General features: G+C 46.8%; 52 protein-coding genes (1 of these 52 running past the window's edge). 28 read left to right on the top strand and 24 right to left on the bottom strand.

The window, feature by feature from the left end; translation table 11 throughout:
- Positions 1–1,008, bottom strand: partial view of a SusC/RagA family TonB-linked outer membrane protein gene (locus tag ACYVFD_RS24450; protein WP_461093132.1) — the 5' portion only. The gene continues 2,337 nt to the left of window position 1, outside the view; only the first 1,008 of its 3,345 coding nucleotides appear in the window; the start codon lies at positions 1,006–1,008; the stop codon falls past the left edge of the window.
- Positions 1,009–1,172: 164 nt separating this feature from the next.
- Here ACYVFD_RS24450 and ACYVFD_RS24445 point away from each other — a divergent pair, with 164 nt between their 5' ends.
- From ACYVFD_RS24445 to ACYVFD_RS24435, 3 genes are read left to right on the top strand one after another with little or no spacing between them, the layout of a single operon-like run.
- Positions 1,173–1,877 carry a FadR/GntR family transcriptional regulator gene (locus ACYVFD_RS24445; protein WP_461093131.1) on the top strand — a complete coding sequence of 235 codons (705 nt, stop codon included), beginning with the start codon at positions 1,173–1,175 and terminating at the stop codon, positions 1,875–1,877.
- A gap of 11 nt (positions 1,878–1,888) precedes the next feature.
- Complete coding sequence (locus tag ACYVFD_RS24440; RefSeq protein ID WP_461093130.1) at positions 1,889–3,085, top strand: sialidase family protein; 1,197 nt, start codon at positions 1,889–1,891, stop codon at positions 3,083–3,085.
- 15 nt (positions 3,086–3,100) lie between these two features.
- Positions 3,101–4,288 carry a n-acyl-d-glucosamine 2-epimerase gene (locus tag ACYVFD_RS24435; RefSeq protein ID WP_461093129.1) on the top strand — a complete coding sequence of 396 codons (1,188 nt, stop codon included), beginning with the start codon at positions 3,101–3,103 and terminating at the stop codon, positions 4,286–4,288.
- A 436-nt stretch (positions 4,289–4,724) separates the two neighbouring features.
- Here the strand turns inward: ACYVFD_RS24435 and ACYVFD_RS24430 are convergent, their stop codons facing one another.
- A complete protein-coding gene (locus ACYVFD_RS24430; protein ID WP_461093128.1) occupies positions 4,725–5,528 on the bottom strand; it encodes a CPBP family intramembrane glutamic endopeptidase in 804 nt (267 codons plus the stop codon).
- Positions 5,529–5,840: 312 nt separating this feature from the next.
- On the opposite strand from ACYVFD_RS24430, the gene ACYVFD_RS24425 reads away from it, so the two are divergent.
- From ACYVFD_RS24425 to ACYVFD_RS24410, 4 genes are all read left to right on the top strand, one after another.
- On the top strand, positions 5,841–6,410 hold the full coding sequence (locus tag ACYVFD_RS24425; RefSeq protein WP_461093127.1) for a Crp/Fnr family transcriptional regulator: 570 nt from the start codon (positions 5,841–5,843) through the stop codon (positions 6,408–6,410).
- A gap of 68 nt (positions 6,411–6,478) precedes the next feature.
- On the top strand, positions 6,479–7,516 hold the full coding sequence (locus tag ACYVFD_RS24420; protein WP_461093126.1) for an alpha/beta hydrolase family protein: 1,038 nt from the start codon (positions 6,479–6,481) through the stop codon (positions 7,514–7,516).
- A gap of 256 nt (positions 7,517–7,772) precedes the next feature.
- On the top strand, positions 7,773–8,807 hold the full coding sequence (locus ACYVFD_RS24415; RefSeq protein WP_461093125.1) for a ligand-binding sensor domain-containing protein: 1,035 nt from the start codon (positions 7,773–7,775) through the stop codon (positions 8,805–8,807).
- A 286-nt stretch (positions 8,808–9,093) separates the two neighbouring features.
- Positions 9,094–9,513, top strand: coding sequence for an LIC_13387 family protein (locus ACYVFD_RS24410; RefSeq protein WP_461093124.1), 420 nt, complete (start codon positions 9,094–9,096; stop codon positions 9,511–9,513).
- A 375-nt stretch (positions 9,514–9,888) separates the two neighbouring features.
- Here ACYVFD_RS24410 and ACYVFD_RS24405 read toward each other — a convergent pair whose 3' ends face one another.
- Positions 9,889–11,130, bottom strand: coding sequence for an MFS transporter (locus tag ACYVFD_RS24405; protein ID WP_461093123.1), 1,242 nt, complete (start codon positions 11,128–11,130; stop codon positions 9,889–9,891).
- A 164-nt stretch (positions 11,131–11,294) separates the two neighbouring features.
- Entirely contained in the window at positions 11,295–11,681 is a 387-nt protein-coding gene (locus ACYVFD_RS24400) for a DUF983 domain-containing protein (protein WP_461093122.1), read from the bottom strand.
- A 701-nt stretch (positions 11,682–12,382) separates the two neighbouring features.
- Between ACYVFD_RS24400 and ACYVFD_RS24395 the strand changes: the two genes are divergently transcribed.
- Positions 12,383–13,255: a hypothetical protein gene (locus ACYVFD_RS24395; protein ID WP_461093121.1), complete on the top strand. Its 873-nt coding sequence runs from the start codon at positions 12,383–12,385 to the stop codon at positions 13,253–13,255.
- A gap of 209 nt (positions 13,256–13,464) precedes the next feature.
- Here ACYVFD_RS24395 and ACYVFD_RS24390 read toward each other — a convergent pair whose 3' ends face one another.
- From ACYVFD_RS24390 to ACYVFD_RS24380, 3 genes are read right to left on the bottom strand one after another with little or no spacing between them, the layout of a single operon-like run.
- Positions 13,465–13,746: a hypothetical protein gene (locus ACYVFD_RS24390; RefSeq protein WP_461093120.1), complete on the bottom strand. Its 282-nt coding sequence runs from the start codon at positions 13,744–13,746 to the stop codon at positions 13,465–13,467.
- Positions 13,747–13,783: 37 nt separating this feature from the next.
- Positions 13,784–15,094, bottom strand: a complete 1,311-nt coding sequence (locus ACYVFD_RS24385; RefSeq protein WP_461093119.1) for an amidohydrolase family protein — start codon at positions 15,092–15,094, stop codon at positions 13,784–13,786.
- Positions 15,095–15,131: 37 nt separating this feature from the next.
- The gene (locus ACYVFD_RS24380) at positions 15,132–15,671 is read right to left on the bottom strand and encodes a hypothetical protein (protein WP_461093118.1); all 540 of its coding nucleotides are present in this window, start codon (positions 15,669–15,671) and stop codon (positions 15,132–15,134) included.
- A gap of 135 nt (positions 15,672–15,806) precedes the next feature.
- Between ACYVFD_RS24380 and ACYVFD_RS24375 the strand changes: the two genes are divergently transcribed.
- Both ACYVFD_RS24375 and ACYVFD_RS24370 read left to right on the top strand, forming a co-directional pair.
- A complete protein-coding gene (locus ACYVFD_RS24375) occupies positions 15,807–15,968 on the top strand; it encodes a hypothetical protein (protein ID WP_461093117.1) in 162 nt (53 codons plus the stop codon).
- Positions 15,969–15,994: 26 nt separating this feature from the next.
- Complete coding sequence (locus ACYVFD_RS24370) at positions 15,995–16,132, top strand: hypothetical protein (RefSeq protein WP_461093116.1); 138 nt, start codon at positions 15,995–15,997, stop codon at positions 16,130–16,132.
- A gap of 188 nt (positions 16,133–16,320) precedes the next feature.
- Here the strand turns inward: ACYVFD_RS24370 and ACYVFD_RS24365 are convergent, their stop codons facing one another.
- The gene (locus ACYVFD_RS24365) at positions 16,321–19,914 is read right to left on the bottom strand and encodes an ABC transporter permease/M1 family aminopeptidase (RefSeq protein ID WP_461093115.1); all 3,594 of its coding nucleotides are present in this window, start codon (positions 19,912–19,914) and stop codon (positions 16,321–16,323) included.
- Positions 19,911–20,864: an ABC transporter ATP-binding protein gene (locus ACYVFD_RS24360; protein ID WP_461093114.1), complete on the bottom strand. Its 954-nt coding sequence runs from the start codon at positions 20,862–20,864 to the stop codon at positions 19,911–19,913. The genes ACYVFD_RS24365 and ACYVFD_RS24360 overlap by 4 nt, the downstream gene beginning before the upstream one ends.
- A gap of 239 nt (positions 20,865–21,103) precedes the next feature.
- Here ACYVFD_RS24360 and ACYVFD_RS24355 point away from each other — a divergent pair, with 239 nt between their 5' ends.
- The 3 genes from ACYVFD_RS24355 (at position 21,104) to ACYVFD_RS24345 (ending at position 24,318) form a co-directional block, all read left to right on the top strand.
- Positions 21,104–22,144: a sensor histidine kinase gene (locus tag ACYVFD_RS24355; RefSeq protein WP_461093113.1), complete on the top strand. Its 1,041-nt coding sequence runs from the start codon at positions 21,104–21,106 to the stop codon at positions 22,142–22,144.
- Entirely contained in the window at positions 22,113–22,835 is a 723-nt protein-coding gene (locus ACYVFD_RS24350) for a LytR/AlgR family response regulator transcription factor (protein ID WP_461093112.1), read from the top strand. Before ACYVFD_RS24355 ends, ACYVFD_RS24350 begins: the two co-directional genes overlap by 32 nt.
- Positions 22,836–23,421: 586 nt before the next feature.
- Complete coding sequence (locus ACYVFD_RS24345) at positions 23,422–24,318, top strand: NAD-dependent epimerase/dehydratase family protein (RefSeq protein ID WP_461093111.1); 897 nt, start codon at positions 23,422–23,424, stop codon at positions 24,316–24,318.
- 832 nt (positions 24,319–25,150) lie between these two features.
- On the opposite strand, the gene ACYVFD_RS24340 is transcribed toward ACYVFD_RS24345, so the two are convergent.
- From ACYVFD_RS24340 to ACYVFD_RS24325, 4 genes are all read right to left on the bottom strand, one after another.
- Positions 25,151–25,927, bottom strand: coding sequence for an ABC transporter permease (locus ACYVFD_RS24340; protein ID WP_461093110.1), 777 nt, complete (start codon positions 25,925–25,927; stop codon positions 25,151–25,153).
- Positions 25,928–25,929: 2 nt separating this feature from the next.
- On the bottom strand, positions 25,930–26,844 hold the full coding sequence (locus tag ACYVFD_RS24335) for an ABC transporter ATP-binding protein (protein WP_461093109.1): 915 nt from the start codon (positions 26,842–26,844) through the stop codon (positions 25,930–25,932).
- Between the two features lie 128 nt (positions 26,845–26,972).
- Positions 26,973–27,653: a LytR/AlgR family response regulator transcription factor gene (locus tag ACYVFD_RS24330; RefSeq protein ID WP_461093108.1), complete on the bottom strand. Its 681-nt coding sequence runs from the start codon at positions 27,651–27,653 to the stop codon at positions 26,973–26,975.
- Positions 27,646–28,590 carry a sensor histidine kinase gene (locus ACYVFD_RS24325; RefSeq protein WP_461093107.1) on the bottom strand — a complete coding sequence of 315 codons (945 nt, stop codon included), beginning with the start codon at positions 28,588–28,590 and terminating at the stop codon, positions 27,646–27,648. Before ACYVFD_RS24325 ends, ACYVFD_RS24330 begins: the two co-directional genes overlap by 8 nt.
- A 328-nt stretch (positions 28,591–28,918) precedes the next feature.
- On the opposite strand from ACYVFD_RS24325, the gene ACYVFD_RS24320 reads away from it, so the two are divergent.
- Positions 28,919–29,365 (top strand): hypothetical protein, encoded by a 447-nt coding sequence (locus tag ACYVFD_RS24320; RefSeq protein ID WP_461093106.1) that lies wholly within the window; start codon positions 28,919–28,921, stop codon positions 29,363–29,365.
- Between the two features lie 97 nt (positions 29,366–29,462).
- Positions 29,463–29,693: a hypothetical protein gene (locus tag ACYVFD_RS24315; protein WP_461093105.1), complete on the top strand. Its 231-nt coding sequence runs from the start codon at positions 29,463–29,465 to the stop codon at positions 29,691–29,693.
- A gap of 294 nt (positions 29,694–29,987) precedes the next feature.
- Here the strand turns inward: ACYVFD_RS24315 and ACYVFD_RS24310 are convergent, their stop codons facing one another.
- Positions 29,988–30,692 carry a hypothetical protein gene (locus ACYVFD_RS24310; protein ID WP_461093104.1) on the bottom strand — a complete coding sequence of 235 codons (705 nt, stop codon included), beginning with the start codon at positions 30,690–30,692 and terminating at the stop codon, positions 29,988–29,990.
- Between the two features lie 21 nt (positions 30,693–30,713).
- Entirely contained in the window at positions 30,714–31,376 is a 663-nt protein-coding gene (locus ACYVFD_RS24305; protein ID WP_461093103.1) for a hypothetical protein, read from the bottom strand.
- 603 nt (positions 31,377–31,979) lie between these two features.
- Here ACYVFD_RS24305 and ACYVFD_RS24300 point away from each other — a divergent pair.
- From ACYVFD_RS24300 to ACYVFD_RS24290, 3 genes are all read left to right on the top strand, one after another.
- Complete coding sequence (locus ACYVFD_RS24300) at positions 31,980–32,414, top strand: response regulator (protein ID WP_461093102.1); 435 nt, start codon at positions 31,980–31,982, stop codon at positions 32,412–32,414.
- 215 nt (positions 32,415–32,629) lie between these two features.
- Positions 32,630–33,217: a porin family protein gene (locus ACYVFD_RS24295; protein WP_461093101.1), complete on the top strand. Its 588-nt coding sequence runs from the start codon at positions 32,630–32,632 to the stop codon at positions 33,215–33,217.
- 856 nt (positions 33,218–34,073) lie between these two features.
- The gene (locus ACYVFD_RS24290) at positions 34,074–34,496 is read left to right on the top strand and encodes a hypothetical protein (RefSeq protein ID WP_461093100.1); all 423 of its coding nucleotides are present in this window, start codon (positions 34,074–34,076) and stop codon (positions 34,494–34,496) included.
- A gap of 140 nt (positions 34,497–34,636) precedes the next feature.
- Here ACYVFD_RS24290 and ACYVFD_RS24285 read toward each other — a convergent pair whose 3' ends face one another.
- Positions 34,637–34,966 carry a YegP family protein gene (locus ACYVFD_RS24285; RefSeq protein ID WP_461093099.1) on the bottom strand — a complete coding sequence of 110 codons (330 nt, stop codon included), beginning with the start codon at positions 34,964–34,966 and terminating at the stop codon, positions 34,637–34,639.
- A gap of 281 nt (positions 34,967–35,247) precedes the next feature.
- Here ACYVFD_RS24285 and ACYVFD_RS24280 point away from each other — a divergent pair, with 281 nt between their 5' ends.
- The gene (locus ACYVFD_RS24280) at positions 35,248–38,223 is read left to right on the top strand and encodes a TolB family protein (protein WP_461093098.1); all 2,976 of its coding nucleotides are present in this window, start codon (positions 35,248–35,250) and stop codon (positions 38,221–38,223) included.
- Positions 38,224–38,272: 49 nt separating this feature from the next.
- Here ACYVFD_RS24280 and ACYVFD_RS24275 read toward each other — a convergent pair whose 3' ends face one another.
- The 5 genes from ACYVFD_RS24275 to ACYVFD_RS24255 all read right to left on the bottom strand — a co-directional run bounded on the left by ACYVFD_RS24275 (position 38,273) and on the right by ACYVFD_RS24255 (position 43,322).
- Positions 38,273–39,595 (bottom strand): ABC transporter permease, encoded by a 1,323-nt coding sequence (locus ACYVFD_RS24275; RefSeq protein WP_461093097.1) that lies wholly within the window; start codon positions 39,593–39,595, stop codon positions 38,273–38,275.
- A 91-nt stretch (positions 39,596–39,686) separates the two neighbouring features.
- Complete coding sequence (locus ACYVFD_RS24270; protein WP_461093096.1) at positions 39,687–40,601, bottom strand: ABC transporter ATP-binding protein; 915 nt, start codon at positions 40,599–40,601, stop codon at positions 39,687–39,689.
- A 183-nt stretch (positions 40,602–40,784) separates the two neighbouring features.
- The gene (locus ACYVFD_RS24265; protein ID WP_461093095.1) at positions 40,785–41,204 is read right to left on the bottom strand and encodes an RDD family protein; all 420 of its coding nucleotides are present in this window, start codon (positions 41,202–41,204) and stop codon (positions 40,785–40,787) included.
- Positions 41,205–41,307: 103 nt separating this feature from the next.
- Positions 41,308–42,552, bottom strand: coding sequence for a dicarboxylate/amino acid:cation symporter (locus ACYVFD_RS24260; RefSeq protein WP_461093094.1), 1,245 nt, complete (start codon positions 42,550–42,552; stop codon positions 41,308–41,310).
- 311 nt (positions 42,553–42,863) lie between these two features.
- Positions 42,864–43,322 (bottom strand): SRPBCC family protein, encoded by a 459-nt coding sequence (locus ACYVFD_RS24255; protein WP_461093093.1) that lies wholly within the window; start codon positions 43,320–43,322, stop codon positions 42,864–42,866.
- Positions 43,323–43,479: 157 nt separating this feature from the next.
- On the opposite strand from ACYVFD_RS24255, the gene ACYVFD_RS24250 reads away from it, so the two are divergent.
- The 7 genes from ACYVFD_RS24250 to ACYVFD_RS24220 all read left to right on the top strand — a co-directional run bounded on the left by ACYVFD_RS24250 (position 43,480) and on the right by ACYVFD_RS24220 (position 52,197).
- A complete protein-coding gene (locus ACYVFD_RS24250) occupies positions 43,480–47,487 on the top strand; it encodes a hybrid sensor histidine kinase/response regulator (RefSeq protein WP_461093092.1) in 4,008 nt (1,335 codons plus the stop codon).
- A gap of 260 nt (positions 47,488–47,747) precedes the next feature.
- Positions 47,748–48,101, top strand: coding sequence for a LytR/AlgR family response regulator transcription factor (locus ACYVFD_RS24245; protein WP_461093091.1), 354 nt, complete (start codon positions 47,748–47,750; stop codon positions 48,099–48,101).
- Between the two features lie 369 nt (positions 48,102–48,470).
- The gene (locus ACYVFD_RS24240) at positions 48,471–48,989 is read left to right on the top strand and encodes an RNA polymerase sigma factor (protein WP_461093090.1); all 519 of its coding nucleotides are present in this window, start codon (positions 48,471–48,473) and stop codon (positions 48,987–48,989) included.
- The gene (locus ACYVFD_RS24235) at positions 48,973–49,758 is read left to right on the top strand and encodes a HEAT repeat domain-containing protein (protein ID WP_461093089.1); all 786 of its coding nucleotides are present in this window, start codon (positions 48,973–48,975) and stop codon (positions 49,756–49,758) included. Before ACYVFD_RS24240 ends, ACYVFD_RS24235 begins: the two co-directional genes overlap by 17 nt.
- Positions 49,759–49,868: 110 nt before the next feature.
- Positions 49,869–50,648 carry a DUF4097 family beta strand repeat-containing protein gene (locus ACYVFD_RS24230; protein WP_461093088.1) on the top strand — a complete coding sequence of 260 codons (780 nt, stop codon included), beginning with the start codon at positions 49,869–49,871 and terminating at the stop codon, positions 50,646–50,648.
- A 24-nt stretch (positions 50,649–50,672) separates the two neighbouring features.
- Complete coding sequence (locus tag ACYVFD_RS24225) at positions 50,673–51,380, top strand: DUF4097 family beta strand repeat-containing protein (RefSeq protein WP_461093087.1); 708 nt, start codon at positions 50,673–50,675, stop codon at positions 51,378–51,380.
- 85 nt (positions 51,381–51,465) lie between these two features.
- Positions 51,466–52,197 carry an endonuclease III domain-containing protein gene (locus ACYVFD_RS24220; RefSeq protein WP_461093086.1) on the top strand — a complete coding sequence of 244 codons (732 nt, stop codon included), beginning with the start codon at positions 51,466–51,468 and terminating at the stop codon, positions 52,195–52,197.
- Positions 52,198–52,245: 48 nt separating this feature from the next.
- On the opposite strand, the gene ACYVFD_RS24215 is transcribed toward ACYVFD_RS24220, so the two are convergent.
- From ACYVFD_RS24215 to ACYVFD_RS24205, 3 genes are all read right to left on the bottom strand, one after another.
- Positions 52,246–52,983: a hypothetical protein gene (locus tag ACYVFD_RS24215; protein ID WP_461093085.1), complete on the bottom strand. Its 738-nt coding sequence runs from the start codon at positions 52,981–52,983 to the stop codon at positions 52,246–52,248.
- Positions 52,984–53,096: 113 nt separating this feature from the next.
- Complete coding sequence (locus ACYVFD_RS24210; RefSeq protein WP_461093084.1) at positions 53,097–53,588, bottom strand: hypothetical protein; 492 nt, start codon at positions 53,586–53,588, stop codon at positions 53,097–53,099.
- A 108-nt stretch (positions 53,589–53,696) separates the two neighbouring features.
- Positions 53,697–54,674, bottom strand: coding sequence for an OmpA family protein (locus ACYVFD_RS24205; RefSeq protein WP_461093083.1), 978 nt, complete (start codon positions 54,672–54,674; stop codon positions 53,697–53,699).
- Between the two features lie 133 nt (positions 54,675–54,807).
- On the opposite strand from ACYVFD_RS24205, the gene ACYVFD_RS24200 reads away from it, so the two are divergent.
- Positions 54,808–55,833, top strand: coding sequence for a threonine aldolase family protein (locus ACYVFD_RS24200; protein ID WP_461093082.1), 1,026 nt, complete (start codon positions 54,808–54,810; stop codon positions 55,831–55,833).
- 84 nt (positions 55,834–55,917) lie between these two features.
- Complete coding sequence (locus ACYVFD_RS24195) at positions 55,918–57,531, top strand: GNAT family N-acetyltransferase (RefSeq protein ID WP_461093081.1); 1,614 nt, start codon at positions 55,918–55,920, stop codon at positions 57,529–57,531.
- Positions 57,532–57,671 lie beyond the last annotated feature (140 nt).

Below are 57,671 nucleotides of genomic sequence, written 5' to 3'. Positions count from 1 at the left end.
GAGCAATTTGTACTGCGAATCGTTGAGTAGTCCTCGGTTGGCATTGGTCAGGAGCTGGGTCGAATATTTTCCGTCGGGAGCGGTCCAGCCCAAGTTAAGGCCCCAGCCCCAGGCGCCGGTCAACTGGTTCCGGGTATTGTTCATTTCGGCGGTATTGTTGTCGGCCTGCGCAGCTGCATAGCGACTCGCCAGCCCCCGCCGATTCCATTTGATGTAGTCTTCGGCGCTCATATACTGGAGCGGATTTCGCCGAATATAATTGGCCGCATGTTTGAACGTATAGGTGACAGACGTACGGCCTTTCTTGCCTTTCCTGGTCGTTACCAGAATGACCCCATTTGCGGCCCGCGCACCGTAAATAGCCGTTGAGGCCGCGTCTTTCAGTACGTCCATTTTTTCAATGTCCTGCGCATTGATGCCATACAACGAGGGCACAATCACCCCATCCACTACGTATAAAGGTGAACCTGACCCGCTAAAATCAGTCCCACCCCGCAACACAATGGTGGGCGTCGAACCAGGCTGGCCAGACGTTTGCTGAACGCGCAAACCCGGTGCGGTACCCTGCAAGGCTGTGGCTGCGTTGGTACGGGGAACGGACTTTAATACTGTATTATCAATGCTGGCAACGGAACCCGTCAGCGTTCGGCGGCTTTGCTGCCCGTAGCCAACGACGACTACCTCATCCAAACTGCGGGCACTTTCAGCCATATCGATGGTCAGGCTACTCTGGTCGCCTACAGGAATTTCCTGGGTAGCCATACCAATCTGCGAAACGACCAGTACGTCACCTTTCTGAGCGGGGATCGAAAACCGACCATCGCTGTCAGACACGGTTCCCCGGCTGGTTCCTTTGATGGTAATGTTTACGCCGGGTAATCCCTCGCCAGTACGCTTGTCCCGAAGAGTCCCGGTTAGGGCGGTTGTCTGCGCCCAGCCAGTCAAATAAAAGAACAGGCTAATAATAAGTATTACATATTGCCTGGCAATTTTAGGATAAGTTGGCATCGCTTACCTGATTTTAAGATGAAACATGAAATATTCGATGGGTCAAAATTATTATGTTATACTTAATATTCAAAAATTTGATGATTTTTTTTATTTCTTATGCTTTTTCCCGAATATTGTCTGACTTAATACAGAAGTAGTATTTTTATAAATCATACATAATAATGGATTACGGGGCTATACAGAATGAGTCAAGAGCGAATGAACCGAATACACTGGTTGATAAAATCGAAGCTGATCTGCTGAATTTTTTCAATACCCACCAGCTCAAAGTGGGCGATGCTATTCCGAAAGAAGTGGAATTGGCAGTGCAGTTGGGTGTCAGTCGAACGGTGATTCGGGAAGCTATGCTTCGTTTGCGTACGCGGGGCCTGATCGAATCCAAAAAGAAACGGGGAACGGTCATTACCAATCCCGATCCGTTAGCGCTGCTCGAAAAAAGCATGTATCCCGGCATATTGAACGACGAGACCCTCCGCGACATTTTCGAACTACGTATGGTCCTGGAAATCGGCATGGGCGATCTGTTGTTCGAGCGTATTACCCAGGCCGATATTGACGAACTCTATGCCATCGTGGCCGATGAGCCACTCAATACGCAGGAGATGGTGTTCGATGCGGATCAGGAAATCCGGTTTCACGGCAAGCTCTATGAGATCACGGGAAATAATACCCTTCGCCGATTTCAGCAAATGCTGCTACCTATTTTTAAATATGTACACGAGAGTGGGCTATTGAAAAAACCTGTTCAGCATAAAAAATTCGTGTCGCACCGGGGGCTGGTCGATGTGCTTCAGCATGGTAATCCGGAGACGTTCCGCAATGCCATGCGCAATCATTTTGAGAATCATTTCCAGCGACTGTTTTAATATATCACCTTATGCGCTTCACATTTTTGATCTGTCTGGGGCTAACAACCTACGTATCGGCCAATGCCAATCTGGCAAATGCGCAAACTATTGCACCGGCCAGCCAGCACGTAGACGAAACCACCGTGTTCCGAAATGGCGAGGGCGGATATACGTGTTATCGAATTCCGGCCATTGTCAAAGCGCCCTCAGGTGAATTACTCGCCTTTGCCGAAGGTCGCAAAACAGATTGTGGAGATTTTGGGGATGTGGATATTGTCCTTCGGACCAGCCACGACAACGGTAAAACGTGGAACCCGCTACGTGTCGTGGCAGATTATGGACTGGCGCAGGCAGGAAACCCGGCACCCGTATTTGATCAGACCGATTCACGTTTTCCAAAGGGAAGACTCTTTCTTGTCTATAACACAGGTACGGCCTCTGAAAAAGATGTACGAAACGGGAAAGCTATTCGGGAAGTGTGGTACAAAACCAGCACCGACGGCGGACAGACCTGGTCGGAATCGGTGAATATCACGACCTCCGTGAACCGACCGAATAAGCCAGATTTCAATCCAAAGTACACGTTTCCAGAAGATTGGCGATCCTACGCCAACACGCCAGGCCATGCAGTCCAGATACAGAACGGACGCTATAAAGGTCGTTTATACGTAGCAGCCAACCATTCGGAAGGAGCGGTTCAAGCCCAATTCCGGGATTATCGGGCGCACGGATTTTACTCCGACGATCATGGAAAAACCTGGAAATTATCAGCTACCGTTACGTATCCCGGCGGCAATGAAAGTACAGCGGCTGAAACCTCAACCGGTAGCCTACTGATGAACACTCGCAACCAGTCGGGCGACGTTAAAAACCGACTGATGGCCTTCTCGACGAATGCAGGGGAAACCTGGGATCAGGTAACCGTAGCGAATGATTTGCCCGATCCAGTTTGTCAGGGTAGCATGATTGAGTTTCGGGCACCTGATAAACGCCATGTGTTGCTGTTCAGCAACGCAAACAGCCAAACCAAGCGGGAAAAATTAACGGTACGTGTCAGTCAGGATGATGGAAAAAGCTGGTCTGTCGGCCGGGAAATCTACGCTGGATCAGCCGCTTACTCGGATTTGGTAATACAGCAGGATAGTCAGATCGGTGTTTTATACGAGCGCGACAATTACACAAGCATTATATATGCTCACTTTCCTTACAACTGGCTGGCCCATTAATTCCCTGGTACTTTTATGATTTCAACTAAGGCTGGTCTGTACGCTGTTCAATATCGCGACAATCTGCTCAACGATGTAATTCCTTTCTGGCAACGCTTTTCCCCTGACCGGGAAAGTGGTGGCTTTTTCACCTGTTTGGATCGCGAGGGAAACGTCTATGATACCGACAAGTTTATCTGGCTGCAAGCCCGGCAAGTCTGGACGTTTTCTATGCTGTATAACAAACTGAGCGATATAGGTCCAGAACAAAAAGCCAACTGGCTCGATCTAGCTCAGCATGGAGCAGATTTCCTTAAAAAGTATGGACGAGCTAAGGATGGAGGCTGGTATTTTTCAACGACCCGCGAAGGCAAACCACTGGTACAACCGTACAATATTTTTTCCGACTGCTTTTCGACAATGGCGTTTGGGCAATTATCTCTCGCCACTGGAGACACCGAGTATGCGCACATCGCCGAGTCGACGTTTCGGCAAATTCTGGCCCGACGCGATAATCCAAAGGGAATCTGGAATAAAGCTGTTTCGGGAACACGGCCACTGAAAAACTTCGCCCTGCCCATGATTCTCTGCAATCTGGCGCTCGAAATCGAACATCTGCTTGATAAGCCACTCGTGGAACTGACCATCGACGACTGTATTCATGAGGTGATGGACGTGTTTTTCGACTCATCACTGGGGCTAATTCGGGAGAATGTAACACCTGATGGGAACGTGTCCGATTCGTTTGAAGGTCGGCTACTCAATCCCGGCCATTCCATCGAAGCGATGTGGTTTATTATGGATTTAGCCGTTCGGCGAAGTGATCGGGCACTGTTGAATCGGGCTGTGCAAATCACCCTTGATACGCTTGCTTACGCCTGGGATAACGAGTTTGGGGGAATTCTGTATTTTATGGATGCCAGGGGGTATCCTCCTCAACAACTGGAATGGGACCAAAAACTCTGGTGGGTCCATGTCGAAACGCTGATCAGCCTACTGAAAGGTTATCACCTCACAGGTAATCCAGCCTGCTGGGAATGGTTTGAGCGGGTTCACGCCTATACCTGGTCGCATTTCCCAGATCCTATTTCTGGTGAGTGGTTTGGTTACCTGAACCGGCGGGGCGAGGTGCTATTACCACTGAAAGGAGGTAAATGGAAAGGATGTTACCATGTTCCTCGCGGTCTTTATCAGTGTTGGCAGGTATTGGAGAAAATCATCTAAACGTATTTCACCTCAATGGTTCGTCATTAATTAGGCCGCTAAACAGCCTAATTGATATAGCTATGACAATAAAGCTATCCAGCTTTAACGAAATTTGAAAAGTTTAAACAGCTTTGATACTCAAATTTGTTGACTGACCACGCTTGGTATTGTGTTGATAAGGGCTTGCCCTCTCATAGGTGTGTTTCGGTTTGGATGTCAGATACCCAAAACTAACACGCCTTTTTTTGCCTTCTATTTTTGTCTAATTAATTGACGAACCATGAAGCTGTTTAAACTTTTCAAATTTCATTAAAACCGGGTAGCTTTTTTTGTCATGCTGACCGGGACGCGTAGTCGCAGGAAGCATCTTCGATAGCTAAAAGAATGCTGCTACCGAAGATGCTTCGTTCCTCAGCATGACAAAAACACGCATTTTTGAATTTCCTTTAAAAGTTTAAACAGCTTCATTGTAAAATGACGAAACGGCTAGAATGGCCAGTATCATAACCAACGAAAAAGCCGCTAAACCAATCGTTTCCGTTTGGGCTTCATAGCCTTTGTCTACAACGGCTTCCCAGATACCACTTTTATTTTTGAATCCCATCATCCATTGACCGAAATTCCAGGCACTATGAAGCCCTATCGGCAAGGCTAACCCACGAGTTTTAAGGGCGGATATGCCAAATAAAATCCCGCCCAATCCTGAACCTATTACTGCCGTTGTCCAGCTCATACCCGCCAGTAAGTGTTCCCCAATGAAGATGATTACGACGATCAATAAGGCTATGGTTGAAGTCATGGAGTAATTTAGACTTCTTAATGCATAAGCACGAAAAGCCAGTTCTTCCCGGCAGGCCACTAACAAATAGAGCAAAGCCGAAACCCCAATCTCCACCCCTGCCATGTGTGGATTGAAAACAAGCCGGAGATGACCAAAAAGTAGTACAAGTAATGCTTGCATCACAGCCATCGAAACTCCCATGACATACCCTATTACGAATCGTTTGGTAGTCTGATTGCCGGGGATAACGCCTACATCCGCTAAGCGGAGTTTTTGCCATTTTGTAAATCCTGCTACTAGCAGGAAGGTCAACATGGAAGCCAGGGCGATTGAAAGCAAATCGGCAGCCGTCGTGGGTAGACTCTTGGTCAGCCGGGACGTAACGAGTAATATACCAACGCTGAGACTGTAAAAAAGTAAAACACGAAGTAAGGTAAGAATAGGCTTCTGTGGGGAGATAGACGAATGATTTACCATCTTGGCTATTTATTTGAGTATGCCAAGATATGTCAATAACATAGTACTATGTAAAGCATACTACCTAAATGGCATAATTAAAGGATAATTGGTAGAATGGTATGTCCCCAACTCTTAAAGCACCCTAACTATGAAGAAGACGCCTGGTGGTTCATTCGTCTCAGCCGGAAGCCTTTTACGAGATAAGTAGCCATCGGCTATAAACCCTTTTAAACATAATGAAGTGGCTGATGACAGGATACCACTTCTGGACTATAAACAATTGCACTCAAATGGGGAGGCTGTAAACCAACCTCTCCTCGATCAACTATCATGCATCCTGCCTTGCAAACTTTTCTTACTGAAAAAATTACCCTCTCAGCCGAACAGCAAACAATTGTTGAAGGGTGCTTCAAATCTAAAGTGACGAAACGTAATGAAATCCTGGTCGCTAAAGGCAACGTGGCTCATTACGTTTATTTTGTAGTAAAGGGGTGTCTGCGCGTGTTTTTAACCGACGATCATGGCAACGAATCGACCCGTTTTTTAGTCATGGAAGGCCGTTTCGGAACCGCTTTCCCCAGCTTCATTCTCCGCCAGCCTTCCCTGGCCTGGGTACAAAGTCCGGAGCCCTCGGAGCTGCTCATGCTTAGTTATGAGGATCGACAGGCGCTTTATCAGCGTATACCCGCTTGGGAAACCATGGATCGAATCGGGCTCGAGCTTGATTACATTGAAGCTATTCAACGCATAGAAAGCTTTATTTCCTTTGATGCTAAGGCTCGCTATAACACCCTCCTACAGACCAATCCAACACTCATACAACGACTGCCAGCTAAAATCATCGCTGATTATCTGGGTATTTCGCAAGAGACCTTGAGCCGATTAAAGGCAAAACGATAGATATTGACTTTTGTCAATTTATTTCCGCTACGCTGCTGCTTGTTTTGTAACAACAAGCCGACTCAGCCATGTACACATTACGATTCATTGTCTTTTATTGCCTGTTAGTGCCGCAAATAATCCAGGCCCGTTACCAACCCATTACCCAGATCGGTCAACAAACCTTTTCGTTCATGGACGAAAGCCGTCATCGTCCGATCGTAACGGAAGTATGGTATCCAACCCAGGACACCTTAACAGTAAAGGATAAGGGGTTTTCTCCCTTCATCCGTCAGCCAACCGTGCGTAACGGACAGTTGCCCACCCACAAAATGCCGCTGATTCTGTTATCTCATGGTACCGGAGGAGGCCGCTTGACGCTAGAGTGGTTGGCGCAGGGGCTAGTTCGAGAGGGTTTTATGGTGGCCGCCGTTGACCATTGGGGTAATACATATGACAATAAGGTACCCCTGGAATTTCTCAAACCTTGGGAGCGTCCGCTCGACATTAGTTTTGCCTTGACCGCTTTGCTGAAGAACACGCCTTTTAGTTCCGTGATTGATACGCGACGCATCGGTGCAGCTGGTTTCTCGTTTGGAGGCTATACCGTTATTGCCCTTGCCGGGGCGATGTTGGATTACAATGCCCTGCTTAACTATTATAAAACGACGGGCCATCAGGAGATCAATATTCCCGAACTTCCTGGCGTAGCGAATTATCTGGATGATCCCTCCCTGAAAGCAGCAATTCAGCAGCTACCTGTGCTACAGGATAATCGAATCAGTGCCTTTATGGCTATTTGTCCTGCCCTTGGTCAGGGTTTTCAAGGGAAACATCAACTGAAAGCTATTGGTAGACCGCTCTATATAATTGGCTCTCATAGCGATCGAATGGCACCGGTACAAACGAACGCTCGGCATTACCATGCGCTCATTTCAGGATCTGAGTATTATGAATTTGAAGGTAAGGTTGGTCACTATGTGATGCTCAATGAAGCGATTGATGAAGTCAAGAAGTCGGACCCTCTCTATTTTTTAGATGATGATAGCGTCGACCGTCACCAAGTTCATGGTGAAGTAATTCATTTAGCGGGACAATTTTTCCGAAAAAGGCTTGCTAACGACTAAAGACAGATGTGTAGTAGTGTTTATATAACCAGCACCCAAAATCTTTTTCGCTAACTGCACCCATTATGAAGCAGATATACAAAGTCTTTATATCTCAGTTTAGGGAGCGTTACTATAAGACAGCGGACAAAAATACCCAGCAATTAGTAAACGCTGCCTTTATCCTCCTTTAGCACTCATTAACAAGCGCTTAACAAAGGGAAGTACCAAACCTGCTTGGTTTGGTACTTCCCTTGGCCCATTAAAAGAAATACGGATGAAGTATGTACCCCTATTTGCCTTGGTTTTGCTGGTTGCTGTATACTCGTCCAGTAAAGCACTCGATAAAACTGGCCTGCCAAAAGACACAATCAAGGCCGAATCCAAACTGGTAAGTACAGCCTATGGACCTAGCCATATCACCCGTACCATTAAGCAAGATCGAAAGGGTAATATTTGGATAGCAACATTTGGTGGTGTTTTTCGATATGATGGAAAATCGTTTACCAATGTGACCAGCCAAGTAAGTTCAGCCCATTTTTTTTCGGTGTTAGAAGATCGAAATGGAAATTTTTGGTTTAGTACCGTTGGCGAAGGGGTTTATTATTACGATGGAAAATCCTTTCAACAGTTTACCACCAAACAGGGGCTAGCCAGTAATGAGGTTTTTGATATTTACGAAGATAAAGCCGGTACTATTTGGTTCGGTACTGGAGGTGGAGCCAGCCGTTACGACGGGAAATCCTTTCGAACTTATACGATAACTGAAGGTCTACATTTAACAACAGACGAAAGAGGCTTCCTTAAGGATAATAATGATGTTAATTCGATTATTGAAGATAAAACCGGGAAATTCTGGTTTGCTACAAGGGGCCATGCCTACCTCTATGATGGAAAAACATTTACCGTTCTAACTCATGAGGGCACCCCGTTTATCAATGTTCGTACGATCATCGAAGATAAAAAAGGCAATGTCTGGCTGGGAAGTCCGTATGGGCTTTGGCGTTATGACGGCAGTACCTTTGCCAATTTCACCGAGCGTGGTGTTGCGTATGTCTACGAAGATAAAAAGGGCAACATCTGGACGAGTTCACTAACCAACTGGGGTTGGTCCCTTTTCCGGTATGATGGCGAAACGTTATCCAACAAAAATCCCACGGTAACCGAAGTAGAATTAGACTCTGAAGATGCGAAAACCATGCTTTTTGGGATTTTAAAGGCTACTGATGGCAGTATTTGGTTCGGCTCAGGTGGGGTGTATCGGTATGATGGAAAGACCATTACCGACTTTAAGAAGAAAGCGATTAACTAAAAAATGTATCGCTGTTTCCTAAAACGACCGAATTAGAGATACTCAAATTTCTCATCGTCTCAGTTGGAAGCGTTTGAAGAGACTATCAACCACTACAATAGATATAGCTGCTACCTTAATGTAGTAAATCGATTGACCATAAGGACAAATGGTAATTAGCTCAGGAAGTGGTTCATCAAATAATTTAAACCGTAAATTGTCAATTCTAAACCAATAGACCAATTGAGTTATGTGCCCAAGGCGGGCCCTATGATTTAAAAAACATGATTGGTCAAACCTAAAAACTATGCTATCAAAATACCTTTGGATGACTGGCTCGATGATCATCGCTAGTTTAGGAAGTATTCACCTGTATTATACATTTTTTTCAACTGCCTTTTCGTCAACAAATCAGACGATGATTCACCAGATGGAAGTGTCTTCGCCTATACTGAGCCCGGACATGACTATGTGGAAGGCATGGCTTGGCTTTAATGCCAGTCACAGTAGCGGGCTGTTATTTTTGGGACTGCTTAATTTCTATTTAGCGCTTCGCTACTTTGACCAGCTTCAATCCGATCCAATATTTTTCATTATTACACTGCTTGCGATTGGCGTTTACGTATGGTTGGCCAAAAGATACTGGTTTAGTATTCCCCTGATGGGTTTATCACTGGCCCTGATTTTCTTCGTTGCTTCTTCTGTTTTAACCTTGGTCAACGATTAATTCATTGCTGGACGAACAGTCTGCTTAGATGATCTATATGAGCGTTTAGTGATACTTCGTATTGCCCCCCATTCATAGGTATTCACTCCTGTAATTCACAGTTTAGCCACTATTCGAAGAGTGGTTCATCTGTGATTGCTTGTCTACAGGCTATTATAGCGGGGTAGTACTGGTAAGATGTTCAGCGAGCTTACGCATTGCAGCTGGTTTAGAGAAGTAGGCCGATTGACCCTCATTAATCGCTCTCCATCTTTATACATTATGCCACTAAATATTGATACTTCTTTTCATTAAAGTATTGGTGACGTTTTCACAACCGGCTTTGTAAAAAGCCATCTTAATGCCTGGAAGCAGATTATGGCTGGCCTATTAGGATCAAGCAAAGGTCTTTCGATCCGTGAATTTTTTGGCTTCCTCGGGCAAGCGCATCGCCCAGATGGCAACAGCCGCCATACTAAGGCCACAAAAGATGAACGGGGCCAGTGCACTCACCCCCGAAAGCAGGCTATTCACTGAGGCCGACACAAAGCTGGCTAGTCCGCCCAGGGCCTGAATGTTACCAAACATTTCACCCTGGCCACCGCCTTCCTTAATCATGATGGAGAGTAGACTACCGGTGAGCCCGGTCATGATCGAGACAGTCAGCGCATCTACACCCGTCACGACGTAAAACAAGGTTACCGAAGACTCCGAAAAGCAGTAGACTACCTGTAGTCCAACACTAAGCAGCGCCAGAAAGAGAATCACCTTTCGTTTGTTGACCCGGTGTGCGATGAATGTGAAAAAGACAACGTTGGCCAGTAAAGCCAGCGCGCCAAAGTAAAGAAAGAACCGGGCCGTCTCCCGTGGGGTCATCATCAGATCACTTTCGGTTAGGAACGCCACGAAATAGGCGTAGTAACCCATGCCTAAAGTAGCGATCATATTGAGGATAAAAACCGACTTTATACCTGGCAACTCCTTGTCGGCATCGGCGAGTTGCTTCCACAGGGAGACAACCTTTAGGGAATTGGTCGCTTTTTGGGTTAACTCTTTGAGTTCAACCGGCTCTTTTTTGGGGTTTGTTTCCCTAAAGAGAAATGCCAGGCCAATGTTTAGAAGCCCTACCCCCAGCAAGAGCAGAACAGTGGGCAGGGGACTCACCCTACCACCACTGTAGACCAGCATCAGCCAGCCCGCTCCCATCGGCCCAATAACCGGACCCGCCCCGACGATAAAACTCAGTATCCCTGAATACCGAATCAATTCATCTTTCTGCATCAGATCGGCCATTGACGAACGCATCACCGAATAAAGCCCGTTGGTAGCCCCTTTAAAGCATCGGTTAACCACATAGCCCCAGGTTTGCAGAGGCAACAACAAGAGCGTCGACAGCACAGAAGCGATAGTGGTGGCCATGGCGGCTGGCCGTCGGCCTCGTTTGTCGGACCATTGGCCAACGGCCGGTGAAAAAGCTAGTTGAATGGCCAGCATCAGAGCTGTGCCGGCCGTCAGCAGAACAGGTTTGGCGGGTAAATTAATTACATAGTCGGCAAGTAAAGCACCTAAGCCATTTCCGGCAATTATATCGAAGAAAGTAATCGCGAAAATTAAGAATAAAGGGTGTTTTTTAAGCATTTCGGGCGGTATTCAGGTGTCTTCAAAAAATGATTGTCATTTATATTTTCGGTCTAAAAAAGCTTGAGGTCAACTAAGGACCGGTAGATGTTACTCGCTCAAGGTAACTACTTACTACTACCCCCATTTAGCTGGAAACGAACCGTATCTCAGTATAGACCCGATCAGCCACACTGAGTCGGCTTAGGGGCATCATAGTGAATGAAAAAGTTGATCCAGGTTAATCGAGCCAGCCGGAATACGACCGGCGTTAAGCCGATAATCAAGCTGATCAGTAGGGTCAAAAAATAGACCAGCTCCCAATCCAGGAATATCTCAAAAACCAAAAAGCAACTCACAATCAGGCCCGTATAGTACCCATAACTGACGTAAAGAGCGCCCGTATAATAGCCGGGCTCCCGCTCAAAGCGTTCGCCACAACACGCACAATGGAGGTTCATCTGCGCAAACAGCCTGAGGTTATAGGGGTTGTTGACGGCAAAGAAGCTTCCTAGCTGACAACGGGGGCATTTATTGAAGAGGATGCTGTAGAGTTTGGTCCCTTTTCCCATCGTATGATTTGTAAAATGCATTATCTTAACTAATCCTGATACCTCAAACCAGCTAGTCGAACCAGAGCAGGACGAGTAGGTAAACTAATCAGTCAGGATTACCCATTGGGCGGGTAGTTTGTTTGTCTCAGTTAGGCAACTTCCCCGTGCTGGAATAGCGTTATGGGTTTTTCAAGGCAGGCGCGTTGGATGAATAGACGGCCTGGCTACCGGCTTCGGAGCGCTGTAGCTCATCCTACACTTGAATACTACCGTCAATAATTTCGGTCATGATTTGGGTCATGTGTTGCTGTACGGCCCAAAACAGGCTGGGATCGGTGCGGGAAAATAAGGCTTAAAATGAGGTAGCTCATCATAGAGCGTCTGAGTAAGGTGGTTCACCCCCGTACCGTTTTTTGGACTAGCGTTGGACGGTGGCTTTAATCCAAAAGCCACCTTCAATAGAGTTTTCCGGAAGGTAACCGGAATGTCTCCCCGAGATTTTCTGGCCAGCTCCACCGACGTGACAGGCCCAAGCTCATAGCTGACTAACGCTAATGAATTTAGCCGTTTAGTGGCTACCTGCTAGTTAGTTTATCCCGACAGTTATTTGCTGAAAGCTACTCAGTATTGATTGGTGCTGGTCCGACTCCTGCGTGCTCCAATAATTTTGTGGTGTTCAATCGCTCCGACGATTCAAACAACAATTATTAACAACAACAATGAACACATTCGTAAAAAGTACCATCGCCCTAGTGGGCACCGCTCTGATCATGAGCTTAGTATCTTGTTCTAAAGACAGCCTGTTAGATTCAGTTCAACCCGGAAATGGTTCTGTGCAGACCCGCCCTGACAATTCAACGCCACCAACAGCTAGTAGCGATCTTATCTCTGTTTTCAAGAAGTACACGCTGATCAAGCACGGTGACTGGCAGCTTTCCTATGATGCCAATGGCGATATTACCAAACTACAGTCGACGGCTGATCCAAACTATTACTGGGAATATATCCGGGCCTCCAACGGTTCAGGGATGACGGTTCAGTTGCGAAACGGAATTAAACTGTGGCAGAAGACGCTGATTCTGTTTGATGCCAAAGGCCGAGCTCAGAAGTCGTTTGTCAATAAATACGACAACCTGGGAAACAACGTATCACAACAGGTGTACGATTACCTGTACAATGCGACAGGCCAGTTAAAGACCATTACTGGAACGGGCAATCAGGTCTACACCTTCGAGTACGACGCCAGCAGTAACCTGAAGAAGATCGACATATCGATAAACGGGAAGAAACAGGTCATGACGTATCAGTTTCTGGGCGCAGCCGATAAGAACCATTTGAACCCAAGCTGGCTGACCATGTACGATCAGATTGATCCGTTCCTGCCCATTTTCGGCAAGTTTTCCAGCAAGTTAATGACCTCATTTCAACTCTATGACCAGGCGACCAATAGTGTTATTGAAGACGTAACATATAATTACGTACTGAATAGTGATGGCATGGTGACCTCAAAGACGGAAACCCGAAAAACAGCGGGCAAAACCCTGACCTACATCTATCCGCTGGCGTATGATGTGAGTATCTATAAATTGTAAAATCGGCTTACCTGGCCTCTTCAAGCTCCCTGCTTATGCGGGGAGTTTTTTTATGACTCGAAACGATAATACAAAAAACTGCCTACTTTCTAGCCAGGCATCAATGGTTGAACCAGGTTGGGGTAACATCATGAAGCGGTTGGGTTTGTCGGGGGTGACAGTGGTGTCGGTTTCTTTGTCACTTGGAAGTTCAAACACACAAAGGGGGACTAACCGTCAATCCGAACACTGATTGCCTGCCAATCCTCAAAATTAACAGTAAAGATGTGGTCAAGATCATGTGGAGACTCGTAAGCGATCTCCCATTTCACCTGTTGGCCTTCCACGATTTCGGCAGTAGCTATAGAGACAGGCGTAAACTCAAGGTCAAAATCCCGGATAACAAACTCTTCTTTCCAGTTACGAAACTCGGCGGTGATAACTCGTATAGATTCGGCTTTGATCAATCCATAATTAGTCTGAACATCCTCGACAGAAGCTTGTTGTTCCATGTCCGGGTTTCCAGGGCCATATCCTAGTAGAAATTAACTATTTCTCAAGCTGTTGGAAGACCAATTTACCTTCATGAAACACCGCTTTGACGTCAAATAACGACTGATCAAAATTCCCCTCCAAATCACCACCGAAAGCTACTAAGTTAGCTCTCAGGCCTTTCCTGATTTCACCTACACTGGCTGATAGTCCCAACGCCTTAGCTGCGTTATAGGTAGCAAAACGAAGCACATCAACCACGGGTAAACCAGCTTCTTTGTAAGCCAGTAAGACATTTACTGCACCTTTTCCCCGTTCAATGTCTTTGATATCGTTGTAATAATCCGATCCTGAAACGATCATTACCCCTTTTTTGACCGCCCGTTGTAAGCGATCACGAAAAGCCTTCAGGTTACTCTGTAGATAGTCTTCAGCTTCTTTGCCTTTCATGCCAACACCGGCTACCAGCAATCTACCCTGTTGGGCTGATACATCGGTTGGTACTAAATAGACGTTTCTTTGAGCCATCAGGGTTAAGGTGCTATCCGATAGACTATAACCGTGTTCAATCCCATCAACACCAGCTATAATCGCATCTCGTGCGGATTCATCGTAGGTAGCATGAGCGGTTACAGGAATCTTGTTGGCGTGAGCCGTTAAAACAATGGATCGGATTTCTTCGGGAGACAATACCCTGTTATCTGTGTTCATGCAAACTTTGATCACGTTAACCCCGTGGGCCAAGTGATCCAACACAGCCGCCCGTGCATCATCGGCTCCTTTGATTACTCTGTATTCCTGATTTATTACAAAACTATCGGCTGGAAAGAGCTTGTTGAACTGACCACCTGGAGGACTTAATATTGGACCAGACACGTACATAGTGGGTCCAAGTTCTTTGTTAGTCATCAGTATTTTTTGTAGACGAACATCAAGATATTGACCTGAATTGCCCAGGTCCCGAACTGTGGTAATACCAGCTTCTAAATTTTGCTTTGCAAATCGAAGCCCCTCTCTAATCCGTTCTTTTACAGGCTTTTTAGACGCATCTTCAAGGCCCGTTTTATCTTGCTTCTGGCTCAATAAGAGGTGAGTATGGGCATCTATTAAGCCAGGTGTGACAGTATGCTGACTCAAATCAATGACTGGAGTACCTTTAGGAATTGAAAGTTTTTTACCAACCTGGCTAATGAAACCATTTTGAATTACTATTTCTTGATTTTTCACAAATTCACGTTTGTTACTATCGTATAATTTGCCTGCTCTAATCAAGATTACGTTTGATGGCTTAATTTGGGCGTTGACGGTTGTAGCAACTAATACGAGAACGACAATTGCTCTAAGAAGCCTGGATAGTTTCAATAGCATGGACCTTGTTGAGTGAGTGCGTATATGTAACGTTGAGTTAATTTCTATGTACCAGTACCTTCATTGTTCCTTTACTCAGATGGACAGGGGCCGCTCGTCCGGTACTATCCAGTAAGCTTAGATCAAACTTGCCTTCCAAAAGACCAGTGCTTGGATCGTAGCGGGTAATTTCAATCCAACCGGTCGCTTTTTGATAGGCCTGTGTGGTCGCTTCAGACGTTCCCAAAACGAGATATTTCCCCTGAGCCCCTACCTTTTCGAACGAACAAAGATCAGGCTTTGATAGATCATAATACCCCTGTTTGAGCGGTATGTCTGTGAAAGTCAGGATTTGGGTAGACGAGCAATCCCCCTGGCACCCTGTCACTTTTTTAGAACGCTTTTTAGCGGTTCCTGGATAAGGTAAATCAGTTTTGAGGAACAAATTAAACCGCTCCTGTAAACAAAGGTCCTTTTTGGTAGTAGGCGTACCGGAAGCAAACCAAGCGGATCGTCCTAAGGAAGCTTTGACAGGATAGCTTCTCGAACAGGCTGAGCAGAGGACTATCGAAACGGCTATGACTATTTTCAAAATCATGGCGGAATGCTGTAATATAATCTATTGCATGCTAGCTAAAGTACGAACCATCAAGCGAACTACTTGTGGATGGCCGTTTCCTAAAACGCCCCATTTTTAAAGCCTGAGTTGGTCCGGGTTTGACGGACAGTCTACGTGCTTAACATAACCGATAGTCGCCATGCTGGTCCGGGCTCGCCTAACTTGTTATTGGATCGGCCTTTGCCCACTTGTGCCGGTGAAGTTTTAGTTGGCGACATCACTTACTTGCCCCTAGCCAATGGCGAATGGGGGTATCTGGCGGGCCGGATGGACTAATACAGTCGTAAACGTAGTAGTTGGAGTTGGATAACAACAGGCAGGAAGATCTGATACATAAGGCTTTACAGCAGGCTATTGGTCATAACCAACTGGGCAAAGGCGTATCATCCATTCGAATCGGGGCCGCCAGTATGTGGGTAAGCAGTTCCGAACTACTCTGAGGTTGCACCAGTCTGAACAGAATATGAGTCGGGCAGATGCCCCATACGTCAATCCTTTCATGGAATCGTGTTAGTATTTTCAATTAAGGTTGGGAAATCGACAACAAGGTGCAGCATGGACGGCAGTTCTATTCGGCGTACAACTCGCTAGAGCAACAAATGCTTCTAAATACGCCTTAAAGCCCACTTTATTCTCCTTCCAGTTGCATTATATTATCGTCAATTCTCAGATCAATCATCAGAAAATTAGGATCAATACCGCCACGTTGGGGCTTTCGGGGCACGGTCACTTGTATAGTCTGTTTACCAGACCGGATGCGGTGCATCTGAAGGTAAAGCGGCTGGTCTACCCCATTGCTCTTCGCATACAGGCCCACTTCCAGCCAATCATTCATCGGCACGTCATGTTCAATACCAGCGTTATCAATTACTACCTTTTGAGCCTGCACATTCATGATTACCTGCCAAGTACCAGCTTTTGTTTGTTTTGCTGCCATTCGCTCCGTTTTGAGACGCCAATACGTGTTCTGCTTAAACAGATCGGTCAACAGGTAGTGTAAGGAGTCAGGGGTAACCGTTTGTAGCTCTTTATAAAGATCAAGGGTCGTCGGCATCGGTAACTCTCCGGAATGATGCTTTTGAAGCAGGTTTCGAAGCGCGCCATTCACAGTTTCTTTCCCGATATATTTACTTAGGGCATACAGGGCAAGCCCACCCTTTCGATAGTATAAAAAGTCTTCATTGGCCTCCAGTAAAGACGCGGTTGCCAGGGAACGAGGCTGTTCATAAGCCGAATGCAGATAGCTAACGTATCGCTGTAAATGCCCCTGCCCATAGCTCTTTTCCAGGACCTGCATACCGGAAAAGACGGCAAGGCCCTCGATCAGCACGCCGGATCCTGCCACGTAGGCCGGGGTTAATCGGGTAATGCCCCACCACTGATGTGCCACTTCATGTGCCAAAATATAATAAGGCAGGTCAAAACCAGTAGGAGCATCATCGGGATGCAGCAGCGCATATTGTTCGCCATAATAGATAATGCTGGCATCCGCACTGCCGCCCCCTCCGTTACCCGCCCGCTCTACGAGCGTGAAATGCCGGTACGGGTAGGGACCAAACTGCTCCGTATAATAGGCCATTGATGCCTTTACGCTCCGAAGCTTCCGGTCTATATTGAGGGCATGGCCTGGATGATAGTAAAGCCTAATTTGAACATCGTTCCATTGGTTTTCCACCCGCGCATACCGCCCGGATAAGATGGCATACTCCCCCCCGATCGGCGCATCAGTTTTGTAATGAAAGTAGCACCTATCGCCTTTTGTCCAGGTTCGAAGCAAAGCACCCGGTGCAACGGCTACCTCACCTTCTACCGTACTGACAAGGGTCTCGAAGGTCGCCTGATCGGTACTCAATGGCTTTTTACGGGCATCAACATCATAAAGCGATGGGATAGCAGAGCGTGCCACAAGTTTATATTTTTTCCGAAGGACCGCATCCGTAAACTCCCGGTAGTGTTGGTAGCCAATGGCGGGCATCAGGTCGTAATTGGTGAAGTAGGTGCCATTCTTGACCACTAATGGGTTGGCGGAGCTATTGCTGAATCCCTGCTGCTGATAGTGTACGACAAAGTGTACGCGTAGCGAATCGCCAGGCCGTAGGGGTTGCTTCAGGGCATAAATGTGGTGACTCAGTTCATGGTCGATCCGAACGGGGGCAGCGGGCCGATTGAATGTTACCTCAGTTGGCGCTAGGCCCGAAACACTCCCAATATGAATAGAGTCAATTGATACTGAATGGTTATTCACCAGTGTATACGCGGCCCGGATGTCGACCTGCTGCTGTTCGGGATAGATCGCCACGTGCAGTTTTATCCCCTTAAGTTGGGGTTGGGGGGTATCTCTATACTTCCCGTACCGCCGTTCGTATTCAGCCTTTCGTTCAATAATATCGGAGCTGCTGCGGTACTCGTTCAGCCCATTCGTATTATAGAAAATGAAGCTCCCCGAGGAGAGAATTAGGCCTAAAGCGAGTAGAGCAACCCAGGTTGTTGAACGGGTAAAATGACGCTTGGCTTGCTGAAGACGCTCGTACAGCCGTTGTTCTCTACCCCGTGGCCAAAGCAATCTCGCCCCTACAGCAAGCAGTAACGCCCAGCCGACCCAATAGCCTTTAAACCACAGCCACGGCCCAAGAGTAGGGCCGAAGCCACGCATATCGGTGTAGTACCAGCCCGGATCGGCGCCATAAATGAGCAGGTTGTGCTCGACCTTAACCAGGGAAGGAAAGGCCATGAAGCTAAAAATCACGACCATCACCAGATAACTGATATATTTTTGATTCACTACGAGGTGTACCACCAGGGCCAGCAGGGCAAAGAGCAGATAGTCGATGAGCTGAAGGCCAAAGAGCGTCTTTAGGTATAGGCCTATCTCAAGCGTATCGTAGTCCAGGCCCAGCTGCATCGCTATACCCGCTGCCATCAACAGGGCCATCCAGGCCATGAGGATAAGACCGAATCCCATAAATTTACCGGTCAGGAAAACCCATTCCGGTACCGGTGCGACATCCGACAGATCACTGAGACCAGCATCCCGCTCCTGCCAGACCAGCTCGCCCATGAAATACAGGCTGAGAAGCGGAATAACAACCCACGGGGTACCCAGGTTACTGACACGTGGGCACAGGTAGGCTAACACCTGCGGAGTTGTTGGCAACAGCGGTATCTCAAACTGCGTCAAGATTTGGCTGGCGAATACAGCGGAGGCCACCGCAATAGCCCCAACCAGGGTAAGTCCTAACGGGTGCCGGGCTATTTTGGTAAACGATCTCAAGGCAATCGTGAGCGTCTGACGAACATAGACCGCTAAGTCAAACGGTTGCTGAATCGTCGGCTGGATACTGGCGGTTGTGCTTACGCTTGAGCGTTCAGTTGTCATTTCGGCCTGTCGGGAAGGCCGTTGGGTAAAGCGACTCCACTCGCTATTGGAGACAACATCGGCAAACTTGAAGCGAACGTAGGTGACCCCTAAAGACACAATAGCGACACTCAGCCACAAGACACGATTCCAAAGAAACATACCCTGCAGCGTCACGAGCCGCATATTTTTATCGGTTGGCGTCCAGGTTTGCAGTTCCCCCCCTACAATACCGGCTACCCCTACCGGATCCAGTAATTTTACCAGGTCCCAGTTTCCCAAAAGCGTTGCCACCGCTAGGGCGATCACCTGAGCCACCAGAGCCAAGAGCAGGCTGGCCAGATAACCTGCCATTACCCGGTGACTAAGAGAGGCCAGGCTGAATTGGATCGCTGTAGCGATAAACGTATTGGGTAAGGCGATTAAGAGGTAGACGCTAAGATAAGCCCATGGCCTAAATGGTAATAATTCCTCCTGATCCAAACCCGGCACGTAGAAGGAAAGCAGCACACCGAGCGGCAACGCAAGTATCAACAGAGCATTCACCGCAAAGGCGGCCAAAAATCGTCCACCCAGGTAATCCAGCCTGGTAACAGGCGTTGTATAGGTAAGCGGATGCATCCGCATGTTCACGTCCCGGGCGGCTGCTTCTCCCGCGATGGCCGCTCCGATGACGAGCCAGATAAAGCCACCAATGACCGTAATAGCAGTGATGTGGAAGGTATTGTTGGGGTATACGCCGTCGCCCGGTGTGATGAGGAGTTTCATCACAAGGGTAAACAGGAGAAGTAAGGCTCCATTGAGCCAGGTAGTGATGCGCCGGGTGAGATAGGCGAACTCAAAGCGAAAGATCGTCCAGCGTTTCATCGTGCGAACTCTCGGTTGTGGTTGCCAATATGGCCGGCCAGGGTACTAAAATACACATCCTCCAGATCCGGCTCTACCGCTTCAAAATCGTTACCAGGCATCTCCCGGCTGTACACATGCACCTGGGTGCGGCCACTGAGCAGTTTAGCTGAAATGACCGGGTACTCCTGCTCCAGCGTAGGCAGGGCCTGTTTATCGGTCAGTTTACGCCAGATGCTGCCCCTGAGAGCGGCCACGGCCTCCAGTGGCTTTGCTTCCAGCAGAATTTGGCCCTTATTGATGATGGCCATGTTGGTGCACAGCTCCGAGACATCTTCCACGATGTGGGTGGACAGAATGACGATGCTGGACTCGCCTAATTCGCTGAGTAGATTGAGGAAGCGAACGCGCTCAGCGGGGTCAAGACCCGCCGTTGGCTCGTCGACGATGAGCAGCTTGGGATTGCCCAGTAAGGCCACAGCCACTCCAAAGCGTTGCCGCATACCGCCGGAATAGCCACCCAATTTCTGCTTGCGCTTGTCCCACAGATTGGTTCGTTTGAGTAAGGCCTCGACGGTTTCTTGTCGCACCGCCCGGGCCGTAATTCCTTTGAGCACTGCGAAGTAGTTCAGTAGGTCCTCGGCACTGGATTTGGGGTAAACGCCGAACTCCTGGGGCAGGTAACCCAGCGTCTGGCGCACCGCTTCCTTCTGGTTCACTATATCGATGTCTCCTAAAAACAGTTGCCCTTCATCGGGCTCCTGCAACGTAGCAAGCGTACGCATAAGGGTTGATTTACCCGCGCCGTTCGGCCCTAGCAGCCCAAACATGCCCGGTGGAATGTCCAGAGATACATTTTGTAAAGCCTGAACGGTACCGGCCGCCCGGCCATTCGCATACGTCTTAGAGACATTGCGAATAGATAGACCCAACGGTTGGTTTTCCAGTTGATCGGATTGGCTTGAGTTCATCAGTTAAATGAAGGAGGTGAAGCACCTTGATCGATGCTTTCTTTCGCTAGTTTAGTACGAAGCAATGGGCAGCGAATCGGAAAGCGAAACGCGATATACGAATGCGGAAAAGGAATCGACCAAAAAGGCCTTTGCTTCTGCCAAATCACTGGTCGATTCCACCTCACCACTCGTAGAGTGGAATGGACATCTGGTCGAGAAAATGATTTGGGTTTGGAAGAAAAAAAGAACTTTGTTCTATGGAGCGAATCAAAAAAATCTTTCGGCTGATTCACCTCTCCCTTTGGGTGTTATTCACCTTTCTGATCGTCGTGCAGCTGGGGGGTGAAGGTGATACTCACCGGCTTAGCACAACCACGGGCTTTATAGCGACCTGTTGCTACGTTTTTTACAGTCATTTTTATCTCTTGGCCCGCTATACCGGTAAGAAAAAAAGAGGGCACTATTTTCTCTTCCTGGCGGGAATTGTGCTAACCGGACCTGTTCCTTTTTTAGCCTTCCACCACAAAGCGCTGGATACGGGGTCACTTTTCCTGGAGTACTATCGAATACACCTGGTCTCTACTGTACCTATCTTTCTCTTCCTGAGTTGGCTGGCCAGGGTCATCGAGAATCTGGTACTCAATACCATTCAGAAAGAGCAACTGGAGAAACAGGCCGTGGAAGCTGAACTGCAGGCCTTAAAATCGCAGATCAACCCACACTTTTTGTTCAATACCCTGAATAATATCCACACGCTGGTTTATAAACAGGCACCCGCTGCACCGGAGGCTGTCATGCAACTAGCCTCGTTGATGCGCTATATGCTTTATGAGTCCAATGCGGCCACGGTTCCGCTGGCGAGAGAGATGGACTATTTGCGGGATTATGTGAGTTTGCAGCAGCTCCGCTACAAGAGTAATCCAGTGGTCGATCTACAAATCGAGGGGGAGACAGAATCCTGCTACGTTGCTCCCTTGCTGTTCATTCACCTGCTGGAAAACGCGTACAAGCACAGCCCCGCCCGCCTGGAACCCGGCGATCTGAAAGTAAGCGTGGCTATTATGGAAGAAAGTCTGACCTTCAACGTACAGAATCCAATCGGAAACCGGTTGGCTACTCCGCTGGAAGGGCCCGGTGGCATCGGGTTGCCCAATGTCCGCAAAAGGCTGTCGTTACTCTATCCTGACCAGCATACGCTCTCCATTCAGAACACCGGAGATACGTTTACGGTCACGCTTATCATCCACGGTTTACCTGTACAGGCCCATGAACCCAAAGCTCACCTGCTCAATCATTGAGGACGAGTACCTGGCCCAGGAAATCCTGGAAGAATACATCCGAAAAGTCCCTTTCCTGGAGTTAAAAGGGTCCTATATGAGCCCCCTGGAGGCAGCTAGTCAATTAGCGGAAGTCGGCCCCGACCTGCTGTTTCTGGACATCAACATGCCCGACCTGGATGGGCTGAGCTTCATTCCAATGTTGAATCCCAAACCCATGATTATCCTAACGACTGCCTATGATCAGTATGCGCTGAAGGCGTATGAGTTGGAGGTGAAGGATTACCTGTTAAAACCTTTTACGTTTGAGCGGTTTTATAAAGCCGTTTTACGGCTGTATCAGGAGCAAAGCCTCCGACAGCAAAAGCCGGAAGATAAAGCTGATCCCAGGCATGAACCAGCGTATATTTTTTTAAAAGTTGGTCACCGCATCCAGAAAATAGCTACCCAAGATATTCTCTTCGTGGAGGGGATGAAAGATTATTTACGGATTCATACCAGGGAGGAGAAGATTATGACACTGTTAAGCTTTGCCAAACTGGAAGAGTTGCTACCTGCCCCCGATTTTGTCCGTGTGCACAAGTCGTTCCTGGTCGCTATCGACAAAATTGACCATATCGAAAAAAACAGGATTCAGATTGGCGACCAACTCATTCCCATCAGTGATACTTATGCCGAGCCTTTTTATAAGCTACTGAAAGGATTACAGTAATCTATCGTAGTAAATTGGGGTAATTGTCCATATCCCAAACGCCCATCTGGAAGATGCAGCAACCGTATCTAAGCCATTTCTATTTTTAATTTTTCACCGTCTCGTAAATAGTGTGGCTACGAAGGGACAAAAATTGATCTATAAAGTATACGTTTATCGGTACGGCATCAATTGTGTTACCAACTTGTATGAGGAAGTCATTTGTCGCGGGTTACGCTTGGCTTGAAATACTGGAATAGGTTAAGGGAAGTTTTATTGACATCGGTAGTGTTTGGTTTGGCTCACGGCTTAACCGAAAAGAGCATACGATTGGGCTGGTAGCTGGCATGATCGCCTGGGCGGTGCTCAAGGCGAATAGTTTGTGGGCCGGTTGGGCCAGCCATCTGCTAACTGCCGTGCTAATCGACACGTTTTTAGCCTAAAAGGAGGATATAATACAAATTGCTTTTTCGCCACGCAGTAAGATAACTGATCTTCCCCCCTTTCTTACTCACTCGTTCATGCGTTTAGATTCGTTTTAAAACGTGTTTTCAGGGACAAATTTTAAGAACACGTTAAATGTTCACATCCTCTAATTAGCTCATTTATGACTAAACTGCGCATTTGCTTCACCGGTGGTTCCGGAAAAGCCGGTAAGCACGTCATTGCCTACCTGCTTGACCAAGGCCATACGGTGATGAATGTTGACCTCACTCCGCTGCATCACCCAGGCGTCACGAACCTGATCGCTGATATTACCGATTCCGGTCAGAGCTTTAATGCACTGAGTTCGTATGCGGGCTTCCAGGAATTGGAACCCGGTACCGGCGTACCTAAGTTTGATGCGGTTGTTCATTTTGCGGCCGTACCCCGCATTTTACTCAAACCCGATAATGAAACATTCCGGGTCAACACCCTGGGCACCTACCATGTGATTGAAGCGGCTGTTAAACTAGGCATTCAAAAAATCATTATTGCCTCCTCTGAGACCACCTACGGTATCTGTTTTTCCGATGGTCAAACCAACCCTAAGGTATTACCTCTGGAAGAAGACTATGACGTCGATCCGATGGACAGTTATGGCTTATCGAAGGTCGTTAATGAACAAACAGCCCGTAGCTTTCAGCGACGCTCCGGGATAGATATCTATGCCCTTCGGATCGGCAATGTGATTGAACCCCACGAATATACCGAGCTGTTTCCCTACTATCTGACTCACCCGGAAGTACGTCGTCGTAACGCTTTCTGTTATATCGATGCACGGGACCTTGGCCAGATTGTAGATTTATGTTTGCAAAAAGATGGGCTAGGCTATCAAGTTTTTAATGCTGGCAACGACCATAATGGGGCGCTTCTGTCGAGTAAAGAACTAGCCGAACGTTTTTTCCCAGGTGTACCGCTCAGCCGGGAGTTGGGCGAGCATGAAGCCTTATTTTCAAATCGCAAGATTCGGGAACTACTGGGCTTTAACGAACAACATAATTGGCGCAAGTACGTACCATGAAGGGTATTAGTTGATTCCTGAACCGTCGCATTCGTACCGAACTGCCAATATTGTAAGTTAAAGCTCCCCAGCGTGGGGAGCTTACCGCTTCGGAGAAGAGCTCACTTACCGAGCCCGCATCCGGTAGATCGTCCGACCACGCAGTCCCACTAAGGGGCCACCGACTTCAATGATGCGAGGCCGAGCCGGGCGGTTGATGTGCATTAATTTTGTGTTCATCGTCTTTGTTGTTTGTGATTGTGCTACAAAGATGCGGGGTGTGCGGCCCAAACTACAAGCGTAAACTGGTCAAGCGTCGATTTCGGGAGATAAACCACATATATCGGCCGATAAGTGGTATATATCGAGAATTGATTTATTCTAAGAAATTACTCAGTGAATTTCTATTATTATAGAATAAAATGAAGACATAGGACTTTTATAGGGAAATAAAACTAAAGCCAGACGACGGAAAGTCGCCTGGCTTTAGTTTCGCTGACTCAAGCAGTTATTATCTAAAATCAGGTGCCTTTCACAGCATCCCTGTCGAGCAGCGATTACAGTAATAAAACGACTGCCAGCAGAAATTGTTTTCGGAAGTCGAACATTGGCTCATAATTTTTCAAAAAATTTCTCCTTTCTCCGGGTCTGTTAGCCCGTCTCAGGTGAGAGTGATTAGTAAAACTGAGAACAGATTACTATACTTTAGGCATTTCTCTCAACCGGTTTGCAAGTTCATTTCTCCTACACTTGCCCGCTGGCCTGAAAAATGGGGTACAAGAAGAGCTGCTGAAAGAGAATGGCTTTCCTGGCGTATTGATTTAAAATAAACGCTGGTTTTTCTGTACGATGGTCACCCCTTCTCCTGTAACGTACTGATATTCAAATAAGCACACGACAGCGTTACACAGAAGGCGACTACCGAGTAGGTAAGCAGCCTGGGCAATTCTTCCGGCTTTTTATCAAAATCAGTAAAGAACAGAAAAGCAGGGTAGACATACGGATAATAAACGATGCTTTCCCAGTCGATGAGTACAATCCCAGCAAGCCAAAGACCAATACCAATGCCTAGTGGCACCACAAAATTTCTATACAGCAAGCTTAGCCAGTACTGCACAACGATTATGGCCAGTGAGCCGAGATAAATCCGCCAGGTCATGGTGAGTAAAACATCCCATTGAATCTCGCCCACTAGCAGGGGATAGTTTGGGTTAACCTGATGCACGGCTAGCCCCGAACCGACCAGCGCCAGGTTGAACAGGGCTATAAAAAGTAAGACTAAGGTGTGAATGAGCACAAATTTTGAAAAGAATATATCCGCAAAAGTTCTGGGCATAGCGTATACCTGTTTCCAGGTATTGTTTCGGTATTCGATCTGGACAACTAGGTTGGTGATCAGGATAATGTACATCGGAAGGATCACAGCCGCTACATTTTTCCAGCAGAAACGGAAGAACGTGACCCACGGAGAAGTCTGGAACTTAGGGATTAAAGCCTCAGGCCTTTCAATGAGAATAATGAAATTAATAACCGGGATAAAGAAAGCACCCAAGAGTGTGAGCCAGTAGGCATAGGAGCCCTTACTTTTGAGGAACTCTGCCTTTATGGTAGACAGGAAGGAGGTTGTCATAATTAGTTGTCAGCAAGAATTTGCAAAAAGAGATCTTCCAGGTCATTTTTGATCAAGCCCATTCGATAGACCTTCACCCCCGCCTGAACCAGCAATTGGTTGATCTGAGCGAGGTGATTTTCATCAACGTGTTGAACGGTAAGGATACGATCTTCGGCTAGGCTAACTGGAAAATGAGCGCCCGCCAGCTGCTTTGCCAAATCCGGCTCACTTACTTTGAATTCGGCGTAGGTATGATTGGATTTTAGTTGCTGTAAGGCCGAAAAGGAGCCCTGAAATAGGAGCTTGCCCTGATTTATAATGCCGACATGGGTGGCAATCTTCTCAATCTCAGCGAGTAAATGGCTCGATATTAGGATTGTTTTACCATTCTGTTGATTCAATTTTCTGATCAGGTCACGAATTTCAATAATTCCAGCCGGATCCAGGCCGTTCGTGGGTTCATCAAGGATCAGCAGCTCGGGATCGTGCAATAGCGCAATACCGATTGCAAGCCGTTGTTTCATGCCTAGCGAATAGGCTTTGGTTTTTTTGTTGGCTGAGTCCAGCAGCCCAACCTGTTGCAAAACCTCGTCAATCCGGGCCTTACTACAGCCGTACACTAGTCGGTATACCTCAAGATTCTCCTTTCCGGTGAGTTGTGCATACAAGGAAGGTTGTTCAATCAGCGACCCTATTTTCCGTAGCAGTTGGATTCGTTCCGATTTTAGGTTGGTGCCGAATAGCCGAATGTTGGCCTTCGATTCCCTGAGCAACCCTAGTATAAGTCTGAGGGTGGTCGTTTTGCCCGCTCCATTCGGTCCGAGAAATCCATAAATGCTTCCTTTGGGAACACTCAGATTGAGGTCGGTCAGGATCGGGTTTCCAGAACCAAAGCTGAAGGTTAATTCGTGCGTTTCAATGACAGGTGAATCCATCGATCGTTGGGCTAGTTGGCAGTTCAGGCGCAAAGAAACAGGCCCATTTTTCAACGAAGAAATAAAATCGTCAATGACTTGATTTTGCCTATAAACGGACCCAAAACGCCCCCAAAAACGGATACACCTCAACTGATGCGTTTGCAAAGCTCATCACGGAAGAGATCGCCGATCGGAATTTTTACCTCGCCGATAAAAATAAGGTTCCTTTCTATGCTGGTGATCTTGTTGACGGCCACGATAAATGAGCGGTGGACTCTGACAAACTTAGAAGCGGGAAGTTTTTCCAACAGTGCCGTGAGTGTCAGGAGCGTATCAATTATCTGATGTTTCGTCTGTAGAGCTACGTACTCTTTTTTACCCTCGATAAAGAGGATATCCTCGAAATCGACCCGGATCATACGGTAGTCAGATTTGATAAAAATATGTTCAGCATTGTCTTCTGTAGCCGGTTTTTGTAACCGGAGTTGCACTTTTTGCACGGCTTTCAGAAAGCGTTCAAAACTGATGGGTTTTAGCAGGTAATCAACCACATCGGCATTAAAGCCGTCGAGCGCAAATTGGGTAAAAGCCGTTGTAAGAATGACTAACGGCGGATGTTTGATCGTCTGCAGAAAATCCAACCCATTGATCGTCGGCATGGCGATGTCCAGAAACAGCAGATCAATAGCTTCTGTGCCAAGCTCGGGTAATGCCTCCAGAGGACTAGTAAATGTGGCGACCATGTGCAGAAAAGAGATTCTCTTTACATGATTTTCGATGACTTCCAGCGCCAGGTATTCGTCATCGATGGCGAGGCATCTAATCATATCTTTTGATCAGGTCAATAGTAAGTCGGGCTGTAAACTGGTCATTTGACCGGTTAAAAACCAGCTGATGAGTTTGTTTATGCAATAAATCAAGCCGCCTTTTTAGATTTTGTAAGCCTACTCCTCCGGAAACAGGCGAGGAAATTTCCAGGATATTATTACTTAGTTGTACCTCGATCCGTTTAGGGAAGATGTCGAACCGGATGGCAATGGGGTAAGTGCCGTGCTTGAAAACGTTTTCAACCAGGGGCAAGAAAAGAAGCGGCTGTATAACGACATCGTTCACAGGGCCATGAACCTCAAAATGGACACTTTCGCCAGACTTGTTTCGAAGTTCATGCAGTGAAATGTAGGTTTGAATGATCTCGATTTCTTTAGAAAGACGAATACAATCTTCATTTGTTTCGTAAAGGAGATATCGCATAATGCTCGAAACCTGAAGTATTTTATTCGGCGTATCGTCCGATTTTTTCAAGGCTAGTGCATACAAATTATTCAGGGCATTAAACAGGAAATGAGGGTTAATCTGGGCTTTCAAAAACGACAACTCTGTCTTGAGTTGCACATTTTCCGTTTCCTTCTTACTCTGCAGGTTCGCATACCAATCGCTGCTGAAACGGATAATTACCGCCAGGGTCATAAACCAGCCAAGATTGAAGGCCCGGTGGATGATAGTATGCTGGACGTTTTGTTGCAACATAATCGTAACGAGAAGAGCCAGCAAGGCGACCCCGACCGTATTGGCTGCTACAAATTGGAGCAGTTGTGTTCTGGCTAGTACTTTAGGGACCCAATAAAAGTAATTGAGGTAGAAAATCAGGCAGTTTGTCGACAGGATTGGCCCGTAGTGCAGGAGCAGGTTGGTAAAACTGAAGCGGGACGCATTACTGGTGAAAACAAGCGCCACATAGCTTACCCAGGCGAGAAGGTGTAGCATAATGGGTAGGACCCGTTCTAGTCTGCTTTGCGACATATGGCTGCGATTTTCAGTCGCTAAAATAGGAGTATCCTTCCTGACTTTCAGAAAGTCCCGTCAATAGCCGATTCATTTCCGCCAATTGGTTTTTTTGCCTGTTAATTTCAGTAACGAGTTACTTAGTGGCCTTTAGGGTGTATGATGCAGATTGAGTTGGGCATCTATTAAAATCAGGGTTTTTGTGAGATTGTTATATTTGGCAGGTAGGTGCTCTGTGGACTTTACAAATAATTATCATATAACAATATTAAAGATCGAATAAGCTTCGTTAAGCGAGAAAATAACCGTTATGAAGCTCGCCTACCTGATAAGTTTAGCCTTGGGTACTCTGGCCATCACCAGTTGTCCACGGCCACAACTACCCAACTTTTGTGATAAACCGGACCATATTTTTGTCGATCCTGTCTGTTATGAGGCTAACAAAGGATTAACCATTAGAGCCTCTCCAATTGAAAGTGCAGATACATCTATTCGGCTCTATTGGATGGTCTACATTTTGGCTGATTCTTCCCAGCAAGCTCCTTTTCTTCACCCGCAAATAGACAACGTTCTTGGTGGATATGCACTCACATTGTCGGATTCTTCGTTAAAAGCCAATCAAAAAGTTTACGTAGAAGTTCGGTCTAGCTGTGCTGGAGTACCTGGAAAAAAAACGGTGGCTATAAATGGGAATGTATTTGTAAGGCGCTACAATCAGGCAAACCATTGCTATCAATGGGAAGAGAAAATGGATTAGAATAAGTAGTTGCTCTCTCTTTAAACGCCCGTTTCTATGCAGCTATATATTGACATTTCTAGGTAATAGAGTTGTTGCAACGAGGCAATTTTGAGCTATGAAACTTCCTACCGCTGACTTACGTACGGACCGTCACTGGCATTCGGCCACTGACTTAGATCAACAACGCTTCCACAAGCTACTGACCCTCTTGCCTACCGCTTATGAACAAGTCTATGGGCAATCCATTCAACAACGCCAGGAAGAATGCCCCAGACGAACCGGCTTTAAGCACTTACGAGGACTTACTACTGTTCACCCTATTCTCGCGCTCCGGCTCCCTGGTTAAAGTCAGACATTTCCTTATACCTACGGGGCTTCACCACAGGCATAGATGGCTCAACGGCCAGTCGCAATCAGGTACGTAGAACGCAACAGCCAGCCGTATGGCTCATATTTCCAGTTTAGCCTGCCTGGTTTTTAGGGTCTGCTGCCCGAGTAAATTCTTTGTTGTGGTAAACTTGGTGGAAAGTTTTACTAACTCAAATGTGAGCTATGCATGATTGAGTGGAAAGGACATAAAAAAAGCCAGCTCGCTATGGAGCTAGCTTTTGCAGAATTCCGAAAAAATAATAAGTGAACATTACCATTTAAATATCCCGTATCTAATATTAATTAGAGAAGGGGAGGATAGAGTAAAATCCGTTTTGTGATAGGTTAAAGCAGGAATCGGAACAATAATATTAACATCTAAATAGTTAGCTTTTGTGATTTTCAATTGAGAGCCAATTTGAAAATAGGCATACTGCACCATATTAAATGATTCGTCGTACTTACCTGAATTAGTAGGATGATCCAATAAATTACCTCGATAATAATTATGTGCCGATGATTTATAAGGAGGATTATACAATAAACTAGAGTAAAGGGAATTGTGAGTTTGAAAACTTACATAAGGACTAAAAAAACTATGAGGATCAAAGCGGTTTTTCATCCTCTTCCCAATTGGGAAATAATACCGAAAACCAATCGGCAAATCTATGCTGTATAACTGAGCATACCCACTAAAACTATAACTCATTTCTAAACCACCATTTAGGGCTAATCTCTGATTCAATTTTTGTTCCAGTGTAACATCAACCCCCAGTGTTTTCCATATGGAAGAAACAGCAACCGAACTTTGACGAAAAATAGGTAGAACAAGACCGACTTTTATGAGTTGTTTTGTGGGTTTCAATGGATGCGTATCTGTTGTATCATAGCGTATGCTAAACTCCTTTAAATATTCTACTGGTTGAGCAAAGGTGGACGTTGAAACAATAAGTAATAACAAAAATAGCCGTATCATAAAAATCTGAATGATAGATACTTACCTAAGGTCAAACAATAAACCGAACTGAATATTCTGATTATAGAAGTTGTTTTTTGCGGATGAGCCAGGGAAGCGGAAAGCCGTTGATTGATCCATTGGTGTAAAAGCTCTGAAATAGCCAGCTTCTGCTCTAAATTGGCCGAATGCATAGCTTAATCTTAGGATTGTTCCAATTTCCAAGGGATAACCACTAGTAAAGGGGTAAGTGTCTTTTCGGAGCAACTGAAGGTTAGCTTCTGGCCCAGTAAATACGGATAGTTTAGGGGTTAAATGAAAGCCCACCAAGGGCGCAAGACCAAGATAATAATACTTCGCTTTAACAATAATTTGGCCGTTATATTCAGATCCAAACCCTTTTATTTGCAAGGTGGCATCCAATCGAAGACTAAATAGCTTAGTTGAAAAGTTCTTATAGATAGACCCTCCTAAGTAATAGCCATACTGTGGAACAATACCAGCAATAAATGGAATGGGTGATGGGCTTCCAACTTCAGTAGCAACGATAGTAGAAATTGAATAATTAACTCCTCCACGAAAGCCAATACCAATTGTAGAATAATCCCGTACAAAGGGACGGTAAAAGGCAGAATCTGCCTGAGCATAAACAGTCCAGGGAGTAAGCAGAAAGAAAAGAGTTAATCGTACAAAAAATAGTTTCATCTGGTCGATTTTCTTAAAGCATAACCTATGGGCAAGTCCTTAATATACCACTGGTACATCTCCACTAAAATATTTTCCCTTAGAAACTATATTTGCCGTCACTGATTCATTAAAAAATATACCTACTCATTTACAACTGCATTCTCGCGGACATTGTAGTACCTGGCAATTAGTTAAAAGGTTTTTATATGAAGTTCCTCCAACACGGTTCGCCTTTTGAACAAAAAAACCGACCACAACACTAGGGCCGGTTTTTCCTTTCGTTTATCCACACCATTATAACCGAGCAGGCTCGGCCACAAATCAAAAACCCATTAGCGGATGCTAATGGCGGCTCTCTAATTACCTATTTATCTGGCATTCAACCCCACAATGCCTCCTTGTATTTATTATTCGGCGCTATAGCCAATCCGATTCAACTGACCTGCGAGCCCTCTATACTATTAGCGTGTACTGGTCCGGCATGAGTTACTTCGTTACAAGAATCCTACTTAACATTTTTACATAGTAATGTAATAGTATCCCAATAAGATTGTACTATTTTTGGTTTACTTCATTAAACGTTTGGCATTACTAATGAGGTGTTAACCCATCCTTGTACTCATGAAATCACCGCTTGGCGAGTGCGTTTTTTTAGTAGATGACGACGAAGACGACCGTTTCCTGGTTCAGGAAGTCTTCAAACAATATAGTCCCGAGTGTCGGCTTAAACATATTCCTGATGGTACAGAACTTCTGCTAGCTTTAGAAACCGCGCTTAGTTTACCAACATTAATCCTGTTAGATCTGAACATGCCTTTAATGAGTGGGTTTGAAGCCCTTAGGCTGATACGTCAGCAACCACGTTATAACGCCATACCCGTCGTCATTCTGACCACCTCCGACCAGGAGGCCGACCGCCAGGCGTCGATTGACTTAAAAGCCGACGGTTTCATTACCAAACCCGTTACAGTGGAAGGCTTGGCTCAGGTAGTACTTCACTTGCGCCAGGAGTGGTTAGAGGGTATCTGTGTGAATGCCCAGACCTGCCATCAATAGCCATGAATCTGTGCATCCATTGTCCAAATGCCGACATGCTCTCTACCATCTCTGAAATGGCGAATACACTGATTGACTAGCAATTACCCCTTACGATTACTGATCAGTGAACAAGCCTACCATCGCTTATAATGTTAAAAACATTTAAACATCATCCCGCTTCACAACCCCAATAGCCTTAAACGTATCCTCATGATAAACAAACTGAGTTTATCATGAAACGATATGGAGTTTTACTCTGCCTCATACTGCCTCTGCTTGGGAAAGCACAGTCATTGACTCACCCTAAGCAAAAGGATTTGCTGGGGAAAGGCCATCTTATCATTGGGGTTAGGGCAGGGCAAGGTTATCGGGGTACCTATCCAACCACAACGTTTGCTTCGCCCCATATCCAATATTTTATTATCGATGGCTGGTCAATTGCTGCCGAAGGACGTTACCAGATGAGTACTATCTATCCTCAATCGGTGGATAAACCCGATTATCGATTACGAGGTGGTGGCCTATCGACCCGCTATTACTTTCTACGAGGAAAAAGGTTTACACTATTTGCTCATTTAGGGGCCAACTACGGGCAAAGTACCCTTCGAATGAAGTCCGACGCACCTGCTACTATTTCACGCACCTGGCAAACAGAATTAGGAGTAGGTACTCATTATCGAGTCGGTAAGCGATGGTCCATTGAAGCGATGGCTGGTCGAAGTTGGGCGAACAACACTAGTAGTAATTCATATTTCCTTTCTCCACCAGATGACTTCAACCGGTGGCAGGTCAGTATTGGGATTAATTATCAGCTTAAATAAAAGTACTCAGAACACCCAATCGAGTTACCCTATTTCTGTTTTAGAAAATAAACAACAATAATTAATAAACCAAAATATGTATTGTATACTATCTATGAGATTTTTATTAAACAATAAAATTTTTTTTATCGTTATGTGAATTTTATTCACCGATATTGGTTACCTATTAGTAGGTAGATTATGGATCAGTTTACATATATGGTGATTTAACTGCCCTTGAGATCTACTATGCACCTTGTAATTAAACAGGTTACGCTGGTTAGTGTGGCCTGTTTTTCTTTCTTCCGCAAAGCCCTTTTTAATGGCCTCTTAATAAATAACAATAAAAAGTTTTCATATATTTATTTATCATAAATATAGTAAGAACTACATTTGAGCGCTTTCTGCTTACTAGTTCCACTCCTGCCCGTGTGCAACATGCCAAGGCTTTAGCGGAGGTTAAGGTCGATTTACAGAGTATTGGGCTTGGCTATTATCGGTACGTAAGACCGTACGCCAGGCCAGCAGGCTTATTGAACTACTTCTCTAGCCAATAAAAACGCTGACTCGTCTTGAATCAGCGTTTTTTTGTGACCAGTGTATTTTTTTGTAGTCTTAAGTACATATACCCATATAAACATCACAACAAATCCCGGCTCCACCAAGCTGGGGTTTGTTGTTTTATACCAGTATGGTTAACTCAGCGTATTGCGTGTATTCTCAGAAAATTATACGCTTATTTGCCCCAAATTAGCGTATACTCCTATGCAACAGAATTAATAAATGATTTACAAAAATAAGCTCGTATTTTTACGTACATTCTTATTTATTATTTTTCGGTTTTTATACACTATACGAATTAATCTAGCTAGCTATAATGAAAAATTATACAATAAAAAGAGTACTAACAGGTGTATTTTCCGTAGGTTTTCTATTGTTAAGCAGTTGCGGCCATTCAGTTACCCCTAGTAGTTCTCTGGCGACAGCAGGCAGTTATCAATTAGATCGATATTCCAATGCCAGTTTTTTAGACCATAGCCCTAAAGGTTCGCTTCAAGTGGAAGACATTACCAGTGAATCAATTAATATTACCGCAAAAGGAACAGCCGGGAAAATAAAGTTTAACTATTACTACCCTAAGGTTGAGGTTGTGTTTACAGGTCAGAATGCTTTCGACCAGGATATGTATGCACTACTCTACAATGGCATCTACCTTGGTCAGGCTGGCAGCGATGGTATAAGCCGTTTTATTGAAATTTATCCGACAAGTCGCATTACTCTACGAGCCGTCGAATACTAAACTTCCCTGAATTCAAATCTAACAAGGGTAGTTACCTAGTGTTATTCGTGTGTTAAAGCCTACTTTTGCACCGAACGCTCCCACAATCCAGAACCAGAAAGTTTTGCATAGTGAAAGCATTCGGCAAATGAACTGAATTTCTAGTCTACTTCTTCGACAGTAGCATCTGGAGCGTTACGTTTGACGGAGTCAATGCCATTGTCCCGACTGGCAACGGATTCATACATCTCGCTACTGCCGATCACTTGACCGTTGCCCGCTTTTAGGTTAAAATAGTACTTGCCATTTACTGACTCCTTCCGATCGTATCGATCATCGTCAACCGAATTTTTACGCACCGATTCAATGCCATTTTCGCAAGATGCTTTGCTTGAATACCCTTCACTGGCCAGAATAACCTGACCATTACCAGCTTTTAGATTGAATTGATACTCTCCATTCTTTCTGGTTGAAATAACAAACTTTCCCATGTTTTGTAGTGAATTAAAAATCTGTGACTTGGCCGTAAATTAAGTTACTTCTCGTCGTAAATCAATATTATTCATCAGTAGATATAAATATGGCGTTTATATGGCAGCACTTTATAGAGAAATTGCAGGTAAATTTCATTTTATTTAGGGTAGAAAATTTCGCGATAGCCAGGTTATAAGACGGTTCGTTCAATCTAACTAAAGCCCAATTTGTATCGCTTGATGATGTTTCTCTACTACTGGAATTACTTTATAGTTAAAAATCCGTATCATTGATACCGATGTTTCTACGACGCTTCCTGAAGGTTCTGCTAGTGTCTGCTTCATTTGCAGCCACGGCTCAAACCCTTCCCATTCTCGACCAGAATCCGACTAGTTTGCGCTGGTATCAGCTCAACACTCCTCATTTTCGGGTCCTTTATCCAACCGGCCTCGACTCAACTGCCCAACGTACGGCCAGTCGACTCGAACAGTTGTATGAACCGGCCAGTGCCTCGCTCGAAAGCCCCCCCCGTCGCCTTTCGGTCCTGCTCCAGAACCAGACCACCAATAGCAATGGGTTTGTCACCTTATTTCCGCGTCGTTCGGAGTTTTTTGCCATTCCTCCTCAGGACCCAGGTCTGTTGGGAACATTCAACTGGCTTGACTTACTGGCGGTTCATGAATACCGGCATGTTGTTCAGAATGATAAGGCTTTACAGGGCTACGGACGGGTGTTAAATACCTTGTTGGGAAGTACTGGACTTTTTCTTCCTTTAGTTACCGTACCCGATTGGTTTGCCGAAGGCGATGCGGTAAGCAACGAAACGCTTCTGAGTACTACCGGACGTGGCCGCATCCCGAATTTTGACCTTGGAATGCGGGCTAATCTGCTGGCTGGCAGTCGGTTCGGCTATCCCAAAGCCGTATCTGGCTCCTACCGTGACAACGTACCGAATCATTATGTTCTGGGGTATTTCCTGACCACCTATCTAAAACGAACGTATGGGCCCGATGTATGGAGTCGGGTATTGAATCGAAACTACCGTCGTTTTCCCTGGCCGTTTGCGTTTTCGGCCAGTATCAAGGATGAAACCCGCCTTCGAACGGAAGATTTGTACCGCAAAACGATGGACGATCTGACGGAAACCTGGCAAAAACAACAGCAACAGCTTACCCTTACACCTGCCGATTTGTTTCCTGTTAAGGCCGAAAAGCACCAGACGTCTAAACCTGTTTTTACCAATTATCAGCACCCTCAGTTTGTGGACGACTCAACCGTACTCTGTGTAAAAAATGGCCTTGGCGATACCCCCCGTCTAGTCGTTTTACGTAAGAATCAGCCCGAAAAAACTATTCAGGTACAGGGCTTTACGAATGACCCAGGGATGCTTTCAGCTACATCATCCAAAGCCTGCTGGATCGAGTTTGGCTACGACCCACGCTGGGGACAACGTATTTATTCGAATATTCGGCTGCTGGATCTCAAAACCGGCAAGCTTACTCGACTGACACACCACAGGCGGTATACAGCCGTTGCGATTTCGCCCGATAATACGAAGTTGATTGTAGTGGACAATACAGAACGCTATAAAACCCGACTGTTGGTAATTAGTGCAATAAACGAACGTATCAACGATTCTAACGGTCATGTCCATACGATACAGGGGCGTATCTTAAAAACCTTCCCCAACATGGACAATGAATTTTATCAACACCCACGTTGGTTCGAAGACAGCAAAACCATTCTGTATGTCGCGCTGAAAGACGGGAAGAAGACGCTTCGGAGACTGGATACGGAGTCGGGCAACCAGCTTGATTTACTTCCCTGGACTAACGAAAACATCAGTCATCCTCAACCTTGGGGCAACTTTGTTTTCTATAATTCACCCCGTTCGGGTATCGATAATATTTATGCAGTGAATGGTCAGACCCGGCAAGTTTCTCAAGTGACATCGCGTCCGCTGGCTGCTTATCACGCTGCCGTATCCCAGTCCGGTAACCGGCTCGCTTTTGAGGATTTTTCAGCAACGGGCTACCGCATTGCCGATATGCCGCTTAATCCTGCCGACTGGAAGCCTGTAACTGAACCTTCCCGTGAAGAGCCGGTTCGTTATTTCGGCTCATTAGCCAGTCGGGAGCCGGGTGCCGCTGAAGGCCGCCGGATTTTAGCGGATTCGTCATTGGTGACTACGCCTTATCAACCCTCACGATTCAGGAAACTAGCTAATGCCTTAAATATTTATAGCTGGGGGCCCGTCTTAAGCAGTACTGGACAGGCGCTGTCGATCGGTATTAATTCGCAGGATTTGTTAAGTACGACCCAATTGAGTGCTGGTTATACGTACAATCAGACCGAACGGGCCGGAAACTTCTATGCGCTTTTGAGTTATCAGGGTCTGTATCCGATAATAGATGTCAGTTTCCAGCGCGGCACTCGTTCCACATCGCTTTATATCGATAAAGTGGTTCCGGCCGATAGTCTGCGTACCGATCGATGGACTTATAATCAGCTAACAGCCGGTTTTCGGTTACCGCTGCAACTGACAAACTCCAAATACATCCAGTCGATCAGCCTTTCAGCTTATTATAATTATTTGCAGGTAAGCGGTTATGACCTCCCCTATCGGTACATCACCGAAATCGGTTCATCGGGCTCTCTCAGTGCACTAACGTATGGGTTTAGTTATTCTCATCTGCTTCGCCAAAGTAAGCGGGATGTGGCTCCGCGCTGGGGTCAAACCATTGCGGTCAACTACCGAACAACTCCTTTTGGCGGAAAACTGACCGCTGAGCAGTTAGGTATTCAGGGAAACGTATTTTTACCCGGTTTAGGCAAACACCACTCGTTACGTTTACGAGCCGGTTATCAGCTTCAGGCACAGGGGACTTATCAATTCGGAGCGGCTGTCTTTTACCCAAGAGGTCAGACCTATATTGCTGATGATCAGACCAAAGTGGGTAGTGTAGAATACCGGCTTCCGATTGCTGATACACACTGGTCGCTGGGTCGCTGGCTATACATACAGCGGATTAAAGCCGCTGGCTTCGTCGATGGTGTGAATGGTCAAAGCTCCGTTGAAGTGCGGGATGTATTCGGTCGATTACGGGGGTATGAAACCCAAATTCACAATTTCCAGACGACAGGGCTCGATGTTTCCTTTGTGTTCAACGCCCTCCGCCTGCGCACCTCGTTCGAAGCGGGTTTCCGTAGTATCTACAACCTGACCACCGGCCAATGGCTCATTCAGCCGCTGGTGATTGATATTGGAATATAAAAAAGGGAAAAAGGAGAACTACTGTAAACCTCCCTTCTCCCTTTCTCCTTTATCCCTTATAAAACACCCACTTCGATAGCTCGCGGAAGGATACTTTTTTGCCGTACATCAGGATACCGACGCGGTAAATACGGGCGGCTATCCAGGTAGTTCCTAAAAATCCGAGCACCAGCAATGCCATAGAAAGCATCAACTGCCAGACTGGTACACCAAAAGGCACTCGTACCATCATGACCACTGGCGACGTAAATGGGATAATGGATGTCCAGAACGCTAACGGTCCGTCGGGATCGCGAACGGCAATCTGAGCAAATGCAATAGCCGCAATGATGGGCATCATGATCGGAAACATGAACTGCTGCGTTTCTGTCTCACTGTCGACAGCGGCACCGATGGCGCCAAACAAGGCGCTATAGAGCAGGTAACCGCCCAGAAAATAAAACAGGAAGCAAGTGATAATCAACGGGATGTTAAGTGTTTCAATGGCTTGCATTATACTGGCAACCGGGTTTTTGCTCTTCGCCATTTTCTGCTGAACGTCCTGCTGACCTGGCATACCATTCATTCGAGCCGACATCGCCGAATTGGCCGTTTCTTTTTGCCCCAACACGCTGGACCCAACCGTGATCAGACCGGCTGTCAAGGCAATCCAGAGTAGAAACTGAGTTAATCCAACCAAAGCGACCCCGATAATTTTACCCAGCATCAACTGAAACGGCTTCACGGATGAGATAATAACCTCGACAATGCGGTTGGTTTTTTCTTCCATCACACCCCGCATTACCTGCGTTCCATAAATCAGCACCGAAATGTAGATGAGCAAGGCGCAAAAGCCGCTGATGATGGTGGTAGCAATGCCGTTGCTGCTTTTTTCGCCCGCATCGCTCAGGCTGATCGTTTGGGCATCGACATTTACTTTGGCGTCTTCAATCACTTTTTGCGTAATACCGGCCTGCTCCAGCTTGATAGTCTCGATTTCTTTACCGATGGCTCGCTCAATATTACTCTGTAGCGCCAGACTAACGCTTTTTTCGGCAAAAATCTGAACGGTTTTAGGATACTCAATTACGTCTTTGGGGATGTAGACGAGCGCATCGTACCCCTGCTTCACAAACGTTTTTTTCGCGTTCGTCAGCGATTGCTTCGGATACGAAAACACCGTTTCATTATCGGCCTTGAACTTGCTGACAAACCGCCCACTCTCATCAACGACAGCTACTTTTTTCTGGTTGATGGAGCTAATGGCGGCCCAGCCAATAACCGCATAGAAGCCAAAAATCAGAACCGGTCCCAGTATCGTCATGATGATAAACGACCGTTTGCGTACCCGTACCAGGTATTCGCGTTTTATAATCAGGAAAATTGTATGCATAGTTTTAATGATTGAATGATTGAATTGTTGAATAATAGAATCATTGAGTAGAAGCGGTTTTAATCCATTCACTCATTCTATCATTCAATATTCAATCATTGTTTTCGCCGACGGTTTGGATAAAAATGTCGTTCATGCTGGGGATGTTTTCACCAAAAGACCGGATCGCAACCTTGTCAATCAGGTGACGAATCAGATCATTCACCGAAGCGTCGGGGGGAATCTTAATATCAGCCCGGCGGAAATTATCTTCTATTGGATGGCTTTTCAACACCTCAAAAGTAACCGGAATATCAACCAGCTCGCCCTGATATTCAATATGATAGGTATGCGTCTTAAATTGCTCTTTAATGGCTCGCTTGGACCCATCCAGAATTTTGTGCGAGCGATGAATCAACGCAATGTAATCACACAATTCTTCAACGGATTCCATCCGGTGGGTCGAAAAAATAATGGTCTTACCTTTTTCGCGTAGTTCCAGAATTTCGTCTTTGATCAGGTTGGCATTGATCGGGTCGAAGCCGGAAAATGGTTCATCGAGTATAATCAGGTCGGGTTCGTGCAGAACGGTTGCTACAAACTGAATTTTCTGCTGCATCCCTTTCGAGAGGTCCTGAATCTGCTTATTCCACCAGGTTTTGATGTCGAACTTGACGAACCAGACTTTCAGCATCTCCATAGCCTGTTTTTCGGTTAGCCCTTTGAGCTGTGCCAGGTAAAGCAGTTGCTCCCCTACTTTCATTTTCTTGTAGAGGCCGCGTTCTTCGGGTAGGTACCCTATGCGTTTGATGTGGTCAGGTTTGAGCCGTTCACCACCCAGTAGTACCTCGCCAGAATCGGGAGCCGTGATCTGGTTGATGATTCGAATTAGTGAGGTTTTTCCGGCTCCATTTGGCCCTAACAGACCAAAAATACAACCTTTCGGTACAGACAGGCTCACATCGTCTAATGCCCGGTGCTCGGCATATTGTTTTACGATATGATGTGTTTCGAGAATATTGGTCACGAGTGTCGGGGACTTGTTCTGTTTAGGTTAATTATAGAATTGAAACTTCTTCCATCAAACTAAGAACATAAGTCGAGTATTTACTACCAATTTACGGACGAACTGTGAATGCGCCTTACGAGCGGTCATAAAAAAGGCCATACCCATGGTTGAGTATGGCCCAATAGCTAACTATAGTTGCGATTATGCTTTTACAACAAGGGTTTTAGCCCATTTATCGCCAAATCGCTTTCCTTCATCGCCAAACACCATTAAGGCATCTACAATGTTGAATAATGGGATTAAAAGAGATACCTGTCGTGTGATAGCCGTTCCATAATCACCAACCAGACTGCCGCCCGTATCTTCTTTAATTACTTTTATGCCCATCAGTTTTTTTCCAACACTTTGCCCTCCCAAGTACCCCCCGGTAGCAGGTAAAGCATCTTTAGTAAGCATATAGGCAATTGCGATCAGGTAACCGATCATGTACATTCGGGGTGATAAGAAAACTAACAACCAGAACGGTATATAACCAACAATGCCATCAATAAATGCAGCAATAAAACGCTGCACAGGAGTAGCCTTAACGTAGGTACTGACGGGAGTGTAAGAGGGTTGCACAAGAATTAAGGTTTAGGTGAAACAAGAAATAAGAATTCTGTCTCTAACCTACAAAATCGTGCGTAAATACCCATGCAATACAGGTTAAACTTTCTACCGTTTATCAAACGGTAACCTCGTCAGATTCAATGGGCTGCGTTCGAAACTCACCTTCCCATTTGGAAATTACACAGGTGGCTACAGCATTACCTGCTACACTCGTTGCAGATCGGCCCATATCCAGTACCTGATCAATCCCAAGCAACAACCCTAATCCTTCGAGCGGTAGATTAAACTGCGCAAGTGTTCCGGCAATAATCACTAGTGAAGCCCGTGGTACACCGGCTATCCCTTTGGAGGTGATCATCAGGGTGAGCATCATCGTAATCTGTTGTCCCAACGACAGGGAAATACCATAAGCCTGAGCAATAAAAGCCGTCGCAAAGGTCATATAGAGCATCGACCCATCCAGATTGAATGAGTAACCTAGTGGTAAAACGAAGGAGATGATCCGTTCTGAGCAGCCAAATCGACGCAAAGCCTCAATGGTCTGCGGAAAGGACGCTTCCGAACTGGCCGTGCTGAACGATAGGATAATAGCCGAACGCACCTCCTTCAGCAGGGCGAAGTAGGGAATTCGGACGGCCAGGCAAATCAGTGCCAGCACAACGAAAATAAAAAACAACAATCCACCAAAGAAGCACAGAATCAGATACGCATACCCGGCCAGAATGCCCAGCCCCTGTTTGGCTACCACAGCCGCAATGGCCCCCAATACCCCAAACGGCGCAAAGGACATCACATAACCCGTGATTTTGAACATGATATGCGAGAGGGCATCCAGCGCTTTGATCATGATTTTTCCATACGCTCCGACCGACCCCACGGCCACGCCAAAAAAGATACTGAACACAACGATCTGGAGAATTTCGTTATTGGCCAGCGCTTCGATAAAACTGGTCGGGAAAATATGTTCAATGAAATTGGTGAATGTAAGCTTTTTAACTTCCAGACCAACATCGGTGCCTTTAGCGGGCAATTGCAAGTCCATCACTTCTCCGGGCTTCATGATGTTAACGACCAGCAAGCCTACCACCAGCGACAGGATCGTGGCAAAATAAAAATAGGCTAGTGTTTTTAAGCCTATCCGACCGACAACGCCAAAATCGCCCAGCTTGGCAATACCAACCACCAGTGTCGAAAAGACCAGCGGCCCGATAATCATTTTGATGAGCCGAAGAAAAATTTTGGACAGGATATTCAGGTCAGTTCCCGAAAAGCCAGAGCTGGTATCCGGAAAAAAATAGCCAATGGCAATCCCAAGCACCATGCCCAGAAAAATTCGTGTTGTCAGATTTGGAAATTTCATGCAGTATTAATACAGTTCGATGGTTGATGATTTTGCTTGATGTACCGTAAACGTTCCGTCACTCTGGCCCCTCAATTATAAACACCGCTCGTACGTCGATTGGCATTTACGCACGAATATGCCTATCTGACAAATGTAACAGAATCCGATCAGTTCCGAAAATTCGTATCTATTGGGCATTTTATCGCCTTATAGTAACGCTTTATGAACAAATGGGCAATCAACCGACCGCAAACACCATTTTTTTGCATGTTTAGGTGGCATCCCTTATCATGCGACTCAACAACCATTTAATCAACAAATCACGACGATCAGATCCTGTTAAAAACACGACGGTAAACGGGTTTTCGGCACGCAAATTGCGCCTTCAGGAAGAAGTAGAGCAAATAATCGGTCAGCCAGAATGGCGTACGGAAGGTAACATCATCAATTATAACTGTCTGCTTTGAATTTATAGAACTAGTTGGCAATCGCTGTAGACGATGATGATGCTCCCAGTAGGTCAAAAAGAAAGGTAGCCGGATTCCTTTATCAACAAAAAAGATTTCATCGGAGCCAGTTTGCTGATCAATAATGCGACTGATCCAATCCTGGCGAAACAGGAAAAAATTTAATTGTAAATGAACCAGATCACCCTGTAGGCAACCATCGAACCGAACCACCTTTACGGGTGGAAATGCGGGGGTGAGCTGTTCAAACAGCGCTCGATTAAAGCCTTCCCAGACCTTGGGCAACGGCCTATCAACCTGGGTTTTAAGGACAAAGCGCATAATAATAGGAGTACGAATTGTGGAGCGAGCAAAAAAGGAACATATTTACCTTTTACTGGAAAAGTTAATTTTAAGGTTGCCCAAAACAATCAAAGGTATATATTTACCCTTTCAACTGCTTGTCCTAACCCCCATTGGGCGATTTCCCGGTCCGTGTATGCGTCAACTCACTCGGAGGTTAGTTTGTTGGATTTATCTTGGCCTGTTTAGCACACTCAATCAGGTATGGGCCAGCCCTCCCGAGCCGGAGTACCTTACCGTACGCAATGGTTTACCCCAGGGATTTGTCAATTCCATCATTCAGGACAAACGAGGATTTATCTGGTTAGCGACTCGCGATGGTCTCTGCCGATACGATGGAATACGCTTCCGTATTTACACCCACGATCCGCAACAGGCCCAATCACTCTCGTTTAGCAGTATTTACGAAATTCGGGAAGATGCCCTTGGCAAGCTTTGGATTCGGACCGAAAACAACCATATCGACTGCTTCGATCCGGTTACTGAGCGATCCAACCGACTGTCCAATTCGCGGGCATTTCAGCAGGCTCTGGGCCGGGATCAACTTGTTGGTATTCAGCCCGATCGCGCTGGCAATGTCTGGGTAGCTACGCAAACCAACGGTTTTTTCCGACTCAATGCCAATGGGTCCATTTCGCATCGACACTGGGCCGCAAAGGCCGACTCGGCTCAGGCTCTCATTCACGCTATTCTGGTAGATCGTCAGGCTCAACCCTGGCTCGCAACCCAAAATGGGCTTTACCGGTATGATCTGACTTCCCAGCAATTGATCGCTTTCCAGACCGCTCAGGGACTTCCACAAAACGAAGTGTACCGACTTCATGAGCGACGCAATGGGGAATTGATGCTGGGGTTTCCCGGAAGTTTTGCCCTGTTCAACCCTTCCAAAGGGCAAATACGAAAAGTAATTAATCTGACAAACGAACCGGGGTTACCGCTCTTCGCAACGGATCAGCGGGGTATCGATTACATTAATCAGAATCGCTATACCGATCAATCGGGCACCGTACCCTTACTCGAAGATCCTTCAGCAGAATCGCCAAAACTCGGGCGTTTTTCGCCCCTGACCATTTTAGTTGACCGCTCCAATGTACTCTGGATTGGGCTCAATGGCGATGGCGTGATCAAGTACGACCTGAACAAGCGTCCGTTTCAGACCTGGCCGTACCGAACCAATTTCCAGACCGATTGGCTCACGCAACAGGCAAACATACCAGCCAGTGCGATACCCGATGCCATACGCCAGCAATCGCCTTCAGGGATTCGCTACCAATACGACGGTCGACGAACGCTTTGGATCAGTAGTTCACAAACGCCCCCCTACCGGTACGATGCTGCCCGTCAATCGTTTGTTTCTGTGCCACCTACGGGTATCGAAACCCGCTGGTTACCTAGTGGAAACTTTCGGCTTGCGGCATTAGCCACTGGCGTACAGGGTGAACTTTGGGGCTTATTGGCGCCAACCAATCAGGCAGTTGTCCGGTATAACGCCGATCTGCAAACGTTTACCGCCTTTCCGCTCCCGCTCCCGGCCAACCACCCCTATGTGATTACTGGTATGGTTGTGGACGGTGGTCGAATCTATCTGGCAACCGAAAATCACGGATTACTCCGGGCCGATCTGCCCAGCAAGCGGCTCATTCACTGGCAAAGTGTGGCCAGAAACCCTCGTTCACTACCCGGCAATTCGTTACTATGTCTGGCGCAAGACCCGCTGCAGTACAACTACCTGTGGATCGGTACGTTTGGCGAAGGGCTTTGTCGGCTCGACAAAATGACGGGCTATATTGAGCGATTTCCAGTTGGCCAAGCGCTGTCGACCAATGTAATCTACGCCATCCGCACCGATTCCAAAGGGCATCTTTGGCTTAGCACCAATCGCGGGCTTTGCCGATTCGACACGCGTACGCACGAAGTACGGACGTACATGGCCGATGACGGACTACCCAGTGAAGAGTTCAAGCAGTATTATGACGTAACCTTACCCGACGGGCGACTCATCTTTGGCGGTGTTGGTGGCTATACCACTTTCGATCCAGGTCAAATCAGTGAAGACATTGTCAAACCAACCGTTGTGCTGACTGCCTTTCGGATTAACAATCAACTGGTGACGGCAAACACATCTGACTCGCCCATCGATAAAGACATTAATGAAACATCCGAAATCGTTCTGTCTAACCATCAGAACTTTTTATCGATCGACTTTGCCGCCCTTGAATTCAATCAGCCTCATAAGAACCAATACCGATACAAGTTAGTCGGATTAGATAAAGACTGGATCTATAGCGGCAATATAACAACGGCAACCTACACCAATCTAGCCCCCAAAACGTACACGTTTGTTGTCAATGCCTCGAATACATCGGGAGTCTGGAGTTCGGACTCCCATGCGTTACGCATTGTGATTGAGCCCCCGCTTTGGGCGACCTGGTGGGCCTATACCCTGTATGCCCTGCTGTTGCTGGGAGCACTGCTTTTATTTATCCGCATTCGAATTGGACGGTTGAATCAGAAGAACCAAATGCAGCTTCGCGAGCAGGAATCCATCCAGCTCAAACACCTCGACGAGGTAAAATCAAGGTTCTTTGCCAATATCACCCATGAGCTTCGTACGCCCCTAACCTTAATTCTAACACCGTTAGAACAGGTATTGACCGATACGGCCGACTCGCCTTATTTCAATCGGCTGGCTCTTATTTACCGGAATGCCAACCGACTTTTGCGACTCATCAATGAATTGCTCGATCTGGCCAAACTCGATGCCGGTAACCTTACCATTACGCCCAGCCCCGGCGATCTGCCTGAGTTTATCAAGCGAATTGTTGCCGTTTTTGCGGAGGAAGCCCAGCGTAAACATATCCAACTGAACCTGACACATCAGTTTACACAACCCTATTATTGGTTCGATCCAGATAAGATTGAAAAAATCCTGACCAATCTCTTATCGAACGCCTTTAAGTTTACAAACGACAACGGCACAGTTACCATTCAGATCTCGGTAGAGCCTTTGGACCCTGCCGTAGCCAATTCAGCCAATACCGACCTGATTCGTATATCGGTCCATAATACCGGAACACCGATTGCACCGGAAAAACTACCCCACATCTTTGACCGCTTCTATCAGGCTAATCCGCTGGCCGAAGGTGCCGTTGGTGGATCGGGCATCGGTCTGGCGCTGGTAAAAGAGCTGGTCGAAATGATGCAGGGAACACTATCGGTAAAAAGCCAGCCCGTAGAAGGAACAACCTTTATCGTTGCCCTACCCTGCCGTCAATCGCGAGCCGGACTGGTAACCGAACAACCGATCAAACCAGAACTCACACCGCCGACAACGGCTGAACAAGCTGTGACTGGCCAGGAGACTGCTGAGGAGAAAGTATTCCGTCTTTTGCTGGTTGAGGATAATGATGAACTGGCCGATTACATTGCCTCTACCCTGACGACAGAATGGCGGGTGAAACGGGTCAACAATGGGCAGGCGGGTGTCAATGCCGCCATTGCCGAAGGGCCAGACATGGTTATCAGCGACGTGCTAATGCCCGAAATGGACGGGTATGAACTCTGCCGCCAGCTAAAAAGTAATCCAGTAACCAGTCATATCCCGATTCTCCTCCTGACGGCCAAAGCATCGGTCGAAAGCCGGGTAGAAGGCTTAACAGCCGGAGCAGACGATTACCTGGCAAAACCATTTCAGGTAGCCGAACTTCAGGCAAGAGTTCGTAATCGACTGGAGCATCAGCAGCGAATGCGTCAGCATTTCCGTACCCAATTGTTGCGGCAGGGTAATCTCCCTACTACCAGTCAGGACCCTCAGGACGAATTTATGAACCGCATTTATGCGATACTGGAAGAGCGACTCGACGATTCTACCTTCGGTGTAGAGCCGTTAGCCACTGCTATTGGTATGAGCCGGATGCACCTGAACCGAAAAGTGAAAGCGATGACGGGGCTCACCCCTAATGAACTGATCCGAATGGTGCGGCTAAAGCGGGCCGCCGAGCTACTACTGACAGGGGTATCTGTTTCTGAAGTAGCCGATCGGGTAGGTTTCGATACGCCTGCTTACTTCTCCAAAGTTTTTAAAGATCAGTACCACGTAACGCCTTCCGAGTACGTCGATCAGAACCGACATGAGGTGGCCTGACAGGATTCTCTTCTAGTATAATTTTACTACACTTCTTAGGGTTAATGCTTCTACGATTACCTCTTTTTACCAGTTAATAGCACTTTATTACCCCTATATGATCTGGATGTTACAAATTTTATAGTCCTTGTTACGAAAGAGCAAGAGCAGGGCAGGCATTGCGATTAGTATTGCGTAAGTATTACTTACTCATCGATCTCAAGAAAAGTATTACGCTTATGTCAATGTCCGTCTTTTCTTTTTCGAACCGGTCAACACCAATGGAATGGCCCCCTCTCAAGCTTTACCTTCGGGAAACAGGTCGGCAGCTTTTTTCAGTATCAGATCTAGTCTATCTACAGGCTGTTGCCAATTATAGTTGGCTTAACTGGGCTGATGGTCGGCGAATGTTGATGCCCCGCACCCTAAAATATTATTCTCCACAACTTCCATCTGAACTCTTCATTCGTCTACACCGCAACTGTGTCGTCAATCGTCAGTTTGTTGAACGACTGGAGCGTACCGAAACAGGTGGTCTGGTGCATTTAACCACAGGCGAAGTTTTACCCGTATCGCGTCGGCGCTGGAGTTTGGTTCGTCGGCAATTGACGAATCAGCGTTCGTATGTAAATTAATTACTTTCTACTGCTTATACAGACGTCTTTCTACTGAATTGCCAGCCTTACTCATGGTGTTGGTCTGATTCACTGGAAAGGCGTTTTTTATGCACTCCACTAACGCCCTCCTCCCGCGCTCAGGCAACCCTTCCCCAAAAGTCGAACTATTCTCCGGGACGTTTCTGTCATCCCGAGGAACGAGGGATCTTCGGAAATTAACTTTTATGCTGTCTCCGAAGATCCCTCGTTCCTCGGGATGACAGAAAATTACCCTATTGGTAGCTTAGTTCGCCCATTTATCTGCTTTCGGGTACATCATTTAAAAAAATCAAAAAATTTTAAGCAAGGCTGTAATGTTTTTCGATTTCAGTCGTCTTTGCGATTGATATGGATCTACAAACCTTTAAACAACGCATCTTGCCCGTCCAGGGGCGCCTGTTCCGATTGGCGCAGTTGTTTCTTCGTAACCGCGAAGAAGCGGAAGATGCCTTACAGGATGTGTTGCTCAGGTTGTGGACCAATCGACAACAGTTAGAAGCCTACAACAGTATCGAAGCACTGGCTGTTCAGATGACGAAGAACTTGTGTCTGGACAAGCTAAAAGCACATGCCAAACGCAAATTTGCGGATGAGACTACGCTTCTTGGTATTCAGGCGGAGGACGCTTCGCCCTATCGACAAGTTGAAGTAGCCGACAGTGCCGGACTTATGCGGATACTGATCGACGAACTACCTGACCAGCAAAAGCTCGTTCTTCACCTGCGCGATGTAGAAGAATATTCCTTTGAAGAAATCGAGCAGGTTACGGGCATAAGTATTAATAATATTCGTGTGATTTTATCGCGAGCCCGGCAACGGCTGCGAGAGAATTACCTAAAAGTCAATGATTATGAAGCCGGACATTGAACAACTGCTAGAGAAATACTACGAGGGCGAAACAACGCTTCAGGAAGAAAAACTGTTGCGACAGTTTTTCCAGCAGGAATCGATCCCAGCCCATTTGCAAAGTCACGCTGACCAATTTCGGTATTTCGCGGATGCCCGAAACCAGCACCCATCGTTTGCCATGACGAGTCAGTTAGCGGCCAAACTGATGGCCACTGAACCGAGCCCGGTATTCAGCCTCACGACCTGGATCCGTCGATTAGCAGCCAGCGTGTTGCTGATGATTCTGGGGTTCGCTGGAGGGCTGGTGTACAACCACTACCGCTCGACTTCGTCCAACACCCTTGCTACGTCGGAGGAGGCTTCATCGGCCATTGCGATGAAACAGGTGCTGACATTCGAGCACCTGCCCAAAACGTCGGCCAGCGAACGCATCCAGGCCATCAATCAAAGTTACGAACTGACTCAGGTCGATCAGAATATTACCCAATTGCTCATTAATACCCTGAACTTCGATGCAAATGTAAACGTACGATTGGCAGCCTGTCAGGCGCTTACCCGGTTTGAGAATGAACCGGGTGTACGTGAAGCCCTGATTCAATCACTAAAAATCCAGACGGACCCCAATCTACAGATCAGCCTGATCGACGCGCTCGTCGCCATTAAGGAAAAACGCGCGGTGGATGAGATGCAACGGCTGGTTCAAAATCAGCAGGTGCTGGACGCTGTCCGTCAAAAAGCAGAAGAAGGAATCAATCACCTGGTACAGGGCCGGGATTCACCATCCTGATATAGTCAATGAATAATGGAAAATGTAGAATGACCAACTAGCAATCCACTCATTCATTTTCCATTATTCATTATCCATTTCTCATTATCCATTAGTCAAATACAACAACCATGAAAACGCTCCTAGTATTGAGTGCCAGTCTCTTATTGTGTCTATCCAACGCCCAGGCACAGGAATACAAAGCCAAATTAACCAATGCTAAAGACCGAAAAGTCACCCTGGAAATCGACGCAGGCGACGTAAAAATTGAGGGTTATAATGGCGACGAGGTCGTAATTCAGGCCAATTCAGGCTATGAAGCTCCTCCCGAACGAGCCAAAGGCTTGAAGCCACTGTACTACACAGCTGTCGATAACACAGGCCTTGGTCTGGCAGTAACCCCCGAAAGCGGTGGGCTGAAAATTGAAAAAGCCACCCGCAAGTCGATTAAATACACGATCAAACTTCCGCGCAAAGTGGGCATTTTATACCAGCAGACCAACTGGCAAAAAGCCGATGTTTCCATCAGCAACATGGACGGTGATCTGGAGATTAAAACCAACAACGGCTCGATGGATCTGAAGAATGTAACCGGCCCCGTTGTGGCTAACACAACCAATGGCGAAATCAACATTGTCTTCGCCAATATCGATCAGGAAAAGCCAACGGCTATCTCGACTATCAACGGTGAAATAGACATTACGTTACCGGCCAGCACGAAATCCAATATGAAGCTTCAGACCATTCATGGTGAAATGTACACCGATTTCGATCTGGGTGTGAAGAACTCAAAAGATGGATTGGCCCGGGTGGGTGGCAGTCATAACATCAATGGCACTACAAACGGTGGTGGAGTTGACATTCAGCTCAAAACCATCAACAGCAACATCTATATCCGTAAGCAGAAATAACCCGGCATCAACCACTTAACACCCATGAAAAACAGCCTATTCCTATACTCGCTGGGGCTGCTGGCCCTACTCATTCAACCCGCCATTGCGCAACGTGTTGTTCAAAAAACAATGCCGGTTTCGGCCAATCAACTTGTCAACCTCAATCTGCGATTTGGCGATAGTATCCAGATTCGCTACTGGGATAAACCAGATCTGTCGGTGACTATATCAGCTACCATTAACGGCGGGAAGCTGGACGATGCACTAGTCGTCACTACCAACTCGACGGATAGTGAAGTCAGTTTGAAAACGGATTTCGATAAAGAAAAGCTGAAAGAAGGCAAAGCCGAAGATTGCCCCGGCGATGGACATCGGTGGCGTACCGACCAAAACGGCCAAGATTATTACGTGTGCAGCAAGATCAATTACGTGGTCAATCTGCCTCGCCATGCCAAACTAAAAGTGGAAACCATCAATGGGAATATTGATATTCAGGGCGCAACCGAAGCGGTTTTTGCCAAAACGATCAGTGGATTTGTGGATATGAGCTGGCCGAAATCGAAAGGAGCCAATGTAGCCATGAAAACCATCACCGGCGAGGTGTATTCCGATATGGAGATTGCTTTTAAGGATAAGAAAGAGAAAAATCCGATGGTTGGTTATAAGCTGGAAGGCGCCATCAATGGAGGTGGCCCCAATGTTCACTTGGAGTCGATCAGCAATAACATCTACCTCCGAAAGAAAGACTAAAACTACGGTTTACCTGATTACTAAACATTCTTAAACGGGGCAGGTTCAACAGGCAACTACTATCTGTTAAACCTGCCCCGTTTACATGCAAGTCAGTTCTGAATTAGCGATGAAAGCCTGGATCGCCCACGAACGATTAAACGATACGTATGGCATTCAGGCGATTCAGGGCTATCCCGACCCAATGCATGAGTTAGTCGGGACCATTCTGTCGCACCGCACTACCCATGCCAATGAAGTGATTGCCTATCGAACTCTGCGTGAGCGATTTCCTAACTGGGAGCAGGTTCGGGATGCTCCGCTTTCGGAGTTGATTGATGCCATAAAAGCCGTTACGTATCCTGAGGTCAAAGCGCCTTATATTCAAAATCTGTTAATTCATTTGTTCCGGGAAACGGGATCGGCTAACATTGATTTCCTAAACGACCTATCTACCGAAGAGGCTATGCACTGGCTCACTAACCTGCCCGGCATTGGTCTGAAAACAGCTACTCTACTCCTGCTTTTTAAATTCCACAAACCTGTTTTACCGGTCGATACCCATGTTCACCGCGTTACCCAACGACTCGGACTTATTGGACCCAAGGTTAGTGCCGAGAAAGCCCATACTATATTGCTGGCCTATCTGCCCAGGGAGCCGTTAGTACTATTCAATTTCCACAAACATTTCTACTGGCATGGGCAACGCATCTGTACGTGGTTTACACCCAGATGCAGCGACTGCGTCCTGCAGAATCTATGCGACTTTTATCAACAGGGCGGCACGACTATCCTCAGTAGTACACCTGTCCGAAAAAAGAATGGAGTAAACGGATAGCAAAGTCATCTTACACTAAGGCACTACTAGTGAACGGCTTAACTACAGTCAACTCTTGTTACCGTATTTCTTTTTGTAAAACTCTTTTGATTGGTCGACCCAGTTGTCACGCTCAATGCGGCCGGGGAAGAACTCGATGATCTCGTTGACTTTATCGATATCCTCTTTGGTGAAATTGGCGACCTGCCGGAATGTATAAATGCCCAGGCTATGGAGTTTCCGCTCCAGAAAGGGGCCGACCCCAACAATGTCCTTCAAGTCGTCAGCTTCGGCGGCTGTAGCCCGACCAATTCGATCGAAGTTTATCTCACTGGCCCTGGCAGCAATCCGATTGAGTACAGCCGCTTCCGAATTACCCGCTATAACCGGTGTTTCTACGGGTACAGAAGGTACGTCGGGACTCACCGGAGCAACCGGTTTTGAAACGGCTACCGGCTTTTCAACGGACACATTGACAAGCGGAGCAACTATATCTTCATTGATAAGCTCCGGGGTATCGTCAGGGGCAACAGCCGGCAACAGCGGATCGGCATGAACAAACGCAGGCGGTGTATCCAACATTGGCTCAGGACGTGTCGGTTTAACGACAGATGCCTTACCCGATACGTTTGCCCGACGGCATTCTTCCAGTTCAGTTTCTTTATCGGCTACTGCTGCCCGAAGCGCATTGATGCGCCCTGTCAAAACCAGTCGGCCCAGCAGCCAGCCAATAAAAGCCGCCAGCGCCAGTAAAATGAGTATTTCGGAAATAGCCACCGGGCGGCTTAAAGGATCTAATCCAAACATAACGGGTTATGGTTTAGTGGTTTAACTGTTTCAAGTTCCATGTATCAGGTTATTGATAGCTCAATCAACTGCCAGCATTGTCAGTATAAACAGGGAACCCGAAACTTAAAAACTTATTTCTTCTTGGCCAATTGAGCTGCCTGCCCTACCCAATCGTCTCGCTCGATACGGCCAGGGAAAAACTCAATAATGTCGTTCACCTTATCGATATCTTCCTTGTTGAAATTCGCAATTTGCCGAAACGTATAAATACCGATGGCATGCAGTTTCTTTTCCAGAAATGGCCCAACGCCCACAATGTCTTTCAGGTCGTCGGCTTCGGCAGTTGATGCCAGGCCAATACGCGTAAAATTGAGTTCGCCAGCCCTCGACCGAATTCGATTCAACACCATCGTTTCACCATCTTCGGCACCAACTACCACTACCGATTCCCGATGACAGTCGTCGACCGCCCGTTCAGTACTGGCCAGTTCTCCTTCCAGTTCCCGAATGGTTCGTTGCCGCGAAATGTATCCAATTATAAAACCCAACACAGCCGACACAACCAGCATGATTATCTGCTGCATCTGTGCATCGGGAAGATTAAGGGGATTTAAGTCGAACATAGTTTCTTTCAGAAGTTTATGTGTTTCAGGTTCCAGATTTCAAGTTTCAAGTTTTACTTAACAAATCGTAGACATGACACTTGAAACCTGGAACGTTTTGTAGGAATATTATTGAACAACCACCGTTACCCGCCGATTGGCTTTCCGGCCCGACATGGTACTGTTATCCGCTTTGGGCTCAGTTTCGCCTTTTGCCTTTACAATTATTTGCTCCGACGGAACACCTGCATTACGGAGTCTCGCTTTTACGTCGTTGGCCCGATCGCGGGAGAGCTGCATGTTCACATCATCGGGGCCGGAGCTATCCGTATGGCCGGTCAGGAGGAGCTTTTTGTCTTTGTGATCGGCCAGGTAGCGAATGGCTTCCCCAAAGAATTTTTTCGTATCCTCGGTTTTGATGTAGTTTGCTTCGCCCAGCTGGAAGTACAGATCAATCGGTTTGAACACCGATGTAAACTTTTCACCTTCTGCCAATTCTTTTTCCGTAACCTCCTTCGTGATCTTGATAGGTGCAGTCGGTGTACTGGCAGTCGGCGCGGTTTCGGTTGGCTCAGGAGCAGACTTAACGGTCCCACCAAAGGCAAAGTCGAGTCCGCCATAGAGCGAGTCCCCTTTGGCCGTGAAAGTCAGGTCGCGTGCTTCACCAGTAGTTGTGATGGATTCGGCCGCAATACCCTGTTGTACCAGATACTGCTTAAGTCCTTCGGCCCGTGCTACACCTAAATTTGGAAAAGAGGTCGAATTGGTTTCGTTTGCTGAATAATAGCCCTTAATTTCGAGCGTTCGACCTGGATTGGCTTTCAAATAAGCCACCATGGCATCCAGCGAGCCACCCAGACTATTCATGTTGGCATTAGCCCCCGATTTTGCAAAACTGAAATTGCCCGGAAGGTCAAGTTTGAACCGATCACCATCGGCTATCGTGAACGCGTTGGTAGGGCCTGACTCTGCCGTTTCTTCTGTCGTTACTGGTGTTGCGCTTACATCATCAACGCATAGCTGCTTAATTTTGCAAACGTGCCACCAGGTTGATCCGGCCATCCACAAAACGAGTAAGATAATCCAGGGAACTTTGTTCGTTAACATACTAAACAAGGGTTTACAGATACTGTGTTCAGTTTCCTGCGTTGAGACGAACTTATGCGAAAAGGTTGCTCAAAAATACACGCAAGTCCTTCAAATGCAAGAATATCAGTGATTCTTATCAACAACTCAATCTATGCTTATTGACCTTCGTAGCGATACGGTTGCTCATCCTACGCCTGCCATGCGCGAGGCTATGTTTTCTGCCCAACTCGGCGACGACGTTTTTGGCGACGACCCTACCGTGAATGCACTCGAAACCAAAGTGGCTACGCAGTTTGGTATGGAAGCCGCTCTTTTCTGCGCGTCGGGCACCATGACCAACCAACTCGCTATTCGTACCCACACGCGCCCAGGCGACGATGTTATTTGCGATTACCTTTCTCATGTTTATCAATACGAAGGGGGTGGTATTTCGGTGAATGCCCTGGCTTCAGCCAGTTTAGCCCATGGTATTCGCGGCAAACTCACGCCCGATCTGATACGTGAACACATCTATAATCGTGCCGATCCGCACAAACCGCTATCGCGGATGGTCGTTCTGGAAAATACCATCAATAAAGGGGGCGGCTGCTACTACACCGTTCCTGAAATTGCCGCCATCCGGCAGGTCTGTCAGGAGCATGGGTTGATCTTACACCTCGACGGCGCTCGACTGTTCAACGCCCTGGTGGAAACCGGAGAACCGACAACAGCCTATGGCCAACTGTTCGACTCCATCAGTATCTGTCTGTCGAAAGGGCTTGGGTGCCCCATTGGGTCACTTCTTCTTGGGAAAGCCGATTTTATTGCGCAGGCACGTCGGTATCGCAAACTGATGGGCGGTGGCTGGCGGCAGGCTGGTTTTCTGGCAGCAGCGGGTATTTATGCCCTCGACCATCACATTGACCGACTCAGGCAAGACCATACCCGCGCCCGTAGAATTGGCGCTCTGCTCGAGCAACTGCCCGAGGTGGAGGAGATTCTGCCCATCGACACGAATATTGTCATTTTCAGGCTTCCTGAAACAATTCTGGCTACAGATTATGTTTCTTCCTTAGCCACTAAAGGCATCCGCAGCGTCGCGTTCGGCAAACATCTGGTTCGCTTTGTCACCCATCTGGATTTCACCGACGAGATGCTGGCGGAAATGGAACTTATCCTGAACCGGGATTCTCACTGATTTTACGGATTAGCCTGATTTTGTTATGGATCCATCCAATCAAGGTCTGTTAATTAAATCATAAAAATCCTGGTTCTGACAGCTATGCATATACAAACCAGAAATTTACAGAAATCGGATTACCACGACCTCAAAGAAACGATGATTGAGGTGTATAGTGGTATCGGAGGAGATTATTGGCCCAAAAGTTCGATCAATAAACTGCTCAACCTCTTCCCGGAAGGGCAGTTTTGCGTGGAAGTCGATGGCAAAGTGGTGGCTAGCGCCCTGGCTATTCGGGTGAAGTACGACGACTTCGGCGATAACCATACCTACTATGAAATAACGGGCGGCTATACGTTCAAAACACATAACGACGAAGGGGATTACCTATACGGCATCGAAGTGTTTGTCCACCCCGATTACCGCGATCTTCGGCTGGGACGACGGCTATACGACGCCCGTAAGGAACTTTGCGAACAGTTGAATCTGAAGGGAATACTGGCCGGTGGGCGTATTCCGAACTACAACAAATTCGCCGACGAACTGACCCCACGCGAGTATATAACCAAGGTCAAGCAAAAGGAGATTTACGACCCCACGCTGACGTTCCAGCTCTCCAACGATTTCCACGTACGGAAGGTCCTGCGGGGCTATCTGCCCGGCGACTCCGAATCGAAAGAGTACGCAACACTGCTGGAGTGGATCAATATTTATTACGTCAAGGAGGCCGATAAGAAGCCGCATACCGACTCCATTATCCGGCTGGGCGTGATTCAGTGGCAGATGCGACTGTTCAAAAACCTGAATGCCTTTCTGGATCAGGTCGAGTTTTTCGTCAATGCCGTGAGCGACTACCGGGCCGATTTTATGGTGCTGCCGGAGTTTTTCAACACGCCCCTCATGGCCGATTTTAACGACCTGCCCGAACCCGTAGCTATCCGAAAACTGGCCGACTTTACCGTACCCGTTCGTGAAAAACTCTGTGAGCTGGCGATTTCGTACAACGTCAACATTGTCGGTGGCAGTATGCCCCTGGTCGATGAAGATGGGAAGCTGTATAATGTGGCTTACCTCTGCCGTCGCGACGGGTCGTTTGAAGAGTTTCGGAAGATTCACATCACACCCAACGAGGTGAGGCATTACGGCATGGTCGGAGGTCACGAAATCCGGGCGTTCGATACGGACTGTGGTAAAATTGGGATGCTGATCTGTTACGATGTCGAATTCCCGGAACTAAGCCGGATTCTGGCCCAGCAGGGTATGCAGATTCTGTTTGTCCCCTTCCTGACCGACACCCAAAACGGCTACTCACGCGTACGTCATTGTGCCCAGGCACGAGCCATTGAAAACGAATGTTATGTCGCGATTTCGGGCTGTGTTGGCAACCTGCCGCGCGTACATAACATGGACATCAACTTTGCGCAATCGGCCGTTTTTACGCCTTCCGATTTTCAGTTCCCGACCAATGCTGTTAAAGCCGAAGCCACGCCCAACACCGAAATGGTTCTCATCGCTGATGTCGATTTGAGCCTGTTGAAGGAGCTGCACGAGCATGGTTCGGTACAGGTCATGAAGGATCGGCGGACAGACTTATACGATGTCACACTGAAAAAAACCGCCCGAAAAGCCCTTAATCGGAACGCCGACCGGCCGAAGAAGGACTCTCCCGACAATGATCCCGAAGTCGTTCCGCCGTTAATTGTAGTCGCTAATTAGTGAAAAGGTCAAGTGAGATGGTCCAATAAATCGGCACAATGAACTTGCTTAACTTGCAAGACCATGCAGCCTAAAAACAAACCCCTAAAACGGCGTAAATACGACGCAACTTTTAAAGCGGACGTGCTGAAAATGATTGC

This window comes from Spirosoma gilvum (genome assembly GCF_054776815.1).
The sequence above is the reverse complement of the archived record's forward strand: the minus strand, read 5'-3'. Positions and strand labels throughout refer to the sequence as shown.

Bases quoted from the DNA above. Each gene is read 5' to 3' on its own strand.
- ACYVFD_RS24445 (WP_461093131.1), top strand. From the start codon at position 1,173: ATGGATTACGGGGCTATACAGAATGAGTCAAGAGCGAATGAACCGAAT.
- ACYVFD_RS24440 (WP_461093130.1), top strand. From the start codon at position 1,889: ATGCGCTTCACATTTTTGATCTGTCTGGGGCTAACAACCTACGTATCG.
- ACYVFD_RS24435 (WP_461093129.1), top strand. From the start codon at position 3,101: ATGATTTCAACTAAGGCTGGTCTGTACGCTGTTCAATATCGCGACAAT.
- ACYVFD_RS24430 (WP_461093128.1), bottom strand. From the start codon at position 5,528: ATGGTAAATCATTCGTCTATCTCCCCACAGAAGCCTATTCTTACCTTA.
- ACYVFD_RS24425 (WP_461093127.1), top strand. From the start codon at position 5,841: ATGCATCCTGCCTTGCAAACTTTTCTTACTGAAAAAATTACCCTCTCA.
- ACYVFD_RS24420 (WP_461093126.1), top strand. From the start codon at position 6,479: ATGTACACATTACGATTCATTGTCTTTTATTGCCTGTTAGTGCCGCAA.
- ACYVFD_RS24415 (WP_461093125.1), top strand. From the start codon at position 7,773: ATGAAGTATGTACCCCTATTTGCCTTGGTTTTGCTGGTTGCTGTATAC.
- ACYVFD_RS24410 (WP_461093124.1), top strand. From the start codon at position 9,094: ATGCTATCAAAATACCTTTGGATGACTGGCTCGATGATCATCGCTAGT.
- ACYVFD_RS24405 (WP_461093123.1), bottom strand. From the start codon at position 11,130: ATGCTTAAAAAACACCCTTTATTCTTAATTTTCGCGATTACTTTCTTC.
- ACYVFD_RS24400 (WP_461093122.1), bottom strand. From the start codon at position 11,681: ATGGGAAAAGGGACCAAACTCTACAGCATCCTCTTCAATAAATGCCCC.
- ACYVFD_RS24395 (WP_461093121.1), top strand. From the start codon at position 12,383: ATGAACACATTCGTAAAAAGTACCATCGCCCTAGTGGGCACCGCTCTG.
- ACYVFD_RS24390 (WP_461093120.1), bottom strand. From the start codon at position 13,746: ATGGAACAACAAGCTTCTGTCGAGGATGTTCAGACTAATTATGGATTG.
- ACYVFD_RS24385 (WP_461093119.1), bottom strand. From the start codon at position 15,094: ATGCTATTGAAACTATCCAGGCTTCTTAGAGCAATTGTCGTTCTCGTA.
- ACYVFD_RS24380 (WP_461093118.1), bottom strand. From the start codon at position 15,671: ATGATTTTGAAAATAGTCATAGCCGTTTCGATAGTCCTCTGCTCAGCC.
- ACYVFD_RS24365 (WP_461093115.1), bottom strand. From the start codon at position 19,914: ATGAAACGCTGGACGATCTTTCGCTTTGAGTTCGCCTATCTCACCCGG.
- ACYVFD_RS24360 (WP_461093114.1), bottom strand. From the start codon at position 20,864: ATGAACTCAAGCCAATCCGATCAACTGGAAAACCAACCGTTGGGTCTA.
- ACYVFD_RS24355 (WP_461093113.1), top strand. From the start codon at position 21,104: ATGGAGCGAATCAAAAAAATCTTTCGGCTGATTCACCTCTCCCTTTGG.
- ACYVFD_RS24350 (WP_461093112.1), top strand. From the start codon at position 22,113: ATGAACCCAAAGCTCACCTGCTCAATCATTGAGGACGAGTACCTGGCC.
- ACYVFD_RS24345 (WP_461093111.1), top strand. From the start codon at position 23,422: ATGACTAAACTGCGCATTTGCTTCACCGGTGGTTCCGGAAAAGCCGGT.
- ACYVFD_RS24340 (WP_461093110.1), bottom strand. From the start codon at position 25,927: ATGACAACCTCCTTCCTGTCTACCATAAAGGCAGAGTTCCTCAAAAGT.
- ACYVFD_RS24335 (WP_461093109.1), bottom strand. From the start codon at position 26,844: ATGGATTCACCTGTCATTGAAACGCACGAATTAACCTTCAGCTTTGGT.
- ACYVFD_RS24330 (WP_461093108.1), bottom strand. From the start codon at position 27,653: ATGATTAGATGCCTCGCCATCGATGACGAATACCTGGCGCTGGAAGTC.
- ACYVFD_RS24325 (WP_461093107.1), bottom strand. From the start codon at position 28,590: ATGCTACACCTTCTCGCCTGGGTAAGCTATGTGGCGCTTGTTTTCACC.
- ACYVFD_RS24320 (WP_461093106.1), top strand. From the start codon at position 28,919: ATGAAGCTCGCCTACCTGATAAGTTTAGCCTTGGGTACTCTGGCCATC.
- ACYVFD_RS24315 (WP_461093105.1), top strand. From the start codon at position 29,463: ATGAAACTTCCTACCGCTGACTTACGTACGGACCGTCACTGGCATTCG.
- ACYVFD_RS24310 (WP_461093104.1), bottom strand. From the start codon at position 30,692: ATGATACGGCTATTTTTGTTATTACTTATTGTTTCAACGTCCACCTTT.
- ACYVFD_RS24305 (WP_461093103.1), bottom strand. From the start codon at position 31,376: ATGAAACTATTTTTTGTACGATTAACTCTTTTCTTTCTGCTTACTCCC.
- ACYVFD_RS24300 (WP_461093102.1), top strand. From the start codon at position 31,980: ATGAAATCACCGCTTGGCGAGTGCGTTTTTTTAGTAGATGACGACGAA.
- ACYVFD_RS24295 (WP_461093101.1), top strand. From the start codon at position 32,630: ATGAAACGATATGGAGTTTTACTCTGCCTCATACTGCCTCTGCTTGGG.
- ACYVFD_RS24290 (WP_461093100.1), top strand. From the start codon at position 34,074: ATGAAAAATTATACAATAAAAAGAGTACTAACAGGTGTATTTTCCGTA.
- ACYVFD_RS24285 (WP_461093099.1), bottom strand. From the start codon at position 34,966: ATGGGAAAGTTTGTTATTTCAACCAGAAAGAATGGAGAGTATCAATTC.
- ACYVFD_RS24280 (WP_461093098.1), top strand. From the start codon at position 35,248: ATGTTTCTACGACGCTTCCTGAAGGTTCTGCTAGTGTCTGCTTCATTT.
- ACYVFD_RS24275 (WP_461093097.1), bottom strand. From the start codon at position 39,595: ATGCATACAATTTTCCTGATTATAAAACGCGAATACCTGGTACGGGTA.
- ACYVFD_RS24260 (WP_461093094.1), bottom strand. From the start codon at position 42,552: ATGAAATTTCCAAATCTGACAACACGAATTTTTCTGGGCATGGTGCTT.
- ACYVFD_RS24255 (WP_461093093.1), bottom strand. From the start codon at position 43,322: ATGCGCTTTGTCCTTAAAACCCAGGTTGATAGGCCGTTGCCCAAGGTC.
- ACYVFD_RS24250 (WP_461093092.1), top strand. From the start codon at position 43,480: ATGCGTCAACTCACTCGGAGGTTAGTTTGTTGGATTTATCTTGGCCTG.
- ACYVFD_RS24245 (WP_461093091.1), top strand. From the start codon at position 47,748: ATGGAATGGCCCCCTCTCAAGCTTTACCTTCGGGAAACAGGTCGGCAG.
- ACYVFD_RS24240 (WP_461093090.1), top strand. From the start codon at position 48,471: ATGGATCTACAAACCTTTAAACAACGCATCTTGCCCGTCCAGGGGCGC.
- ACYVFD_RS24235 (WP_461093089.1), top strand. From the start codon at position 48,973: ATGAAGCCGGACATTGAACAACTGCTAGAGAAATACTACGAGGGCGAA.
- ACYVFD_RS24230 (WP_461093088.1), top strand. From the start codon at position 49,869: ATGAAAACGCTCCTAGTATTGAGTGCCAGTCTCTTATTGTGTCTATCC.
- ACYVFD_RS24225 (WP_461093087.1), top strand. From the start codon at position 50,673: ATGAAAAACAGCCTATTCCTATACTCGCTGGGGCTGCTGGCCCTACTC.
- ACYVFD_RS24220 (WP_461093086.1), top strand. From the start codon at position 51,466: ATGCAAGTCAGTTCTGAATTAGCGATGAAAGCCTGGATCGCCCACGAA.
- ACYVFD_RS24215 (WP_461093085.1), bottom strand. From the start codon at position 52,983: ATGTTTGGATTAGATCCTTTAAGCCGCCCGGTGGCTATTTCCGAAATA.
- ACYVFD_RS24210 (WP_461093084.1), bottom strand. From the start codon at position 53,588: ATGTTCGACTTAAATCCCCTTAATCTTCCCGATGCACAGATGCAGCAG.
- ACYVFD_RS24205 (WP_461093083.1), bottom strand. From the start codon at position 54,674: ATGTTAACGAACAAAGTTCCCTGGATTATCTTACTCGTTTTGTGGATG.
- ACYVFD_RS24200 (WP_461093082.1), top strand. From the start codon at position 54,808: ATGCTTATTGACCTTCGTAGCGATACGGTTGCTCATCCTACGCCTGCC.
- ACYVFD_RS24195 (WP_461093081.1), top strand. From the start codon at position 55,918: ATGCATATACAAACCAGAAATTTACAGAAATCGGATTACCACGACCTC.